48 protein-coding genes are annotated in these 57,671 nt (G+C 61.3%); 29 read left to right on the top strand and 19 right to left on the bottom strand.

Annotation, left to right across the window (positions count from 1 at the left end; all coding sequences use genetic code 11):
- Positions 1-189 precede the first annotated feature (189 nt).
- The 5 genes from ACEN83_RS19765 to ACEN83_RS19745 all read right to left on the bottom strand — a co-directional run bounded on the left by ACEN83_RS19765 (position 190) and on the right by ACEN83_RS19745 (position 6,090).
- Entirely contained in the window at positions 190-882 is a 693-nt protein-coding gene (locus ACEN83_RS19765; protein WP_116581414.1) for an RES family NAD+ phosphorylase, read from the bottom strand.
- A complete protein-coding gene (locus tag ACEN83_RS19760) occupies positions 876-1,280 on the bottom strand; it encodes an antitoxin Xre-like helix-turn-helix domain-containing protein (protein WP_495578171.1) in 405 nt (134 codons plus the stop codon). Before ACEN83_RS19760 ends, ACEN83_RS19765 begins: the two co-directional genes overlap by 7 nt.
- Before the next feature lie 122 nt (positions 1,281-1,402).
- On the bottom strand, positions 1,403-2,596 hold the full coding sequence (locus ACEN83_RS19755) for a Fic family protein (protein WP_495578170.1): 1,194 nt from the start codon (positions 2,594-2,596) through the stop codon (positions 1,403-1,405).
- A 224-nt stretch (positions 2,597-2,820) separates the two neighbouring features.
- Positions 2,821-4,398: an ArnT family glycosyltransferase gene (locus ACEN83_RS19750; RefSeq protein WP_495578169.1), complete on the bottom strand. Its 1,578-nt coding sequence runs from the start codon at positions 4,396-4,398 to the stop codon at positions 2,821-2,823.
- A gap of 195 nt (positions 4,399-4,593) precedes the next feature.
- Positions 4,594-6,090 (bottom strand): methyl-accepting chemotaxis protein, encoded by a 1,497-nt coding sequence (locus tag ACEN83_RS19745; protein WP_495578168.1) that lies wholly within the window; start codon positions 6,088-6,090, stop codon positions 4,594-4,596.
- Positions 6,091-6,720: 630 nt separating this feature from the next.
- Between ACEN83_RS19745 and ACEN83_RS19740 the strand changes: the two genes are divergently transcribed.
- Positions 6,721-9,591 carry a multicopper oxidase domain-containing protein gene (locus ACEN83_RS19740; protein ID WP_495578167.1) on the top strand — a complete coding sequence of 957 codons (2,871 nt, stop codon included), beginning with the start codon at positions 6,721-6,723 and terminating at the stop codon, positions 9,589-9,591.
- A 64-nt stretch (positions 9,592-9,655) separates the two neighbouring features.
- On the opposite strand, the gene ACEN83_RS19735 is transcribed toward ACEN83_RS19740, so the two are convergent.
- Positions 9,656-9,928, bottom strand: a complete 273-nt coding sequence (locus ACEN83_RS19735) for a hypothetical protein (RefSeq protein ID WP_429517178.1) — start codon at positions 9,926-9,928, stop codon at positions 9,656-9,658.
- A 440-nt stretch (positions 9,929-10,368) separates the two neighbouring features.
- Between ACEN83_RS19735 and ACEN83_RS19730 the strand changes: the two genes are divergently transcribed.
- The 3 genes from ACEN83_RS19730 (at position 10,369) to ACEN83_RS19720 (ending at position 13,328) form a co-directional block, all read left to right on the top strand.
- On the top strand, positions 10,369-11,727 hold the full coding sequence (locus ACEN83_RS19730; protein WP_126046318.1) for an MATE family efflux transporter: 1,359 nt from the start codon (positions 10,369-10,371) through the stop codon (positions 11,725-11,727).
- 222 nt (positions 11,728-11,949) lie between these two features.
- Positions 11,950-12,621 (top strand): phosphoribosyltransferase, encoded by a 672-nt coding sequence (locus tag ACEN83_RS19725; protein ID WP_495578166.1) that lies wholly within the window; start codon positions 11,950-11,952, stop codon positions 12,619-12,621.
- Between the two features lie 137 nt (positions 12,622-12,758).
- On the top strand, positions 12,759-13,328 hold the full coding sequence (locus tag ACEN83_RS19720; protein WP_495578165.1) for a YceI family protein: 570 nt from the start codon (positions 12,759-12,761) through the stop codon (positions 13,326-13,328).
- A gap of 190 nt (positions 13,329-13,518) precedes the next feature.
- Here the strand turns inward: ACEN83_RS19720 and ACEN83_RS19715 are convergent, their stop codons facing one another.
- The gene (locus tag ACEN83_RS19715) at positions 13,519-16,896 is read right to left on the bottom strand and encodes an Ig-like domain-containing protein (RefSeq protein ID WP_495578164.1); all 3,378 of its coding nucleotides are present in this window, start codon (positions 16,894-16,896) and stop codon (positions 13,519-13,521) included.
- A gap of 279 nt (positions 16,897-17,175) precedes the next feature.
- Here ACEN83_RS19715 and ACEN83_RS19710 point away from each other — a divergent pair, with 279 nt between their 5' ends.
- Positions 17,176-17,898 carry a GNAT family N-acetyltransferase gene (locus tag ACEN83_RS19710; protein ID WP_495578163.1) on the top strand — a complete coding sequence of 241 codons (723 nt, stop codon included), beginning with the start codon at positions 17,176-17,178 and terminating at the stop codon, positions 17,896-17,898.
- 154 nt (positions 17,899-18,052) lie between these two features.
- Here the strand turns inward: ACEN83_RS19710 and ACEN83_RS19705 are convergent, their stop codons facing one another.
- The gene (locus ACEN83_RS19705; RefSeq protein WP_495578162.1) at positions 18,053-18,493 is read right to left on the bottom strand and encodes a hotdog fold domain-containing protein; all 441 of its coding nucleotides are present in this window, start codon (positions 18,491-18,493) and stop codon (positions 18,053-18,055) included.
- A gap of 166 nt (positions 18,494-18,659) precedes the next feature.
- Between ACEN83_RS19705 and ACEN83_RS19700 the strand changes: the two genes are divergently transcribed.
- Positions 18,660-19,280 carry a TetR/AcrR family transcriptional regulator gene (locus ACEN83_RS19700; protein WP_495578161.1) on the top strand — a complete coding sequence of 207 codons (621 nt, stop codon included), beginning with the start codon at positions 18,660-18,662 and terminating at the stop codon, positions 19,278-19,280.
- A 308-nt stretch (positions 19,281-19,588) separates the two neighbouring features.
- Here the strand turns inward: ACEN83_RS19700 and ACEN83_RS19695 are convergent, their stop codons facing one another.
- Together ACEN83_RS19695 and ACEN83_RS19690 are read right to left on the bottom strand one after the other, a co-directional pair.
- Positions 19,589-20,719 (bottom strand): DmpA family aminopeptidase, encoded by a 1,131-nt coding sequence (locus ACEN83_RS19695; protein ID WP_495578160.1) that lies wholly within the window; start codon positions 20,717-20,719, stop codon positions 19,589-19,591.
- 153 nt (positions 20,720-20,872) lie between these two features.
- Positions 20,873-21,976: an extracellular solute-binding protein gene (locus tag ACEN83_RS19690; protein ID WP_495578159.1), complete on the bottom strand. Its 1,104-nt coding sequence runs from the start codon at positions 21,974-21,976 to the stop codon at positions 20,873-20,875.
- Between the two features lie 110 nt (positions 21,977-22,086).
- Here ACEN83_RS19690 and ACEN83_RS19685 point away from each other — a divergent pair, with 110 nt between their 5' ends.
- Positions 22,087-22,860, top strand: a complete 774-nt coding sequence (locus tag ACEN83_RS19685) for a helix-turn-helix transcriptional regulator (RefSeq protein ID WP_007970649.1) — start codon at positions 22,087-22,089, stop codon at positions 22,858-22,860.
- A 4-nt stretch (positions 22,861-22,864) separates the two neighbouring features.
- Here ACEN83_RS19685 and ACEN83_RS19680 read toward each other — a convergent pair whose 3' ends face one another.
- On the bottom strand, positions 22,865-23,776 hold the full coding sequence (locus ACEN83_RS19680; protein ID WP_495578158.1) for a LysR family transcriptional regulator: 912 nt from the start codon (positions 23,774-23,776) through the stop codon (positions 22,865-22,867).
- A gap of 105 nt (positions 23,777-23,881) precedes the next feature.
- Between ACEN83_RS19680 and ACEN83_RS19675 the strand changes: the two genes are divergently transcribed.
- The 4 genes from ACEN83_RS19675 to ACEN83_RS19660 all read left to right on the top strand — a co-directional run bounded on the left by ACEN83_RS19675 (position 23,882) and on the right by ACEN83_RS19660 (position 31,207).
- The gene (locus tag ACEN83_RS19675; protein WP_495578157.1) at positions 23,882-25,609 is read left to right on the top strand and encodes an amidohydrolase; all 1,728 of its coding nucleotides are present in this window, start codon (positions 23,882-23,884) and stop codon (positions 25,607-25,609) included.
- Between the two features lie 151 nt (positions 25,610-25,760).
- Positions 25,761-26,837, top strand: coding sequence for a C45 family autoproteolytic acyltransferase/hydrolase (locus ACEN83_RS19670; RefSeq protein WP_495578156.1), 1,077 nt, complete (start codon positions 25,761-25,763; stop codon positions 26,835-26,837).
- Between the two features lie 37 nt (positions 26,838-26,874).
- Positions 26,875-28,212: an MFS transporter gene (locus tag ACEN83_RS19665; protein WP_495578155.1), complete on the top strand. Its 1,338-nt coding sequence runs from the start codon at positions 26,875-26,877 to the stop codon at positions 28,210-28,212.
- Positions 28,213-28,384: 172 nt separating this feature from the next.
- The gene (locus tag ACEN83_RS19660; protein WP_495578154.1) at positions 28,385-31,207 is read left to right on the top strand and encodes an RHS repeat domain-containing protein; all 2,823 of its coding nucleotides are present in this window, start codon (positions 28,385-28,387) and stop codon (positions 31,205-31,207) included.
- Between the two features lie 79 nt (positions 31,208-31,286).
- On the opposite strand, the gene ACEN83_RS19655 is transcribed toward ACEN83_RS19660, so the two are convergent.
- Positions 31,287-32,228 (bottom strand): class I SAM-dependent methyltransferase, encoded by a 942-nt coding sequence (locus ACEN83_RS19655; RefSeq protein ID WP_495578153.1) that lies wholly within the window; start codon positions 32,226-32,228, stop codon positions 31,287-31,289.
- Positions 32,229-32,499: 271 nt separating this feature from the next.
- Here ACEN83_RS19655 and ACEN83_RS19650 point away from each other — a divergent pair, with 271 nt between their 5' ends.
- From ACEN83_RS19650 to ACEN83_RS19620, 7 genes are all read left to right on the top strand, one after another.
- Positions 32,500-33,117, top strand: coding sequence for a cytochrome b/b6 domain-containing protein (locus ACEN83_RS19650; protein ID WP_495578152.1), 618 nt, complete (start codon positions 32,500-32,502; stop codon positions 33,115-33,117).
- Positions 33,114-33,899: a molybdopterin-dependent oxidoreductase gene (locus tag ACEN83_RS19645; protein WP_218483664.1), complete on the top strand. Its 786-nt coding sequence runs from the start codon at positions 33,114-33,116 to the stop codon at positions 33,897-33,899. Before ACEN83_RS19650 ends, ACEN83_RS19645 begins: the two co-directional genes overlap by 4 nt.
- A 53-nt stretch (positions 33,900-33,952) precedes the next feature.
- Positions 33,953-34,204 (top strand): pentapeptide MXKDX repeat protein, encoded by a 252-nt coding sequence (locus ACEN83_RS19640; RefSeq protein WP_495578151.1) that lies wholly within the window; start codon positions 33,953-33,955, stop codon positions 34,202-34,204.
- A 359-nt stretch (positions 34,205-34,563) separates the two neighbouring features.
- A complete protein-coding gene (fae, locus tag ACEN83_RS19635; protein ID WP_495578150.1) occupies positions 34,564-35,076 on the top strand; it encodes a formaldehyde-activating enzyme in 513 nt (170 codons plus the stop codon).
- A gap of 10 nt (positions 35,077-35,086) precedes the next feature.
- A complete protein-coding gene (locus ACEN83_RS19630) occupies positions 35,087-36,121 on the top strand; it encodes an aldo/keto reductase (RefSeq protein WP_495578149.1) in 1,035 nt (344 codons plus the stop codon).
- Positions 36,118-37,551: an NAD-dependent succinate-semialdehyde dehydrogenase gene (locus ACEN83_RS19625; protein WP_495578148.1), complete on the top strand. Its 1,434-nt coding sequence runs from the start codon at positions 36,118-36,120 to the stop codon at positions 37,549-37,551. The genes ACEN83_RS19630 and ACEN83_RS19625 overlap by 4 nt, the downstream gene beginning before the upstream one ends.
- Positions 37,552-37,779: 228 nt before the next feature.
- Positions 37,780-39,144, top strand: a complete 1,365-nt coding sequence (locus ACEN83_RS19620) for an MFS transporter (protein WP_495578147.1) — start codon at positions 37,780-37,782, stop codon at positions 39,142-39,144.
- Between the two features lie 93 nt (positions 39,145-39,237).
- Here the strand turns inward: ACEN83_RS19620 and ACEN83_RS19615 are convergent, their stop codons facing one another.
- Positions 39,238-40,104 (bottom strand): LysR substrate-binding domain-containing protein, encoded by an 867-nt coding sequence (locus ACEN83_RS19615; RefSeq protein WP_495578146.1) that lies wholly within the window; start codon positions 40,102-40,104, stop codon positions 39,238-39,240.
- Positions 40,105-40,287: 183 nt separating this feature from the next.
- Positions 40,288-41,466 (bottom strand): hypothetical protein, encoded by a 1,179-nt coding sequence (locus ACEN83_RS19610; RefSeq protein WP_495578145.1) that lies wholly within the window; start codon positions 41,464-41,466, stop codon positions 40,288-40,290.
- A gap of 184 nt (positions 41,467-41,650) precedes the next feature.
- Between ACEN83_RS19610 and ACEN83_RS19605 the strand changes: the two genes are divergently transcribed.
- The 7 genes from ACEN83_RS19605 (at position 41,651) to ACEN83_RS19575 (ending at position 49,925) form a co-directional block, all read left to right on the top strand.
- On the top strand, positions 41,651-42,580 hold the full coding sequence (locus tag ACEN83_RS19605) for a LysR substrate-binding domain-containing protein (protein WP_495578144.1): 930 nt from the start codon (positions 41,651-41,653) through the stop codon (positions 42,578-42,580).
- 208 nt (positions 42,581-42,788) lie between these two features.
- Positions 42,789-44,213 (top strand): aldehyde dehydrogenase, encoded by a 1,425-nt coding sequence (gene aldA / locus ACEN83_RS19600; protein ID WP_495578143.1) that lies wholly within the window; start codon positions 42,789-42,791, stop codon positions 44,211-44,213.
- A gap of 161 nt (positions 44,214-44,374) precedes the next feature.
- A complete protein-coding gene (locus ACEN83_RS19595) occupies positions 44,375-45,697 on the top strand; it encodes an MFS transporter (protein ID WP_495578142.1) in 1,323 nt (440 codons plus the stop codon).
- A 1-nt stretch (position 45,698) separates the two neighbouring features.
- Positions 45,699-46,916 carry a mandelate racemase/muconate lactonizing enzyme family protein gene (locus ACEN83_RS19590; RefSeq protein WP_495578141.1) on the top strand — a complete coding sequence of 406 codons (1,218 nt, stop codon included), beginning with the start codon at positions 45,699-45,701 and terminating at the stop codon, positions 46,914-46,916.
- Positions 46,917-47,070: 154 nt separating this feature from the next.
- The gene (locus ACEN83_RS19585) at positions 47,071-48,681 is read left to right on the top strand and encodes a GMC family oxidoreductase (protein WP_495578140.1); all 1,611 of its coding nucleotides are present in this window, start codon (positions 47,071-47,073) and stop codon (positions 48,679-48,681) included.
- Between the two features lie 114 nt (positions 48,682-48,795).
- Positions 48,796-49,203, top strand: a complete 408-nt coding sequence (locus ACEN83_RS19580; RefSeq protein ID WP_495578139.1) for a response regulator — start codon at positions 48,796-48,798, stop codon at positions 49,201-49,203.
- 59 nt (positions 49,204-49,262) lie between these two features.
- A complete protein-coding gene (locus ACEN83_RS19575) occupies positions 49,263-49,925 on the top strand; it encodes an HAD-IA family hydrolase (RefSeq protein ID WP_495578138.1) in 663 nt (220 codons plus the stop codon).
- Positions 49,926-50,032: 107 nt separating this feature from the next.
- On the opposite strand, the gene ACEN83_RS19570 is transcribed toward ACEN83_RS19575, so the two are convergent.
- Both ACEN83_RS19570 and ACEN83_RS19565 read right to left on the bottom strand, forming a co-directional pair.
- On the bottom strand, positions 50,033-50,692 hold the full coding sequence (locus tag ACEN83_RS19570; RefSeq protein ID WP_495578137.1) for a methyltransferase family protein: 660 nt from the start codon (positions 50,690-50,692) through the stop codon (positions 50,033-50,035).
- A gap of 72 nt (positions 50,693-50,764) precedes the next feature.
- The gene (locus ACEN83_RS19565; RefSeq protein ID WP_495578136.1) at positions 50,765-51,709 is read right to left on the bottom strand and encodes a GlxA family transcriptional regulator; all 945 of its coding nucleotides are present in this window, start codon (positions 51,707-51,709) and stop codon (positions 50,765-50,767) included.
- A 123-nt stretch (positions 51,710-51,832) separates the two neighbouring features.
- Here ACEN83_RS19565 and ACEN83_RS19560 point away from each other — a divergent pair, with 123 nt between their 5' ends.
- Positions 51,833-52,624, top strand: coding sequence for an SDR family NAD(P)-dependent oxidoreductase (locus tag ACEN83_RS19560; RefSeq protein WP_495578135.1), 792 nt, complete (start codon positions 51,833-51,835; stop codon positions 52,622-52,624).
- A 101-nt stretch (positions 52,625-52,725) separates the two neighbouring features.
- A complete protein-coding gene (locus tag ACEN83_RS19555) occupies positions 52,726-53,718 on the top strand; it encodes a pyridoxal-phosphate dependent enzyme (protein WP_495578134.1) in 993 nt (330 codons plus the stop codon).
- On the opposite strand, the gene ACEN83_RS19550 is transcribed toward ACEN83_RS19555, so the two are convergent.
- The gene (locus ACEN83_RS19550; protein WP_007973734.1) at positions 53,712-54,032 is read right to left on the bottom strand and encodes a DUF2388 domain-containing protein; all 321 of its coding nucleotides are present in this window, start codon (positions 54,030-54,032) and stop codon (positions 53,712-53,714) included. The genes ACEN83_RS19555 and ACEN83_RS19550 overlap by 7 nt on opposite strands.
- 131 nt (positions 54,033-54,163) lie before the next feature.
- On the opposite strand from ACEN83_RS19550, the gene ACEN83_RS19545 reads away from it, so the two are divergent.
- The gene (locus tag ACEN83_RS19545; protein ID WP_495578133.1) at positions 54,164-55,273 is read left to right on the top strand and encodes an NAD(P)/FAD-dependent oxidoreductase; all 1,110 of its coding nucleotides are present in this window, start codon (positions 54,164-54,166) and stop codon (positions 55,271-55,273) included.
- A gap of 72 nt (positions 55,274-55,345) precedes the next feature.
- Positions 55,346-55,942, top strand: coding sequence for a DinB family protein (locus ACEN83_RS19540; RefSeq protein ID WP_495578132.1), 597 nt, complete (start codon positions 55,346-55,348; stop codon positions 55,940-55,942).
- Here ACEN83_RS19540 and ACEN83_RS19535 read toward each other — a convergent pair.
- Together ACEN83_RS19535 and ACEN83_RS19530 are read right to left on the bottom strand one after the other, a co-directional pair.
- The gene (locus ACEN83_RS19535; protein WP_116583274.1) at positions 55,863-56,783 is read right to left on the bottom strand and encodes a LysR family transcriptional regulator; all 921 of its coding nucleotides are present in this window, start codon (positions 56,781-56,783) and stop codon (positions 55,863-55,865) included. The two genes, ACEN83_RS19540 and ACEN83_RS19535, sit on opposite strands and share 80 nt — an antisense overlap.
- A gap of 235 nt (positions 56,784-57,018) precedes the next feature.
- Positions 57,019-57,378, bottom strand: coding sequence for a DUF6124 family protein (locus tag ACEN83_RS19530; protein ID WP_495578131.1), 360 nt, complete (start codon positions 57,376-57,378; stop codon positions 57,019-57,021).
- Positions 57,379-57,671: the final 293 nt, after the last annotated feature.

The raw sequence follows: 57,671 nt of genomic DNA, 5'->3' as shown, positions 1-57,671 counted from the left end.
GTCAATGGATCGAGCACCGCACATGCAGGTACCGCTTTTTGTGGCGAGGGGGCTTGCCCCCGTTCGGCCGCGAAGCGGTCGCAAGAGAGGAAAATGCGTTCTGTCAGGAAAAACACCGTCGTTGATCTCAGGCCCGCTGCGCGGTCCAACGGGGGCAAGCCCCCTCGCCACAGAGTCATCGCAAGGCAATCAGGCTTCGCTGATCTGGCTCACGCTGGTGATCTGCCCATTCCAGACCATCTCGTAATGCGCCGTCTGCACAATCGACGAGACGGGCCTCGGCGTCATCAACGCCCAGCAATGACTGCCCGGCATGCGCACCGAGCGATAACGCAAACCGGGACAACCGGCGTCCCGCACCGCCCGCCCCAGCACGCGGGAATGGCTGTAATCGTCCGACGCATACACCGGATCGGTCAGCGGCAGGGCGGTGGCGTCCTTCATTCCGCCATCGCCAAAGGCACAGGCCAACCCACGAAACACAAACCGCTCATAGTTCAGGCTCGGCACCTTCGACCAATACAGCGCCTGGTGATGCCGCACTTCGGCCAGCGCCGTTTCCATCGAGTCCGCCAGGTACAACACCCCGAAACTGCCGTCACTGAAGCGCGACCCCGCCGGATTGACATGGGTAAACGGCGCAATGGCGTAAGAGCACCCGGCAATCCCGAACGGGATCTCGCTGCGCGCAATCAACTCCAGCTGACCCACTTCATTCTTCAACCGCGGATTGGTCAGCGCCTGAATCTCGAACAGCACCTCAAACTCATCCGCGTCCGCGACGTCATCAAACAACGCAATCGGCGGAAACTTCGAATTGACCAGGCGATAAGCCTGCAACGACTGACCGGCAAACACCGCCAGCTCACTCGCCATCACCATTGCGCACCCCGCAACATGTCGATGCGGCGGAAGGTTTCATACAGCGCAATCATGTCGCCCTGGGCCATGATCTCCAGCGGGCTGCGGCCATTGAAAAACTCATTGTCATTGGCCATCGAGGCAAAGCCGTACACGTTGTCCGGGTTGTCGAACACCAGTCGCAGCGTGGCGTGAATGTTCAGCACGAAGCTGATGCGCTGCATCTGATCCGCATCCAGTGCCACCGCCCAGTCCGGGTCACGCTGACGGGCGCGGGTGTAGGTGCTGCGGGAAATGCGCAGGATGCGACAGGCCTGGTCAGTGCTGGCCTGCCACTTTTCCAGAATGCTCACTGCAGCGCGCAGGCCGGTGACGCATTGGTTTTTGCTGAACGATTGGGCTTGGGCGGAGATGGCCATGTTCGTGTCCTTGTGATGCATCTATAGATTCAAATGTAGATTTAATGAGTCTGTAGAGCAATGTTCGTGCGACAGGTGGCCTTGCCGTGCCTCTGCATCAGGGCCGCTATCTTGCTGAGGCGCTACTGAAAACGTCGATGCAAGTCTGGAAAGACATCCTGGGCAAACCAGGCGGGCAGGCCGGGGGTCACGATTCTGGATTTCGGTGTTCGACTTTCTACCAGGCCGACTTTTACAAGCCTGGATAACTCGTCGATTGCCGGGCGCGGCGTCAGGCCGGTGAACGTCTTGATTTCATTGCGCGGCAAGCTGCCCTGGGTGATTAGCGCGATGATCGCGGGTGCACTTTCCGGACGGATACCTTGCTGTAGAAGTTTCTCGTTGTAGCGAAATGCGCGTATGACACGCTCACGCAGGCGGGATGGGTCCACTGCGGCAATCATGTAGTCGACCTGGTCGTGACAAACCTGCAGCATGAACTCAATGAATTCGAAATAACGTCGCTGGGACAATTGACCCCGTCCGTCCAAATCACCTTCTCGTGCGCGGTCGGCCATGGTCAGGGCGCTGTAGTAATCCTGATGCCGTCGAGCAAGGCCGCGTGACAGTGACCAGAGGGTTGGCTCCAGCCCCAGATGTACCAACTGCAAATGAGTGATCAGGCGCGCAACCCGACCATTCCCGTCGGTAAAGGGGTGAACCCAGGCGAGCCGATGGTGGTAGGCAAGCGAAGAAATCAGCTGGCGGCGAGGGTCCGTCTGCCGGCCAAACCCTGACTGAAGGTGTCGCAGCATCGCCTCGACAACTGAAGCGTCCGGCGCATCATGATTGCCGACGATCACGTTTTGCCCCGTGACCGACCGAAGTATGCCGGGCTGCATGATTGAGCCATCCGACAATGTACGTTCTGCGTCACTGGCACCGCGAAAAAGCCGGTTATGCGCAGCGCTCACGAACTCGGGTGCGAACATGTCGCCCCAGGTAAAGGGGCCTCGCTGGCGCAACGTGCGCTCAAACAAGGCTTGCACCGCCATTTGTTCAACCGCCAGGCTTTTCAGCCGCTTGCGATCTTTGACCGGCGCCGTTTGTGCTTTCTGCATATCGGCAGGCTCGGTGTATTGCCTTTCGATCAGGTTCGAGTAGTACGTATTGGTGATTTGCAGGAGGCGGCCGAGTCGTGCGGCGGTTTCAGGCGGTAGTCGCCCGGCTAGAAACTGGGTTTTTCTGGGCAGCGCATCCGCAAGATCAATGATCGATGGGGGCAGTGACTCCGGGAGAACCGGGTCCAGCCAGGATTTCGATGTGATTAAGGGCATGGCAGTTCGTGTCGTCAGACTTATCTTCACATTTTATTTCACATAGGTGATCGTTTAACAAGCCTTATTTTGTTGGGTTTTATGTGATGTTGTGAGGGTTTTTAACTTGGCTATCTTCACATTTTATTTCACAAATTTTTGAAAATTTTCCAGGGTTCTGGAGTTCCAGTCGCCATCGAATACAAATCAGACGCCCGTATTCAATTAATTTTGCTGCGGCGCCCTCAAGCGCCGCTTGCAAATTGTCCGGCCGCCGCTTTGCCATAGGGAATAAACGCCGCACTGCCATTCTCATGCGCATGAAACAGCCGGGCGCCGTTGTTAGGCTTGGTGGTGATCAGTTGATGGTCCGCCGTCAGATACTCCAGCGGCAGTTGTTTCAGGTCCTTGTACTGCTCGACGATGATCGTGCGCTCGGGATTCCAGGTCTCGCCACTTTTCTTTTCCAGCCACGCCATCAGTGCCGCAGTATCGCCGGTTTGTGGGATGTCCGAATCCGGGAGCACGTAGTAGAACGGCGAGCCATGATTCTGCAGGTACATGGGCAGTTTGTTGTCGACATCCACCAGCACCATGCGCCATTCGTTCCACGGCGCCGTCTTGATGGCTTCGGCACGCACATCCCGGGTGAATTGCATGACACCGCCGGCGCCGCCGTTGGTCCAGGGATAGACCACGCCAAGGACCACAAACAGGAATCCGGCCGCCCCGGCAATGCCTTGGGTCCAACCGGGGCCGCGGGCTTTGCCGGCCGCTTCACGCGCTGCCATGCGCCGGGTGACCCACCAGGCCGCCAGCAATTGCGCGAACGGCACCAGCGGCAGTACGTAATAGCTGCGCCGGCTGCCACTGGCGGTGAAGAACAGGAACAGCAACCCCAGACCCCCGATGAGCCAGCGAACATTGGGCTCGGTGTGCTTCCAGCTGCGCACGGCCACCCACAGGCCGAGCATCCAGCAGGGGGCCCAGGGCAGGGTGTAGACCGGCAGATACAGCAGATAGGTATAGATCGGGCCGATGTTGTCGAAGGGTTTGAAAAACCGAACCACGTTCTCCTGGAACACCAGGCCCAATCCGCTCGGTCCATAGGTCGGCGTGCCATAACGGTGTGACAACATGAACGGCAGCATGTAGATCACGCCGCCCACCAGCATCGCCAGAAACAGGCGTGGATTGAGGTGGTTCTTCCAGCGCTTCTCGCTGAGCAGGTGCGGCAACAGCATCAGCCCCGGCAGGATGAACCCGATCAAGCCCTTGAACAGCGACGTCAGTGCCAGCATCAGGAAAAACACGCTGTAGCGACTCAGCCGGGTGTCGTCCGGCCCGCGCCAATACCACCAGACAGCGGCCAACACACCGCAAACCGTCAGCACGTCCGCCGTGGCGACCCGGGCCCAGAACACGAAAAAGAAGGTCGTCGCCAGAAACCAGCCGGCCATCAGGCCGGTGCCTTTGCTGTACAACTGTTCACCGATCAAATAGACCAGCCAGATACTCAGCCACGCCGCCAACACAGAAGACAGGCGCAGTGACCAGTGCCCGAGGCCGCCCATCAGGTGGGCCGTGGCGGTAATCAGCCAATAGGAAGGCAGCGGCTTGTCGTAATAGGGCATGCCCTTGAGGTAAGGGTCGAAGTAATCGCCGGTTTGCAGCATCTGCAACGCGATGTTCGCCCAACGCGTTTCCGCGCCCCAAAGCTCCCTTGCGCCCAACCCGAACAGCAATACAAACGCCGATACGCCGAGCAGCAGGATCAGCGCACCGCGGTCACTTTTCAGAAACCTGACTATCGAATGGTTCATCATTATTTCGCACGTTGCGCTCACCGTGACGACGGAGAAGCGGCTGGAGCAGCAAGGCTATCGGGCGAAATGTGATGGGATTGTCAGTAGATCGAGAACAAACCATTAGCGTTGAAGGGACGGTGTGCGCCACATCCATTGAAATCAGGCCGTGATGGACTGGATGAAAAATTGTTCATGCCCATCACGGTTCCCTCAAGGGTGAAAGGTACGCCCCAGCGCATCCAGCCGTGTGGCAATCGGCGGCAGTTGACGACTGCTCGACGCCAACGTCTGCACATCATCCGCCGTGTTCTGCGCAATGTTCTGCACCGACTGCAAGCGCCCGACAATTTCGACACTCGCCGTGGATTGTTCCCGGGTCGTGGTGGAAATTCGCCCGTTGAGTTCATCGATCTGTGAGATGTCGCTGCCGATGGCCTGCAACATCGCCGCCGCCAGTTGACTGTCCTCGACGCAGCGCTCCACGCCTTCACGGCTGTCCTGCATGGCCTCCACGGCTTTGCGGCTGCCTTGCTGCAGGGCCTCGATAATCGTCCTGATTTCCTTGGTGGACACCGCCGTGCGCTGCGCCAGGCTGCGCACTTCATCGGCCACCACCGCAAAGCCGCGGCCTTGCTCGCCGGCACGCGCCGCTTCAATCGCCGCGTTGAGGGCCAGCAAGTTGGTCTGCTCGGCAATGCTGCTGATCACTTCCAGCACCGTACCGATCTGCTGTGCCTGCCCGGCCAGCACCTGCACGGTCTGGTTGGTGCCTTCCAGGCGCGAAGCCAGTTGGGTGATTTCCTGCCGCGCGCGGTTCACGCTTTCCTGCCCGCGGGTGATCTGCACACTGGCCTGGCCGGCATGCTCAACGGCATGCTCGACCTGCACCACGATGTGCTCCATCGCATCGCCCATGCGCTGCATCGACCCGGTCATCTGCGCGATTTCCGTCAACTGATGTTTGGCGCCTTGCTCCAGCGTGTTGCTGGCCTTGGCCAACTCCTGGCCCAGTTGGCCCAAGCCGTTGGAGTCACGCACCACCCCGTCCACCAACGCGGTGATCTGCATCAGGAACTGATCGAACCGCTGCGCCAGCGACACATGCGCTCGCGCCTTGTCACCCTTGCCAGGATCGGTTGTCAGCTGCGAAGTCGCGGCGAGCATCTTGTCCAGCATGTCCTGGCTTTCCACCGCATCGGCCTGGCTGTGCACCGCCAGATAGAGCAGTGCCACCGTCTCCATCACTACATAAAAGGCGTGAACGAATACCATCGTCCAGCCACCGTGATGCGCCATCACATACACCGGAAAACCCTGGTGCTGCAGCACATGGAACACCACGTGATGCAGCGCAATCGTCACCGCCGCCACCAGAATCGGCAGCCAGTCCCGATAGAACGTGAGCACCGCCAACAACGCAAAAATCCCGAAGTGCGACTCAATGACCCCCTCGGCCTGATTGATGTGCAACGCCGCCATCACCATCAAGCCTGTGCCGAGCAAACAGCGCATCAACCGCGAGCCGCCGATGGCGCGATACAACAGCGTCAACAACAGGCTGGTACCGCCACCCACCAACAGCGCCTGCTTGAAGGTGTCGTGCCAGAACGCCAGGCCCACCGCGAAAGCGAACATCAGCCAGATCAGGCCCAGCATGATGCGGTCGGCCTTGCGGTAGTGGTCGAGGAAGCGAGGGGGGAAGGGCATGTACGCTGACTCCATGTAATCGAACCGGGAAGAAACTGGGGTTGGACTGATACCGGAAGACAAGCCTTTTATCGCTTGAACCATTGAGGCAAATCGGTTGCCGTCATGGTCGAGGTGAAGTTGAGAAATCCTGAGGAGTGTAGCCGTTGGCCATCATTCCTGGATGGGCTGGCGGGGCAGAGGGAAACAATGTCAGATTTAGAGGCAAGGAATGCCGAATTGGCGGAGATAGGGGTGCATGCAGGGACGCGCTGGAGCCTTTGACGAGGCCGATATCGGTCTATGCAGTCACTCGTCACAAGCAGCGATCGGCTGCGGATTCAACCGCTCGATACATTCAGAAAGTGTCGATTTTTCGTGGCCCCAATACCTCCCACCAGCGCACCCTGTATCGGGGGAAATTCCCCGTCATCGGGGCTTTCATCCTGGCTTCTCATACGCCTGCCACACGCCAGAAGACAACGGGGGTATGGCCTGGAGCCATTGGTCATCTCCTGTCATTTTTGGCAGGGAAGTTGCGTCGTTACCATCCCTGCTCGAAATCAAGCGTTTCGCCAGCCGGGCCAGGCGCATTGGCTCGTTGCTCCTGTCTTTCCACGCGCTCCGTAGAACCCGTCAGAGGTGTTTGCGATGAAACTGGATACCGCAAGGTTGAATCCTGGTGCATTGTCCAAAACCAGACTGGCGCTGAGTATCTCTGCTGCCGCGATCATGCTGGGGCTGGGCTTTTCCCAGACCCAGGCAGCCCCCCTCGACAACACCGATGCACCGCCTCCCACTGACCCGTCGGCGTTCACCAATCAGCCCGTCGACCCCAATGCTGCCTTGAGGGACTTACTCAAGCTGCCTCGCGCAAATGTAGGCGCCTTCGACCTGCCCAATGGCGTGGTCGGTAACCGCACGACCCCCTTGGTCGACAATGTGTTGCCACCCAATCTGCAAACCAGCTTCAACATCCCCACCAACGGAAATGCCAGCCCAGTGTTCGGGGCTCAGCCGTTCACGCAGAAGCTCGAGCTTTTCGAGGAGTTCGGCTCGAACAAACTGAACGCGGCCGACCCACCGTCACCCGTTCCGTTTCCGGTCCCGACAGTGGGGCCCGCACCGGCGCAAGATCCCTTGAAGGTGGCGCGTAGCGGCCCGTCGCCGGCTGCGCTGGATGCCTTTCTCCGGCAGCCGGCATTGACGCCTTTCCCGACAGAGTTTTCCAATGTGCTGGACCGCAATCCCTGGAAGGCGCAGATCGAGGATTTCCTCAATCGCCGGGTCGATTCGCCCGCAGAAGGCCGGCCGCCGGGAAAAGGCTGGTCGCACCAGCGTTTCAATGAGTTTTTCCCGCGCGACGCCTTCAAGACGGTGCAAGCCGGCGCGCACGTCAACAGCGGCTTGCGTGATCGTATGCAACGGCATAACTACGCCGTGGGGGAATTCGCGCCAGGCGGGCTCTATCACAACACCAATGGCGACCCGGTCAACGAGGGCACGACCAAGGGCATTCAAGTGCAGTTTCACCCCAACATGCCTGTGCAGGACCACAATGCGTTGTGGACGTTCGACGGCACCTTTCCGCCCAAACTGCTCCAGGTACGTTATGGCCAGGCGATGCTGATGCGTCATTACGATGCCTTGCCCATTGACCCGTCGGCCAACCGGGGCTTTGGCTTGCACACCATCACCACCCATGAACATAACGGCCACTCACCTGCGGAAAGCGACGGTTTTACCAACGCGTTCTTCTTCCCGGGGCAGTACTACGACTATCGCTGGCCGATCCAGTTGGCCGGTTACGACAGCATCAATACCAGCGCTCAGGATCCGCGTGCGGCGTTCCCGTGCGATCCCGGTGAAACCCTTTTCGTCAACGACGCCACCCCCGGCTTCAAGACCTGCGACCACGGCTCCATCAAGATCCGTGGCGACTGGCGCGAAACCATGAGCACCCACTGGTTCCACGACCACATGCTCGATTTCACCGCGCAGAATGTCTACAAGGGCAACGCGACGATGATGAACTACTACAGCGCCGTGGACCGTGGCAACGAGTCGGTCGACGACGGGGTCAACCTGCGCTTGCCCAGCGGTTCGGCGCTGGGCTGGGGCAACCGCGACTATGACATCAACCTGACGATCGCCGACAAGGCCTGGGACCAGGCCGGCCAGTTGTGGTTCAACCCCTTCAACACCGACGGTTTTCTCGGTGACCAGGTGCTGACCAACTGGGAGTACAAACCCTTCCTGGACGTGCGTGCCCGGCGCTACCGTCTGCGCATTCTCAATGGCTCGGTTTCCCGCTACTTCAAGCTGGCGCTGGTGCGTCAGGTCAATGGTAATGGTGGCGAGTTTCCCGGCCCGAAAAACTCCGGGGTTTCCTATAACCGGGTGCCGTTCCACATGATTGCCAACGACGGCAATATCATGGAACACGCGGTGCCGTTCGATGGCAGCCTGGACCTCGATGGAGACGGTGACAGACAAGACAACAATGCCATTTTGCCGATGATGGGCATTGCCGAACGCTATGACATCGTCGTCGACTTCGCGAAAAACGGCATCAAGCCGGGCGACAGGATTTTCTTCGTCAACATCGAGCAGCATGAAAACGGCAAGCGTCCCAATCGTGACATTCCATTGGCGGATGTACTCTCCGAGAGGTACCTGCCTGTGGTCAGGCAAACCAGCCACGGGCCACAGTGGATCAACGGTGATCCGGGCGTGGGCGTGTTCATGCAAGTGAACGTCAAGCCTTACACCGGCCAGGATGTCAGCATGAATCCGGTGGACTTCGAGCCCGCCAAGCCTGGCAAGCCCGAGGGCAGGTTCATGATCCCGCTGCCCTTGCACCGTGATGACCCTGCCGATATCGCCCGGCTCGCCCAGGCGCGGCACCGCACCTTTATCTTCGGCCGCTCCGACGGCACCGATTTTGCGCCCTGGACGATCAAGACCGATGGCGGCCCAGGCTTCAACATGGACCCGCGGCGGATCTCGGCCGCGCCACAACTGGCTACCGGGCCGACACCGGCAGGGTTCAAGGGGGAAGGCACGCTGGAAGTCTGGAAGGTCCAGAACGGCGGCAATGGCTGGGATCACCCGGTGCATGTGCACTTCGAGGAAGGGGTCATTCTCACTCGAGGGGGCAAGACTCCACCGGAATGGGAAAAAGGGGCGCGCAAGGATATCTATCGCATAGGCCCCGATCCGGACAGCGGCGACAATGTTGAAATGGCCATACGCATTCGTGAGTTTGCCGGTACCTACATGGAGCACTGCCACAACACACAGCACGAGGACACCTCGATGCTGCTGCGCTGGGACTCCGAGCACCCGGGCCAGATCCAGTTGATGCCCACGCCATTGCCCAGCTGGGACGGCGTGAAATTCGTGGGTTCGGTGGCGTTACCGACCTTCCGTACGGGAGATGGCGTCGGGCCACAGGTCAAGGTCAACAATGACCAGGGAAGTAGCAGTGGCAGTAGCAGTGTTAGCGGAGGCAAAGGCTAGCGTCGTCTATCAAGCCATTTTTTTCGTCGGACAAAAGACGGGCGCGTTCTGCGCCCGTTTTCATTTACTCCGCCGCCTGCGCCCGCAACCGCCGCCCAATCACATCCATCAAGTCACAACCATCGCGCAACGGAATGACCAGCAGCTTGGAAAAGTCTTCCAGCACCACCGTGTCGCAACCGAGCTCGGAACGGTAGGCGATGTTTTCCAGCACCTGCGTGACTGTCCGAATACGGTAATCGGCCATGGCTTGCAGGACGTCGAGTGGGGCTTGGGTGTCGATGAGCAGGGAGGCCGGAACCAGATCGATTCCGGTGAGGGGCATGTATCTTTCCATAGATGAAACTCCGATCAGTTTAAAGGTTGACTGTCCCTCACTCGTCGCCAAACGAATGGGTGACAGCTGTACGCAGGTTGGCGAACCGGGATCGGAAAACCGGCAGACCCGAAGGTCTCCCGCGCACAGCTGCCATAAAGACAGCTTTGCGTAGGTGCAACAGCATCTGCAAAAAAGCACAGTGCTTTTGCATCCGATCGAACAGGTCGCCAAACCTGGTCGCCATTAGGGCGACGGGGCGGACTATAAGCTTCATCAAGGTCATGGGCAAGGTGAGGAATTCCGAGGCTGACGTAAGATCCGTGATGATGAAACTTCAGACCTTTCACCTCAGGTTGCTGGAAATCCAGACACAGACCTGAGATGGTCATCGCCCCTTGGTTTCAGCCACCCACGCTATCCTTAATCATCGCTCCTGCCGTCGAGATGGATCTTCGCCCATGCAAACCCCCAACCCCCAACGCCCGCTCTGGAAAACCTACCTGTTTTTCCTCGCCCCGATGGTGCTGTCGAACTTCCTGCAATCCATGTCCGGCACGGTCAACAGCATCTACATCGGCCAGATGCTTGGCACCCAGGCACTGGCGGCGGTGTCGGGGATGTTCCCCATCGTGTTTTTCTTCATCGCTCTGGTGATCGGCCTCGGTGCCGGCGCGGGGGTGTTGATCGGGCAGGCGTGGGGGGCGCGCGAGACGCATCTGGTGAAGGCGATTGCCGGGGCAACCTTGTTGCTGGGGGTGTTGATCGGGTTGACGGCGGCGGTGGTGGGCAGTGTGTTTGCGCGGTCGGCGTTGGTGGGGTTGGGGACGCCGGCGGATGTGCTGGATGATGCGGTGGCGTATGCCCATGTGATGTTGTGGATCATGCCGTCGCTGTTGGTGTTTGTGCTGTTCACGCAGTTGCTGCGCGGGGTGAGCGATACCTTGTCGCCGTTGTTGGCGCTGGTGGTGTCGACCATGGTCGGGTTGGCGCTGACGCCGGCGTTGATTCGCGGGTGGATTGGCTTGCCGCCGATGGGGATTCAGAGTGCGGCGTTTGCCGGGTTGGTGGGTAACCTGGTGGCGATGGGGTTGCTGGCGTGGCGCTTGATTGGCAAGGGCCATCCGTTGGCGCCGGACCGCGAGTTCTTTGCGGCGATGAAGCTGGACATGGCGATTCTCGGCAAGGTGCTGCGCATCGGTTTGCCCACCGGGTTGCAGATGGTGGTGTTGTCGCTGTCGGAGCTGGTGATTCTGGCGCTGGTGAACCAGCACGGTTCCCAGGCGACGGCGGCCTATGGCGCGGTGACGCAGATCGTCAATTACGTGCAGTTCCCGGCGTTGTCGATTGCCATTACCGCGTCGATTCTTGGCGCGCAGGCGATTGGGGCCGGGCGCATCGAACGCATGGGGCCGATTCTGCGCACGGGGTTGATGATCAATGTGTGTCTGACCGGTGGTCTGGTGGTACTCGGGTATTTGCTGTCGCATTGGCTGCTGGCTTCGTTCCTCACGGAAGAAGCGACGCGGACCATGGCTCAGCACCTGTTGCACATCATGCTCTGGAGCCTGTTGGTGTTCGGCTTCCAGGCGATCATCGGCGGCATCATGCGGGCCAGCGGCACGGTGATGGTGCCGGTGGCGATTTCCATTGTCTGCGTGGTGGGGGTGCAGTTGCCGGCGGCCTATCTGCTGGATGCGAAGTTCGGGTTGCAAGGGGTGTGGATGGCGTTTCCGGTGGCGTATCTGGGGATGCTGGTGTTGCAGACGCTGTATTACAAACTGGTGTGGCAGCATCAGAAGATTGAGCGGTTGGTGTAGGCGGAAGGCGTCGGGAGGGGCATGCTGTTCACTGAACCCTGTGGCGAGGGGGCTTGCCCCCGTTTGAGTGCGAAGCGCTCACAAAATCTGGATTTTGGGGCTGCTGCGCAGCCCAGCGGGAGCAAGCCCCCTCGCCACAAAAGCCCCTGCCACAGGGACCCTTGCCACAAAAGGACGGTGTGACTGAAAAAGTCAGGCGCAATCGCCTGGGGAGGTTTTCACATGAGCCCCTTGTCCCATTCCATCCTGCAAGACCGGCCAGCGGCCGGGCGGCGTTTGATCGAGTCGCTGCTGCCTTACGCCAATCGCCCCGATGTCATCGTCCTGGCCTTGCCCCGTGGCGGCGTGCCGGTGGCTTATGAGGTGGCCACGGCGCTGAAGGTTCGCCTGGACCTGATACTGGTGCGCAAGCTCGGCGTGCCGTCCCACCCCGAATACGCCATGGGCGCGATTGCCAGCGGTGGCATCCAGATTCGTAATGAAGAGGCACTGCGGGTGCATCCGATTGCCAAGGCCGCATTCGACGCCGTGGTCGAACGGGAAAGCCGCGAGTTGCTGCGCCGTGAGCAGGTCTACCGCGGCACGCGGCCGCCGGTGCAGCTCAAGGATCAGGTGGCGATCCTGATCGATGATGGCCTGGCCACCGGCGCTTCGATGCGGGCGGCGATCCAGGCGCTGCGGGTGCAGGAACCTGCGCGTATCGTGGTGGCGGTGCCAGTGGCACCGATCGAGACGGTGGAGGCGCTGCGCCGCGAGGTGGATGAACTGGTCTGCCCGCTGATGCCCGAATGGTTCACTTCGATTGGCCATTGGTACATGGACTTTTCCCAGACTGCGGATGCCGAGGTGATCGAGCTGTTGCGGCGGGCGTGGCAACGCGAGGCGTGCGGGTAGCGCTGACGGCCACCGGCAGGTGGTCGCCATTCAACGGCTGAGGTGGAATAAACGCCGGTTGTTTGCTTTAGTCCATCTGGTGCCGGCCTTTGTGTGCGGCATGCCAACTCAAGACGGGAGCCCTCCCGGAGAGTGCCATGAACCTTCGATCCGCGTGTTGCGTCGCTCTGACCGGCACCTTGGTGTTCGGCCTGGCGCCGTTCGCTGACGCCGTGGAATACAAGGAAGTCAACGCCAAGGCCAGTACCTTGAGTTTCACCTATCAGCAGATGGGTTCTAAAACCTACGGCACCTTCGGCAAGTTCAAGGCCAATCTTGACTTCGACACCGAGAACCCGGGCGCCGCCCATGCCGCACTGACCATCGACCTGAGCAGCATCGACGCCGGCAGCAGCGACGCCAACACCGAGCTGCAAAAACCGGCGTGGTTCGACACCGCGACTTATCCGGTGGCGACGTTCGAATCGACGTCCATCAAGGCCCTCGGCAATGACCGCTACAGCTTCACCGGCAAACTGACCCTGCGTGGGCTCACTCGGGAAGTGAGTGTGCCGGTGCTGCTGAAGTCGGAGAGTTCCATCGGCATCTTCGATGGCCAGCTGGTGCTCAAGCGTGACGACTTCAAGATAGGCGAGGGCGAGTGGGCGGACAGCATGGTGTCCAACGAGATCAATATCCGCTTTCGGATGGTGGCGCCGCAGCGGTGACTGTGTGGCCGCCTTCGCGAGCAAGCCCGCTCCCACAGGGGATCTGCGTCGAGCATAAGCTCCTTGTGGGAGCGGGCTTGCTCGCGAAGGCGTTGTAACAGTCAATAAAAAGACTCTCGGTCCCCCCGCACGATCCGCAAAAAAAAGCGCCCGGTCCACATTGCATGAACCGGGCGCTGATCAATCCGCTCTAGTGCACTGGCACTGTCACGGTTTTGCCGAAGGCCGACTTGATGGTCGCTGTCGGGCTCGGCGAGGGGGCACTGCCGACGGTCGTCACCGCTATATTCCAGCGCGCGCCTGTAGCCGTAGGCGTCAGGGTGGCGGTGCCAAGGTTCGCCGTACCGGTTGTGGTCGTGGCCGTCGCGGTGATGGTATTGCCCGGGCCACGCGAGGTGGTGCCGGACAGCACCCAATACCAGCGGTTGTTGCTGCGGGCGGTGACGGTAGCGCTGGTGACGATCAGGTTCTCGACGACCGCTGCCGAGACCGCCACGGACACCGTTGCCGGTGCCGATTCCGCACCCTTGGCATCGGCGGCCTTGTAGGTAAAGGTCGCGGTGAACGGCGCAGGGACCGTCGCCGGTGGTGTGTAGATCACGCGCACGCCATCGGTGGTCACCGTGCCCTTGCCGGAGTCCGGTTGCTCCAGGCCCACCACTTTGAGCGGCACGTTGCCGTCAGGGTCGCTGTCGTTGGCCAGCACGTTGATGGTCACTGGCTGGCCGTTGCTGGCGGCGCTGTCGGGGTTGGCGATCGGTTTTTTGTTATCGCCATCAGTGTTGCGACTATCGCCCGTGCGGAAGGTGGGCAGCGCGGCGGAGTTCACGTAGTTGACGCCGTCCCAGCCAGGCAGGGGCGTTGGCATCAACTGGAACTGGCCGGGGTGCTCGATATCCCAGCGCAGCAACATGGAGTTGTCCTCGTGCTGGGTGTTGTGGCAGTGCTCCATGTAGGTCCCGGCGAACTCGCGGAAGCGGATGGCCATTTCCACCTCTCCCGAACTGTCGATGCCTTCACCGATGCGATAGACGTCCTTGCGCGCCCATTTTTCCCATTCCGGCGGCGCCTTGCCGTCGCGGCTGAGGATGATGCCTTCTTCGAAGTGCACATGCACCGGGTGGTTCCAGCCGTTGCCGCCGTTCTTGATTTTCCACACTTCCAGGGTGCCGTCGCCGGAGAACCCGGCATCGGTCGGGCCGTTGGCCAGTTGTGGGGCGGCGCTGATCCGCCGTGGGTCCATGTTGTAGCCCAGGCCGCCGTCGGTCTTGATGGTCCAGGGGGCCTCATCGGTGCCATCGGAGCGGCCGAAGATGAATTCGCGATGCCGTGCTGCCTTGAGCTTGGCCTGTACGACCGCATCGTCGCGGTTGAGGGTCAGCGGGATCATCACCTTGCCGGCCGGTTTACCCGGTTTGGCGGGTTCGTAGTCGGCAGGGTTCATGCTCACGTCCTGGCCCGAATAAGGCTGCACCACCATCTGCATGAACTTGCCCACCACCGGGTCGCCGCCGTCCCATTCCAGCCCCTTGCTGCCCGACTTGAGCACGGCTTTGTACTTGCCGGACAGGACATCGGCCAGGCTCAACGGATTCTTTTCCGGCTGCTTGCCGGTCTGGTGCTCCATCAGGTTGACGAAGTACAGCTTGTCGCCGACGGAGATCCCGTTTTTCGCGAAGTTGACGATGATGTCGAAACGTTCGGCAATGCCCTGGGTGGGCAGAATGGCGTTGTGGTCCTGCACATCACCGTCACCGTCCAGGTCCATGCTGCCGTCGAACGGCACGGCGTGTTCCATGAGGTTGCCGTCGTTGGCGATCATGTGGAACGGCACGCGGGTATAGGACACGCCCGAACCTGCGGGGCCGGGGAATTCGCCACCGGTGCCGGCGACTTCACGCACCAGCGCGATCCTGAGGTAGCGCGACACCGAGCCGTTGAGGATGCGGAAGCGATAACTGCGCGCGCGCACTTTCAGGCGTGGCTGGTACTGCCAGTTGACCAGGATCTGATCGCCGAGGAAGCCATCGGTGTTGAACGGGTTGAACCACAGCTGACCACTGGCGTCCCATGCCTTGTCGGCCACCATCAGGTTGACGTCGTAGTCACGGTTGCCCCAGGGCAAGGCCGAGCCGCTGGGCAGGCGCAGGTTGACGCCGTCTTCCAAGGCTTCGTTGCCGCGGTCCAGGGCACTGTAGTAATTCATCATCACCGCGTTGCCCTTGTAGACGTTCTGCGCGGTGAAATCGAGCATGTGGTCGTGGAACCAGTGGGTGCTCATGGTCTCGTGCCAGTCGCCACGGATCTTGATGCTGCCGTTGTTGCAGGTCTTCAGGCCTGGCGTGGCGTCGTTGACGTACAGGGTTTCGCCCGGGGCGCAGGGGAAGGCCGCGCGTGGATCCTGCGCAGTGGTGTTGATGGTGTCGTAACCGGCCAGTTGCATCGGCCAGCGATAGTCGTAGTACTGCCCGGGAAAGAAAAACGCATTGGCAAAGCCGTCGCTTTCGGCCGGGGAGTGGCCGTTGTGTTCGTGGGTGGTAATGGTGTGCAGGCCAAAGCCCATGTTGGCCGATGGATCGATCGGCAGGGCGTTGTAGTGCCGCATCAGCACCGGTTGGCCGTAGCGCACCATCAACAGTTTTGGCGGAAAGGTGCCGTCGAAGGTCCAGAGCGCCTTGTGGTTCTGAATCGGCATGTTGGGGTGGAAACGCGTGTCGATGCCTTTGGTGGTGCCCGTGGTGGTCGGGATGTCCGAGGTCTGGTAGTAGAGACCGCCCGGCCCGAACTCACCGACGGCGTAGTTGTGCAATTGCCGACGGTCGCGCATGCCGCCGTTGAGCTTGGCGCCGGCTTGCACGGTCTTGAAGGCGACCTGCGGGTAAAACTCGTTCCAGCGCTGGTGCGACCAGCCTTTTCCTGGCGGACGACCTTCAGCCGGCGAGCCGACCGGATGGCGGTTGAGGAAGGCTTCGATCTGCGCTTGCCATGGGTTGCGGTCCAGCACGTTGGAATACTGTGACGGAAACGGGTACAGCCCCGGCTGGCGCATGAAAGCTTCGAGCGCCGTGGCCGAAGGACCACTGCGGGCGATGCTGTTCGGGTCCTGGTTGGGCGCCGGGCCGACGGTCGGAACCGGGAAGGTCAGAGGTGGCGCGGGCAGTGTCGGGTCGAGTTTTTCCGTGCCGAATTCTTCGAACAACAGCAGTTGCTGAGTGTACGGCTGCGCCCCGAACAGCGGACTGGGCTTGCCGTTGGTGGGGATCTTGAATGATGTTTGCTGGGCTGGTTGCAGCACGTTGTCGGTCGTTGGCGTGGTGCGGGTGCCGTACATGCCATTGGGCAGGGCGATGGAACCCTGATTGGAGGATGGCATGGTCAGCAAGGCGTCCAGCGCGGCCTTGGGGTCGGCTGCCGGGTTGCTGTACGCCGAGGGGTCCGTCGGTGGTGGCTGGTTGACATCGTCCAGCGGTGCGGCGTTGACAGTGCCGAGGCTGATGTTGATCAGCATCACAGCGGCGATGCCCGGTTTGCTGAAACCGAGCGGTTTGAGGTCAGGCAGGCTTTTCATAGTGTTTCCCTCGGGGCGCGCCGATGTGGCTGACGTACGCAATGCGGTCGATGCAAGAGCTACGCCAATCACGAGGGAGTCTCGGAGGGTATGGAAGGCTGATTTGTATCAAGATATTAAGACTTTTCTGTAGCGCCGAAGTGGGTAGCAATCCTCAGGTTCGGGGGCCTTGACCCACCCATTTCCCCAATCACCTGCTACACCCCTAACACCCTTCGGACCGCAGGTGTCAGGCGCGTTATGATAGGCGGCCCTTGCCTCCCGGAGCCTGTCACCGCAATGCCCCTGATCAGCCACTTCAAGACCCCGTGCCCCGAGCACATCAATAGCCAGATCCTGCAGATGGTGGTCGACAACCTGACCGACATCAGCATGGTCGCGATCCCGCCCAGCAACCTGCTGTACAACCTTTATCAATACGCGATCGGCTATGAGGTGCACCTGTACCTGGAGGCGCTCAACGGTGAAAAAGGCATTGCCGTGGAGCTGATCGTTGCCACGGACGAAGACGATCCGCACAAGGTGCTGGGCTTTGTGCTGTACCTGCCGGTGCAGGACGACCCCGAGGCGTGTGGCGTGGCGTACATGGCGGTACAGGCCGAATATCGGCGCCAGGGTGTGGCCCGGCGGATGCTGCGGGAAATGGTCGGCCGCTATCCCCATGCCGAGCTGACCTGCGCGGTGGCCAAGGTGCCGTATTTCGAGGCGATGGGTTTTCAGGTGGTGGGCGTGCGTGCGACCCAGGTGTTGATGAACACCCGCGACCACAGCACCGATGGCTTGATGGCGCTGCTGGACGTGGCGTCGATCTACAGCTCGCTGGAAGTGCGGCAGATTCATACCTACCTGCTGCAAAAGCACGGCAAGCGGGCCATGACCGACGCGGAAAAACAGCGCGACCGGCATCTGGACCAGTTGACGCGCAAGGCCAATGAATGTGTGCGCGAGCGCTTGGGTGATGAGGCAGTGCCGGCGAGTGGCCCCCGGTTGCGCCTGGTCTGACCACAGGCTCCCAAACACCACAAATCCCCTGTGGGAGCGGGCTTGCTCGCGAAGGCGGTGTGTCAGCCAACATTAATGTTGGATGTGTCGGCCTCTTCGCGGGCAAGCCCGCTCCCACAGGGATTGAGTTGTCCGCGAGAGCCCCCGTCAGCGCTTAAGCCAGCTTCACATTCATGGTAATCCGCGCCGTGAATACCTTCTTGCCCTCGGCATCGTGAATGTCCACCGGCACGATCTTGTCGCCTTCGGTGGTCCAGTCCACTGCATCCCCTTCGGCTACCGCCGTCACATCGCTTTTGGCCTTGGCCAGGTATTCCACGGTCATGCCCTTGGGAATCCAGCGCGCGCCGGCGGGAATGGACACGTCGGTCATCATCCCGGCAGCCAGCTCGGCGGCGTTGCACATCGCTATCGCATGCACCGTACCCAAATGATTGGTGATTTCCCGGGCAAACGGCACGTGCACGGTGGCCAAGCCTTTGCGCAAATCCTGGACCAGCGGGTTGATGGTGGAGAAGTAGGGCGCCACCTGGCAGGCCATTTCGCTGAACCCTTCTGGCCCGGCGCTGTTGAACATGCTGAGGAACTGACTCATTTTTTTTGCCTCTTGAGGATGACGGTTTACAGAACAATCTTCCGCAACAGAATAATGTTCTGTGACGGAACAGTATTCTGTCGAAAGGAAATCTGTCAACCTGACGCCACTTGTTCGCTGGCAACCGCCAGCCTCCACCCATGACTTTTGCGGACTGTTTTTCAGCATGGATACCGCCGATCTGCTCGAACGCTGCTACCCCGGACGACGCGCCGAACTCAAGCGCGACATCTTCAGGAAGGCCCTGTGCCTGTTCAACGAACAGGGGATCGAGGCCACCACCATCGAAATGATCCGCGCCGAATGCGATACCAGTGTCGGCGCCATCTATCACCACTTCGGCAACAAGGAAGGCCTGGTGGCGGCGCTGTTTTTTACCGCCCTGGATGATCAGGCCCGTTTGCGCGACAGCTACCTGGCGGATGCGCAAACCACCCAGGCGGGGGTGCACGCGCTGGTGCACAGCTATGTGGATTGGGTCGATAGCCAGCCGGACTGGGCGCGGTTCCAGTACCACGCGCGATTTGCCGTCACCAAGGGGCCGTTCAAGGACGAACTCGCCACCCGCAACAAGGTGCGCAACAAGCAGTTGCTGACATGGCTGGGCACTCACGGCGATGAATTGGGTGATTTTCCGGCGGAGTTGCTGCTGTCGCTGATCATTGGCCAGGCAGACAGTTACTGCCGCGCGTGGTTGTCGGGCCGGGTCAAGGGCAGCCCGAAGGCGTACCGGGAGATGCTGGCGCAAGCGGCGTGGCGGTCGCTGTGCACCACCGAGTCTCAATGAAAATCCCCCCTGTGGGAGCGGGCTTGCTCGCGAAGGCGGTGTGTCAGCCAATATTTATGGCGACTGATACGACGCCTTCGCGGGCAAGCCCGCTCCCACAGGGGAATGTGTTGATGGGGAGTTGGTTTTTCAGAGGCAAAAAAAGAGCCTCAAAGCTCTTTGATGGGGAGGAAGTAGAGCCGAGAGGCTCAAGATGCGCATGAAGCAGGCGGTGAGCTTGGTAGGGGTTCAGTTCACTCACCACCTACGCAGCGGCTTGCCAGGCAAGCGACTGCGTAAGTTCATCCTAAAAAGACCGAGTGTTTCACTCAAGTACCGCTAGTCGCATCCCCCGGCCAGCCGGCGCGGCGCAACGCCTCGAGCAGGGTTTCGGCATCCAGCCCCGGCACCCCATGCCCGTTGCCCTCGGCCGTTTCGGCGGCGAGCAAGGCATTGATGATGGCTTCTTCCACGGCTTCGGTGGCGGCCAGAAACAGCTCGCTGATGTGGTCGTTGTTGACCATGCTCAGGTTGTTTGTGGTCGGCGCTTTCTTGCTCTCGTAGGCAGCCGGTGGCACGTGATCGTTACCGGTGGCGAAGGCGATGAAGATGTCGCCGCTGTGGTCTTCATTGCCGCCGCCGGTGCGAGCCAGGCCGAGGCTGGCGCGTTGGGCCAGGCGCGTGCACTGGTGTGGCAGCAGCGGCGCATCGGTGGCCAGGCAAACCACGATCGAACCCATGCCCGGATGGGGCAGCGAGGCCTTGAGGAACGGCGAATCGACCTGTTCCATGTAGCGCCCGACCGGGTAGCCGTCGACGCGCAGTTCGTTGCGGATGCCATGGTTGGCCTGGACAATCGCCCCCACTGTCCAGCCGCCCTGGGCGCTGTTCAGGCGTCGCGACGCGGTGCCGATGCCGCCCTTGAATTCGTGGCAGATCATGCCGCTGCCGCCGCCGACATTGCCTTCAGCCACCGGGCCACCTGCCGCCGAGCGCACGGCTTGGGCTACGTGTTCAGGCTTCACGTGAAAACCGTTGATGTCGTTGAGCAAGCCGTCGAAGGTTTCCAGCACCACCGGCATGTTCCAGTAGAGGCGCCCGTCATCGGCTTGCTGCTCGCGGTCGACCACGATCAGCGCATCGCGCACCACGCCCAGGCTGTGGGTGTTGGTGAAGGCGATGGGGCTGGTCAGCAAGCCCGCTTCGCGAATCCATTCCAGCCCGGTGGCATCGCCATTGCCGTTGAGTACATGCACGCCGGCAAAGCAGGGTTGCTGGCTGGTGGAACCGGCGCGTGGTTCGATGACGGTGACGCCGGTGAGGATGTCGCGGCCGTTGGCCGTGCGTCCTCGTACATCACAGTGGCCGACCCGCACGCCGGGGACGTCGGTGATGGCATTGAGCGGGCCGGGTTGCAGTTGGCCGAATTGGAGGTTCAAGTCGCGGGCGCGTGGTTTCATGGGTTTTCTCATCTTCGATTCGTGGCAGAAAAATGCGTCAACCCCTGTAGGAGCTGCCGAAGGCTGCGATCTTTTGATCTTGAAAAATTCCGGATCGACTAAAACAAAAGATCAAAAGATCGCAGCCTTCGGCAGCTCCTACAGGGATTTGGGTTATTGGCCGTTCTTGACCTTGCTCCAGATTCGCGTGCGCACGCGCTCGGTCGCTGGCGGCAGGGGCTGGAGGGTGAACAGGGTGGCCATGGCTTCGGCTGACGGGTAGACGGCCGGGTTGTTGCGGGTCGCTTCGGCCACCAGCGTGGTCGCGCTGCGGTTGCCGTTGGGGTAGTTGAGGTGGTCGCTGACCGGGGCGATGACCTCGGCGCGCATCAGGTAGTCGATGAAGGCCATCCCTTGTTCAGGGTGCGGGGCGTCCTTGAGCAGCACCAGGGTGTCGAACCACACCGGCGCGCCTTCCTTGGGCAGGCTGTAGGCGATCTTCACGCCGTTGCCGGCCTGCTCGGCGGTGGTCTTGGCTTCGAGCATGGCGCCGGACCAGCCGACCGCCACGCAGATGTTGCCGTTGGACAGGTCGCTGATGAACTTCGACGAGTTGAAGTAGGCAATGTGCGGACGTAACTTCAGCAGCAGCGCTTCGGCTTTCTTGTAGTCTTCGGGGTTGGTGCTGTTGGGCGGCAGGCCGAGGTAGTGCAGGGCGACCGGCAGCATCTCCGACGGCGAGTCGAGCATGGCCACGCCGCACTCGCCGAGCTTGGCCAGGTTCTCCTCCTTGAACACCAGGTCCCAGGAGTCCACCGGTGCCTTGTCGCCCAGTACCGCGCGCACTTTGTCGACGTTGTAGCCGATGCCGTTGGTGCCCCACAGGTACGGCACGGCGTACTGGTTGCCCGGATCGTTGTTGGCCAGTTTCGCCAGCAGATCGGTGTCCATGTTCTTGAAGTCCGGCATCTGCGCCCGGGGCAGTGGGGCGAGGGCACCGGCCTTGATCAGGGTTGGCAGGCTGAAGTTGCTGGCCACCACCACGTCGTAGCCGCTGCGGCTGGTGAGCAGCTTGCCTTCGAGCACTTCGGCGCTGTCGAAGGTGTCGTAGACCGGCGCGATCCCGGTGTCACGCTTGAAGTCGTGCAGGGTCGTGGGGCCGATGTAGTCGTACCAGTTGTACACGTGCACGGTCGGGGCTTCGACGGCTTGCGCCGACAGCGACACTGCCAGACAGGCGCCAAACCCCAGATTGAAATACAAGCGGTGACGACTCATGATGCGGCACTCCTGGCCTGTTGCGGCCGGTGGTAATCAGGAGTTTGCAGCGTATCGACCGGGGTGGCCTTCACCCATTCCCATCATGGGTTACTCAAAAGGGGTAGTGCGTGGACGCGTTGTTGAAAGAGTTGCCGGTGCACCAGGGGCTGGCGCGGGTCTTCACGACGGTGGGGCGGGACGGTTTCTGGCGGGCGCTGGTCGATACCCTGCGGCTGCTGGTGCCGCTGGACAACGCCCTGGTGGCGCTGATGCGCCCGGGCCACGTGCCGCGCCTGCTGATTGATTTCGATGCCAAGGGCAACAGTGCCGAGCAGGAAGAACTGGCGGACTACCGTGCCGGCATGTACCTGCTCGATCCGTTCTATCAAGCCGTCTGCGCCGGCATCGCCGACGGCTTGCACAGCCTCGAATCGGTGGCCCCGGACCAGTTCCAGCACAGCGAGTACTACCTGAGCTACTTCAGCACCGTGGTCGGTGGCGACGAGTTGCAGTTCATGGTCAACCTCGACGGCGCCGTGCTCGGCCTGTCCCTCGGGCGTTCGACGCGCTTTGGCCTTGAGGACCAGGGGCGCCTGCTGTGCGTGCGTGACTGGGTGCTGTCGGCGATGCGCCGACACCTGGATTTGCTGCCACCGGAAGGGCCGGTCGCCGAACCGCCGGCCGGCGATCTGGCGACCTTGCTCGATCGCTTCGACGCACGCCTGACGCTGCGGGAAATCGAAACCGCGCGCCTGATTCTCCAGGGCTTCTCCAGCAAGGCCATCGCCCAGCAAATGGGCATCTCCCCGGAGACGGTGAAAGTGCACCGGCGCAACCTCTATCACAAGCTCAACGTGAACGGGCATGGCGAGTTGTTTGCGCTGGTGTTGCAGCCGCGTTGAACGGTCATGCAGCTTGCGGTTGCCAATGCGCCTTGAGGTATTCGATGAACACTTTGACCTTGCGCGTGTTGCGCCGGTGGGCCAGGTACAGCACGTAGATCCACGGCCCGAACGCACTGGGTTCGCGCCAGTACTGCGGCATCAAGTCGACCAGTTCGCCACGCGCCAGATAGGGCGCGGCACTCCATTGCGGGATGAACTGCAAGCCCTGCCCATCGAGCAGGCAGGCCAGCAGAAAATCAAAGTTGTCGCTGGCCACCCGTGGCGTCGGTTGTGTCAGGCGTACCCGTTGTTCGCCTTGCTTGACCCACCAGAAATGCCGGTTGAGCAGCGGGTGGCGGAAGATCAGCCAGTCGTGCTGCTGATAGTTCTCCAGTGAAACATCCTCGCCCTTACGGGCCAGATAAGCCGGGCTGGCGCAGAGCAACATCTGATTTTCCACTAGTGGCTGTGCGATCACGCCAGGCAGGTCGATGGGGCCGTCACGCAGGGCCAGGTCGTAGCCGCCGTCCACCGGGTCTTCGAAGTTATCGCTCAGGTCCACTTCCAGTTTGACCTGCGGGTGCGCGGTCAAAAAGCGACAGCACACCTGATTGAGAAAAGCCGGTGCGAACGAGGGCGGGGCGGTGATCCGCAGGTCGCCGCGCAGCTCATGCTGCAACTGCTCCACGTCCTCGGTGGCCAGTTGCAGTTGCATCAGCGCCTGGCGCGCGCCTTCCAGGTAGATGCGACCGGCTTCGGTCAGCGCCATGCGCCGGGTGGTGCGGTCGAACAGGCGCGTGCCGAGTTCTTCCTCCAGTTGAGCCACGGCCTTGGTCAAAGCCGATGGGGTCTTGCCCAGCAGGTCGGCGGCGCGGCTGAAATTACCCTGTTCGGCGGTGGCGACGAACATGGTCAGGGCACTCATTTTATCCATTTATCTATTCCTGATAGGCACAGAAGTTGTGCGGGAGCAGGCATTCAGTTCTCGATTCGGCTTGGATAGTCTTGGCTACAGCCCAACAAAAATAAAGAGCCACCCATGAAACAGATTCTGACCCTGGCCGCGTCACTCGTCCTGGCCTGTTCCTCGATGGAAAGTATGGCCGCTGTCGATCTCATTCTGCACAACGCCAGGGTGTACACCGCCGAACCCGGCCAGCCCTTGCAGCAGGCCGTCGCGGTCGAAAATGGCAAGGTCTCGGCGGTGGGTTCCGATGCCCAGGTGCTACGGCTCAAACAGCCGGGCACGCGCATTGTCGACCTGGGCGGCAAGGTGCTGATGCCAGGGTTTATCGACTCGCACTCGCACACGGTGAAGGGCGGCCTGCAATTGCGTCAGGCCAATCTGGACGGCGAGTTGCTGGCGCTGGACGAACTGGAAAAACGCCTGCGTCAGTGGCGCGAAGACGGCAAGGCCAAACGCGGTGACATCCTCAGCGTCGGCGGTTTGCCATCGATTTACTGGAGCCAGATCGAGGCGCTTGAGCAGCGCTTCAATCAGGGCGAATGGGCAGACACGCCGATTCTCTTTCTGGGCTGGGACCTGCACACGGGATGGGCCAACCGGGCGATGCTCCAGCGTGCCGGTGTGGATGCCGCGCGGGTCAAGGCGTTGAAGGACGAAGAGCAGGCCACGATCGGGCATCACGACGATGGACGGCCCAATGGCTTCCTGGTCGACGCCGGACTGTATCCGGTGCAGGCCCTGCTGCCACCGCCGACCACCGAGGAATTGATGGCGGGCGCGCGTGCAGCGCTCGACTATTACAAAAGCCTGGGCATCACCGGTTGGATGGACCCCATCGCCAATGAAATTCCCGGCGGCGATGTGAACAATCAGTCGCTGGGGGTGTTGCCGATCTACAAGGCACTGGCCGAACGCGGCGAGCTGACCGCGCATGTGGCCGCATTGCTGATGGCCGATTCGAAAGCCACACCGGCCGATCTCGATGAACTGGACAAGGTCCGCCAGCAGTTTCTCGGCGTGCCCAACCTGACCCTGCCGGGGATCAAGGTGTTTGCCGACGGCGTGGCGGAAGTCCCGGCGCAAAGCGCCGCCATGCTGGAGCCCTACAGGAACTCGAAAAAATCCGGCGAATTGCTGATCGACCCGGCGCACTTCGGCGAACTGGTCAGCGCTGCCGACGCCCGTGGCTGGCTGGTGCACATCCACGCGATTGGCGACCGCGCGGTGCGTGAATCGCTCAACGGCATCGAACAGGCGCGCAAGGATCGACAAAGCGGGATTCCCCACTCCATCACACACCTGCAAATGGTCAACCCGAAGGAATTCGCCCGGTTCAAACCCCTCAACGTGATTGCCTCGATGCAGCTGTATTGGGCCATGGCCGATGAGTCGAGCATGGACCTGGTCAAGCCCTATGTCAGCGCCATGGCCTTCCTGTATTCGTACCCGGCCCGCTCGCTGCTCAAGCACGGCGCGACCATTGCCGGCGCCAGCGACTGGCCGATCACCACGCCGGATCCGTGGAAGGCGATCTACCAGGCAGTCAGCCGCACCGGCCCCAAAGGCGTGCTCAACGCCGCCGAAGACATCGACCGCCAGACCATGTTCCAGGCCTACACCCTCAACGCCGCCCGGACCTTGCGCCTTGAAGAACAGATCGGTTCGCTCAAGCCGGGCAAGCAGGCCGACATGATCGTCCTCGACCGGGATGTCTTCACCGTCAAGCCCGAGGCCCTGCGCGATACCCAAGTACTGCAGTCCTGGTTCGCCGGCCGCGAGATTTTTGCCCTTAAACCCTGAACCCGATCCACCAGAACACACAAACCCTGTGGGAGCGAGCTTGCTCGCGATGACGGTGGGTCAGTCGACATCCATGTTGAATGTGCTGGCCCCATCGCGAGCAAGCTCGCTCCCACAGGTTGATTACCCACGCAAAAAAGGAACACCGCTCGTGAAACTGCATTGCTTCGTCACCGACACCCACAGCCCACAGATCCGAGGCCAGCAAATCGGCGAAACCTGGGCGGCGCAAATCGGCCAGACGGTGGCGCTCTATCTCGACTTTTTCAATCAGGTGGGCGTGGCACCCGAGCAGGTGCGCGCCCTGGGCGAAGCCAGCCTGCAAGCACTCACCGACTGGAGCCCGAGCCTGGCCCAGGAACTGCGAGCCACGGCCGAAGGCGCCGGGATTCCCCTGTGGCAACTGGCGAGCCTGAACGCCCGCACGGAAATCCTCGCGGTGATGCCTGCCTCTCTCGAGGGCGAATGCTCCACGGCGGTCTTCGCGCCGGCGGGGGGCGATGCGCCCAAAACCATCCAGACCTGGGACTGGCACGATTCGCTGGTGCCCCACGGCATGCTGCTGCAACTGACAAACCCTTCCGGCATGACCGTCAAGCTGTTCACCGAGTTCGGCATGCTGGGAAAAATCGGCGTGAACAGCGCCGGCCTCGGGCTGCACTTCAACATCCTCCACCACGCCAGCGACAACGCGGTAGCCGGCGTGCCGGTGCACGCCATTGCCCGACGGATCCTGGAGGAGGCGACCAGCGTTGAAGAGGCCATTGCCCTGGCGCGGTCGGCACGGGTCAGTGCGTCGACCGTCCTGACCGTGTTCTCGAACCATGATACGGCGCCACGGGCGGCGAGCATTGAAATGTCCGCCGCCGGCACCGCTGTGGTCCTGCCCAGCGAAGACGGTTGGATCACCCACACCAATCACTTCCTTGACCCGGTGCTGAGCCTTGGCGAGCGAACGCCGGATGCATCGACCACCTACGCACGCCTGGCCCATGTCAACGCGGCGCGGGTCGAGATGATCCATGGCGACTTGAATCGCCGGGCAGCGGCCATGTGCGGTGACGCCGGCGACGAGGCGCCGATCTGTTTCCATCCGGACCTGAGCATGCCGGCTACCGAGCGCTGGGAAACCCTGCTGACCCTCGGCATCGACAGCGAAAACGCGGTCCTCGAATACGCCGCCGGCAACCCGATGCTGCTGGCCCGCTACGGCTTCCAGCGCTTCTGAAACGACGTCCTCCATAACAACAAAAAGAGCACTCGATATGGCTAGTTACGGTCATTCCCCGGCGGGTTCGCAGTCCGCCCTCAGAACCTTCTTCGTCTCCGGCATGGGCACCGCGCTGGAGTTCTATGACTTCGTCATCTACGGCACGGCGGCGGCGCTGGTGTTTCCCAAGGTGTTCTTCCCGCAGATGGACCCGCTCACCGCCACGCTGTTTGCCTTCGGCGCCTTTGGTGCGGGCTTTTTTGCCCGGCCGCTGGGTGGCATGGTGTTCGGGCACTACGGCGACAGGATCGGCCGGCAGAAAATGCTGGTGATCACCCTGTTGCTGATGGGCTTGAGTACCTTGCTGATCGGCTGCCTGCCGGGCTATTCGTCAATCGGCCTGGCCGCACCGGCACTGCTGGTGTTGTTGCGCTTGATACAAGGCTTCGCCGCCGGTGGTGAGTGGGGCGGGGCGGCGCTGTTCGGCATCGAGTCGGCGCCGCCCGGTCGACGAGGGTTGTGGGGCAGTTTCACCAGCATGGGGATCGGCATCGGCGGCATCCTCGGCGCGGCAGTGTTCGGCATTGTCAGTGTCGCCTCCAACGATAATCTCGCCGATTTCGCCTGGCGCATTCCCTTCTGGCTGGGCGGTGTGCTGGTGTTGATCGGGCTCTATGCGCGGCTGCAAAAACCAGTTGAACAGCGCGTCGAACACAAGACGCCGGTGCGTATGCCACTGATCGCGGCACTGCGGGCACGGCCGAAGGAAATGCTGCTGTGCACCGGGATCGCGTTTGGCTACGTGACCATTGCCTACATCGGCAGCACGTTCTTTTTGTCGTACGCCACGCAGATCGGTTACGGCAGCACCGATGCACTGATCTTCGATTTTTCGCTGTCGGTGGCCATCGTCATCACCGCACCGCTGTTCGCCTTGCTCTCCGACCGGATCGGCCGCCGCAAGGTGATGGTGCTGGGGGCGATCATCATGGCGTTGGGGTTCTTCGGGTTCTTTGCGCTGGTCGGTCTGAAAAGCCTGCTGATTTCGACCCTGGCGTATATCGCCGTCGGTGCCTTCATGGGCGCCACACAAGGACCTATCCCGGCGTTCCTGGCCGAACAATTCCCCAGGGACATGCGCTATTCGGGAATGTCCGCCGCCTACCAGATCGGCGCGGCACTGGGCGGGGGAACCGCGTCGAGCGTAGCCACGGCAATCCTGATTGCCACCGATCACAATCCGTTCGGTGTTGCGATCTACGGCACGCTGGCGTTGGCCATCGTTGCGGTCTGCTCGTTGTTCCTCAAGGAAACCGCGCACTTGAGCATGGCGCAGATCGATGAGGACAGTGGGGCGTCGGTGCCGCGTGGCGTGCAGATAAAGATGGGGTAATCAGAGTCCGTAGGCGCCGGCTTGCTGGCGATGGCGGTGGTGAATGCAATGACGTCATCGCTGGCAAGCCAGCTCCTGCAAGCAGAATCACCGACCTGTTACTTCTTACAGTATCGGCCCGCGCAAAAAAGGCTCACGCTGTCCGCGATCCGAGCGAAGGACAGACGATGCCGTGAACGCTCACCACCACGCTGCGACACCGACGCTGTCGGTCATCGATCCCCGCGCCCTGGCGATTCGCAGCGTGGGTTACTGTCGGCATCCCGACAGCGCCGGGATTGATCCGCGCATCACCCGGCAAGGTTTCGATGCGGCGGGGCGCTTGATCGAGTCCTGGGACCCACGGTTGTGGGGCACCTCGAAGCCGAACCTGACCACGGTCTACGGCTTGAGTGGTCAGCCGTTGCTGACAGACAGCGTCGATGGCGGATGGCAGTTGAGCTTGCTCGATCAGGCGGGTTCGCCCTGTTCGTTCTGGGATGCGCGCGGTAGTCAGCGGCACATTGAATATGACCCTCAGCGGCGTCCTCTCGCGGTGGTGGAGCAGGCGGTAGGAGAGACTGCGCGCGTGGTCGAGCGCTTGACCTACGGAGATTCCGGTCCTGGTTTCGCCGAGCACAACCAGTGCGGGCAGTTGATCCGGCATGACGACCCGGCCGGCAGTCAGATCTATCCCGAGTATGGAATGGCTGCAGGGGTGTTGCAGGAAGAGCGGAGCTTTCTCGCCGACCTTGAAATCCTTGATTGGCCTCTCGAACCCGAGGCCCGCGATGAGTTGCTGGAAACCCGCCCGTTCATCACCCGGCACACCTTCAATCCCACGGGCGACCTACGGCATCAGACCGACGCCATGGGCAATCTGCGCACTTTCGGTTACGACCTCGCGGGCAAACCGAATGAGGCCTGGTTGAAAATGGCCGGGGAGGGGAAGCCGCCAAAACGATTGGTCAGCGCCATCCGCTACAACGCCCTCGATCAGGTCGAAAGCGAAACTGCCGGCAATGGCGTGGTGACCCGTGTCGAATACGCCACGGATGACGGTCGCTTGCTCAGGTTGCAGGCCGCGCTCGGCAATCAAAAGTCGTTGCAGGATCTCAACTATGTCTATGATCCGGTGGGCAACATCGTCGAACTGCAAGACCTGGCCCAACCGGTGACCCATTTCAACAACCAGCGTATCGACCCGATCAACCGCTACCGCTACGACAGCCTGTATCAACTGGTCGAAGCCCAGGGCTGGGAGGTCAGCCAGCCGAGCCATGGCCCGGCCCTGCCAGTACTGCTGCCTACGCCGCTGGACCCCAACCAGCGGCGTAATTACACGCAACGCTTCGAGTACGACCGAGGCGGGAATTTGATCACTCGCCAGCACAGTGATACGCCGAGGTTTTCGATGTTCACCTCGGCGCTGAGTAATCGAAGCCTCGCGCAACGCGGCGACGGTTCCCTGCCGGGAGAGGGTGATATTGCATTGGGTTTCGATGCCTGTGGCAATCAACGGGAGCTGCAGCGCGGCCAAGCCATGGACTGGGATATCCGTAATCAGTTGAGCCGCGTCACGCTGGTCCAACGCGAAACCGAGCCCGACGACTACGAAAGCTACCGCTACGACCGCCCCGGCCATCGCTTGCGCAAAGTCGGATTCACCCAAAGCAGCGGTCGCACCCTGCGCACCGAGGTCCGTTACCTCCCCAATCTGGAAATCCATCGCCAGGCCGATGGTGAAGAACATCACGTCATCAGCATCGAAGCCGGACGCAGCAACGTGCGGGCATTGCACTGGCTCCAGGGTGAGCACAGTGACCAACTGCGTTACAGCCTCAGTGATCACCTCGGCTCCAGCACCCTGGAACTGGACGACGAAGCAGGCGTGCTGACCCGGGAACACTATTACCCCTTTGGTGGCACGGCGTGTTGGGCGGGGAAAAGTGCGTTGGTGGCGCAGTACAAAACCCTTCGTTATTCGGGAAAAGAGCGGGATGCGACGGGGCTTTATTACTACGGTTATCGGTACTACGCCCCGTGGTTGCAGCGCTGGATAAGTCCGGATCCAGCGGGTCCCGTTAATGGGCTCAATATTTTTTGTTTCGTTTCAAACAAGGGTGTCGGTGTTGGCGATGTGGACGGACGATATTATCCTGGTGAAAATGATCAGGTTGAAAAAGAAATTATTCCGAGTGGCTCTGTAATTGTCGCGCGTGGCCTTCATCAATTTTCATCAGCACAATCGAACTACATTAGGTCAGAGATTTCTGCAGTGGTAAGTTTTTTTTCAGAAGCGCAAGAGGCTGTGCGCGCAGGCTATATGGAAAATGCAGATATTTTGCAAGGTTACTTTGGCCCGGAATACAGTTCGGTAATGAGTAAAGTCTTGGAATCCATGAAGCGAGGAGAAGGACTGGCCAGGGAGTACTATGGTCCGCGTGGTAGTGGAAAGTTTGTTGGTTTTAGTGGCGCTAATGAAAGAATTACTGCCAGGGTTCATGCACGGGATTTTTATGGTCGAGTCGCTATAAATTTAAATCCTGTGGGGAATATTGAGCTTCGTGCAGTATTGGGTCATGAGTTTTTGCATCTAAATAAAGTAAGTGGAATGGTAGCTGTTGGGCCGAATGCCTTAGATCATTTTTATTTGAATCAACATGCGCAATGGGCGTTGGGTAGCCGTGTCGAACAGTATGATATTTCGCAGCGGGGCGTATCAGAAGTTATCATGGGTGGAGGATTGACTGTGCAATACCTTAACGCGTTTACGCGTGATCATAGGGGCTTTATTTTCGCAGTCGGAGAATATGTCTCAAATGTGCATCCTGGTATTGAATTTAAAGGGGATTTAGAAGACGCAGTCTCGTTTTTTAATGTTTCTCCGGGGCTTAGAGCGAAAATCGCATCCGAAAACTCGGACAGTATTACATTTGCTTCAATAAGCTTGCACCGGTTAAATCAGGCCAGAGTTGCGGACAGCCAACTCCTCTATGGCTTGCTAAGAAGTTGAGTCTATCCAACTGCTGAGGTTTCGTGTGGAGCGGGTTGGCGTTGGGAGGGTGGCCCGTGTCTATAAAGCGACATCCTCGTTATCTCTCCAACTGGAACACCAACGCCTTCAACCCACACTCAACATCCGCATCCGGAAACTCCGGCGGATTCTCCAGCCGCTGCTCAAACCGCAGCCCCGGCGCCTCACGGGTCACGCCATCGATCAGGAAGTCGGCGCCAAACGCCGGGTCGTTCATGCAGGCCAACACCGTGCCTTCAGGGCTGAGCAATTCCGGCAGGCGGCGCAGCACACGCTGGTAATCCTTGGTCAGCAAGAAACTGCCTTTCTGGAACGACGGCGGGTCGATGATCACCAGGTCGTACGGCCCCTTGCCGATCACCTTGCCCCAGGACTTGAACAGGTCGTGGCCGAGGAACGTGACCTTGCCCAGGTCGTGGCCGTTGAGCCGGTGGTTGTCGCGGCCACGGCTCAGGGCCGGGCTGGACATGTCGAGGTTGACCACGTGACTCGCGCCACCTTCGATGGCCGCTACCGAGAAGCCGCAGGTGTAGGCGAACAGGTTCAGCACTCGCTTGCCCTGTGCATGGGCGCGGACCCAGTCGCGGCCGTAGCGCATGTCGAGGAACAGCCCGGTGTTCTGCTTGCGGCCCAGGTCGACCCGGTATTTCAGGCCGCCCTCGGTGATGGTCATTTCTTCGATGACTTCGCCCTGCAGCCATTCGGTGGTGCTTTGCAGCAGGTAGCGATGTTGCAGCAACAGCGTATGGGCGCCGGATTGCGCCCACTGATCAGACTGGGTGATTGCCATCAGCCGCTGTTTCAGGTCTTCCAGTTGCGCCGCCTCCGGCTCCTTGAACAACGCCACCAGCACTACGCCCTGCAGCCAGTCCACGGTCACTTGTTCCAGCCCCGGCCAGCAGCGGCCACGGCCGTGGAACAGGCGGCGGGTTTCGGCCGGGGCGGCTGCGAGGGCGGCCAGCAGGTGCTGGTCGAGGGTTGCGAGGGCTTCAGGGTTCATCGGGTCGGGTCGGGTCGGTGGCATGGAAAGGGGCGGCATTTAACCATAATTGCGAAAATCCTGTGGGAGCGGGCTTGCTCGCGAAGGCGGTGTGTCAGGCAATACAGATGTCGACTGACACACCGCCTTCGCGAGCAAGCCCGCTCCCACAGGTTCTGCCACAGGTTATCGAGTACGAGTTATCACGTTTAATTTAACTTTACGTGAGGATTTGGCGATCTTCCTGCTCCCATACTCGGCCCCAACGAACAACAACACACGGGAGCCGGACATGTCGCAGTCAACTGCTTCACCCAAGGCCAGTCATCCACGCTGGCTACGCCTGACCCACTGGCTCAACGCCCTGGCGGTGCTGGTGATGGTCACCAGCGGCTGGCGCATCTACAACGCCTCGCCGATCTACGAATTCAGCTTTCCCAAGTCGATCACCCTCGGCGGCTGGCTCGGTGGCGCGCTGCAATGGCATTTCGCGGCGATGTGGTTTCTGGCGATCAACGGCCTGATCTACCTGGCCTTCAACCTGTTCAGCGGGCGCCTGAAGCGGCGCTTCTTCCCGGTTTCGCCCAAGGGCGTGCTGCAGGACCTGTGGGCCGCCTTGCGCGGAAAACTCGCACACGCCGATCTCAGCCATTACAACCAGGTGCAACGCGTCGCCTACCTGTTCGTAATAGTCGACATCACGCTGCTGGTGCTCTCCGGGCTGGTGTTGTGGAAGTCGGTGCAGTTTCCGCTGCTGCGTGAATTGATGTTCGGTTACGAAGGCGCACGCCGTGTGCATTTCTTCGCCATGGCGCTGTTGGTGGCCTTCGTGGCGGTGCATCTGCTGATGGTCGCGCTGGTGCCCAAAACGCTGTTGGCCATGATCGTCGGCCGCAAGGAGCAAGCATGAAAAAGCGCATTCAGATCCCCGGGCTGGACGAGTCCTCGATCCTCACCGACGCCCGCAAGATCCTCGCCCCGCAAATCGAAGACCGCTCGCGCCGCTCGTTCCTGTTGCGCGGCCTGACCCTCGGTGGCGTGGCCATGTTGTCCGGTTGCAACATCACCGACAACGAAAGCGTCGACACCGCGCTGTCCTCCATGTCGCGCTTCAACGACCGGGTACAGGGCTGGCTGTTCAACCCCAACGCCATGGCGCCGACTTATCCAGAATCGATGATCACCCGGCCGTTTCCCTTCAATGCCTTTTACGGCATCGACGAGGCGCCGACGGTGGAGGAGGAGAGCTATCGCCTGGAGGTCAGCGGCCTGGTTGCCGACAAGCGCAGTTGGCGCCTCGAAGAACTGCGTGCCATGGCCCAGACCGAGCAGATCACCCGGCACATATGCGTCGAAGGCTGGAGCGCGATCGGACGGTGGGGCGGCGTGCGCTTCAGCGATTTCCTCAAGCGCATCGGCGCCGACACCGACGCCAAGTACGTCGGCTTCAAATGCGCCGACGACTATTACACCAGCATCGACATGGCCACGGCGCTGCACGCGCAAACCCTGCTGGCGCTGACCTGGGACGGCACGGTGCTGCCGCGCGAATACGGCTTCCCGATGAAGCTGCGCATGCCCACCAAGCTTGGCTACAAGAACCCCAAACACATTCAGGCGATTTTCGTCAGCAACACCTACAGCGGCGGCTACTGGGAAGACCAGGGCTACAACTGGTTCGGTGGCAGCTGACGGATGCCTGGGCATTGCACACAACCACAACCCACGCTCCAAGGAGTTTCATCATGAAAAAGTTGACCACCGTTGTACTGTCCATGTGCCTGGCCGTTGGCGCTGCCTCCGTGTTTGCAGCTGACACCATGAGCAACGACAGCATGAGCAAGGATTCGATGGCCAAGGACGCCATGTCCAAGGATGCGATGAAGAAAGATGCGATGAAGAAGACCGATTCGATGTCCAAAGACGCCATGTCCAAGGACGCGATGAAAAAGGACACCATGTCCAAAGACACCATGAAGAAGGAAACGTCGCAGTAAGCACAAGCAACCCCAAGCCCAGTAGGAGCTGCCGAAGGCTGCGATCTTTTGATTTTGATTTTAAAGATCAAGATCAAAAGATCGCAGCCTTCGGCAGCTCCTACAGGTTTTGTCAGGGTATGACTTGAAGTCATGCCCTCATGACTTTTAATGGTTACAGCCCCGCCAACCCCCGGTGTTAAAAAATCGCAAACCAGCTCATCAACAACAAAAAAGAGCGTTTGCAACCATGACTCATCATCACTGCCGCGTCTTCGCCAGCGATCTGCTGCGCTCTTCGAACCCAGACATCTGCCACGCCCGGCCTCGTGCTGGCGTGCGCTGCTGATCAACCAAAACTCCCTGAAGAGTAACGACTCATGAAAGATCTCGACCTGTACATCGGTGAAGGCTTCGAAGGCCCTGGCGTGAACGCCGCGCACATCAACATCCTGATCGGCCCGCGCAACGGCCCGGCAGGGCAGGCGTTCGCCAACAGCCTGGCGTCGCCAAGCCAGGGCCATTGCCCGTTCATGGTGATCGCCCAGCCGAACATCCCGGTCAAGCCGATGACCCTGTATGTGAACAAGGCCGCGATCGGCAGCGACCTGCACGGCAATGCGACGTGGGGCGCGTCCCAGGCCGGTATCGCCAAGGCCGTTCTGGAAGCGCTGCTCGACGGCACCCTGCCGCCGGAAGCCGAGGACGAGTGGGCCATCGTGACCGCCAACTGGGTCAACCCGGCCTGCGACGACCTCGATGCGGTGTACCTGAACAACTACAACGCCTGCCGCACCGCGATCCGTGCCGCCCTGACCGGCAAGCCGGAAACCGCACAGCTCAAGGATGTGGTCAATCACATCAGCAACCCTTTCTACACGCCGAAAGCCTGAGGTCCGCGCCATGCAATACATTCGTTTGGGCAACTCCGGCCTCGAAGTCTCCCGCCTGTGCCTGGGCACCATGAACATGGGCACCCCGGATTGGAAACCATGGATCTTCGATGAGAAGAAAAGCGAACCGATCGTCAAGCACGCACTGGACCACGGCGTGAACTTCATCGACCTGGCGGACTTCTATTCCGCCGGTGTCGGCGAGGAAGTGGTGGGGCGCATCGTCAAGCGCCTGGCCCGGCGCGAAGACCTGGTGATCACCACCAAGGTCGGCTACGGCACCCGCAGCGGTATCAACGCCAGCGGCCACTCGCGCAAGCACATCATGGACAGCATCGATGCTTCGCTCAAACGCCTGGACATGGATTACGTCGACGTCTTCATGCTGCACTACTTCGACGTCAACACCCCGGTCGAAGAAACCATGAGCGCGATGAACGACATCGTGCGTTCCGGCAAGGCACGCTACATCGGTGTGTCGACCATGCTCACCGGGCAACTGGCAAAAATCCTCATGGCCTGCGAGCGCAATGGCTGGGTCAAGCCGATCAACATGCAACTGCAACTGAACTGCGCCTACCGTGAGGAAGAGCGCGAGATGATTCCGTTCTGCCGCGACCAGGGCCTCGGCGTCTCGGTGTTCAGCCCGTTGGCCCGTGGCCTGCTGACCGGCGACGCGCAGTCGACCCGTAACCAGACGGACTTCTTCACCCAGCAGATGTACAGCGACGAAGCCTCGTTCGAAATCGCCCATTCGGTGCAACGTGTAGCCCGTGCCCGCGGCGTGTCCAACGCGCAAATCGCCCAGGCGTGGGTGGCCAACCACCCGGGCGTGGATTGCATGCTGGTCGGCGCCGACACCACCGAGCAGTTCGACAGTGCCCTGGCGGCCCTGGAGACCAGACTCGATGCCGAAGAGCTGCATGAGCTGGAACGCAACTACACCCCGTGCGATGTGATCAACGATTACACCGCCGGCAAGCGCATCCTGCGTACCGCCCGTCCGGGCCTTGCGCGCTTCAACCTGACCGAGGCCGTGGCATGAACGCATTGATTCGTCACGGCAATTTCATCGATGGCCAATGGTCCAGCGGCGGGCAGACTTACCCGGTGCTGAACCCGGCCAACGGCGAGCTGATCGCCGAGGTGCAAAAGGCCGGCGCTGAAGAGACCCGGTTGGCCATCGACGCGGCCAACCGCGCCTTGCCGGCGTGGCGCAAGTTGACCGCCAAGGAACGCAGCCTGCGCCTCAAGCGCTGGAGCGACTTGATGCTGGGCAACCAGAAGGAACTGGCCACGCTGCTCAGCCGCGAACAGGGCAAGCCATTGGCCGAAGCCATGGGCGAGGTGGTCTATGCCGCGAGCTTCCTGGAGTGGTTCGCTGAAGAAGCCAAGCGTGCCTACGGCGACGTGATCCCGAGCCACAAGGCCGATGCGCGGATCATTGTGGTCAAGGAGGCCATAGGCGTGGTCGCGGCGATCACACCGTGGAATTTCCCCCTGGCCATGGTCACCCGCAAGGTCGGTCCGGCGCTGGCCGCCGGTTGCACCATGATCCTCAAGCCCTCGGAAGAAACTCCGCTGTCGGCCTTTGCCCTGGCGGTACTGGCCGAGCAGGCCGGGATTCCGGCCGGTGTGTTCAACATCGTTTCCGGTGATGCCGTGGCGATCGGTGGCGCGCTGCAAGCCTCGAGCATCGTGCGCAAGCTGTCGTTCACCGGCTCGACCCGCACCGGCAAATTGCTGATGCGCCAGGCCGCCGACACTTTGAAAAAGGTCTCGCTGGAACTGGGTGGCAACGCGCCGTTCATTGTGTTCGACGACGCCGATCTGGACGCGGCGGTCAAGGGCGCGATGGCTTCGAAGTTCCGCAATACCGGGCAGACCTGCGTTTGCGTGAACCGCTTCTTCATTCAGGACGGCGTGTACGAAGCCTTCTCCGGCAAATTCGCCGAAGCCGTTGCAGCCATGCGCGTCGGCAGTGCGTTGGACGGTGAAACCGAACAAGGCCCGCTGATCAACGGCGCCGCACTGGCCAAGGTCGAGCTGCACGTGAGCGATGCGGTGGAGAAGGGCGCCAGGGTCCTGTGCGGCGGTCGTCGTCATGCCCTGGGCGGTACGTTCTACGAGCCGACGATTCTTGCCGAAGCCAGCAGCGACATGCTGATTGCCCAGGATGAAACCTTCGGACCGGTGGCTGCCTGCTTCCGTTTCAAGGATGAAGCCGAGGTGCTGCAAAAGGCCAACGACACGCCATTCGGTTTATCCGCCTACTTCTACAGCCGCGACATCGGCCGGGTCTGGCGCATGGCCGAAGGCCTGGAAGCCGGCATGGTCGGGATCAACGAAGGAATCATTTCCACGGAAGTGGCGCCGTTCGGCGGCATCAAGGAATCGGGCCTGGGTCGCGAGGGTTCGAAGTACGGTCTGGATGACTACCTGGAAATCAAATACCTGTTGATGGGTGGCCTCTAACCCCACGACAGGCCCCCTGTGGGAGCGGGTCCTGTGGCGAGGGGGCTTGCCCCCGTTGGGCCGCGAAGCGCCCCCGGCATTTCCAGCATTCAATCGGATGTTCCGGGTTTACGACTGCTTCGCAGCCGAACGGGGGCAAGCCCCCTCGCCACAAAGGCTCGCTCCCACAATGGGAAACAAGCGTTAACGGTTTCATTTCTCCATCAATAACAACAACTGGAGGCGAACATGTCCGTAACACCGGTAAAAATCGACGACCTGCCCATCGGCCGCTTTCATATCAAGATTGCCGGCCTGACGTTTGGCGCACACTTCACCGACGGCTATATCCTCGGCCTGATCGGTATCGCATTCACCTTGCTGAGCCCGCAGATGCAGCTGGATGCATTCTGGCAGGGCCTGATCGGCGCTTCGGCCCTGATCGGCCTGTTTCTCGGCAGCCTGTTCTTCGGCTGGATTTCCGACAAGGTCGGCCGGCAGAAAATCTTCCTGGTCAGTTTCGTGCTGATCACCCTCGCCTCGGTCATGCAGTTCTATGTCGAGTCGGCCATGGCGCTGTTCCTGTGCCGGGTGCTGATCGGCATCGGCCTGGGCGGTGACTTCAGTGTCGGCCACGCCATGCTCGCCGAGTTCTCGCCAAAGAAGCATCGCGGTGTGTTGCTCGGCTCGTTCAGCGTGATCTGGACCTTCGGCTATGTCGCCGCGACTTTCGTCGGCACCGCCATGCTCAGCCTCGGCGACGACGCCTGGCGCTGGATGCTGGCGTCGTCGGCGATCCCGGCGGCGATGATTCTGATCGCCCGTATCGGCACCCCGGAATCGCCGCGCTGGCTGGTCAATCAGGGCCGCATCGCCGAGGCCAGGGCCATCGTCAGGAAACACCTGGGCGAGCACGTCGAACTCGACGAAACCCCGTCCAGCGAAACCCGTTCCGGCTACGCGGTGCTGTTCAGTCGTGAGTACCGCAAGCGCACGGCGTTCAACTGCCTGTTCTTCGTGTGCATCGTGATGCCGTACTTCGCCATCTACACCTTCCTGCCGTCGATCCTGCAGAAGATGGGCCTGGCCGAGGGCTTCGGCACCGAACTGATGTTGAACATGCTGCTGATCCTCGGCGCACTGATCGGCATCTGGTGCACCATCAAGTTCACCCGACGCGGGTTCCTGATCAACTCGTTCATCATTCTGGCGCTGGCGTTGTTCCTGCTGGCGGTATTGCCGGGCAGCGCGGCGTGGCTGATGGTGATGGTGTTCGGCGTGTTCACCCTGGTGCTGTCGGCGGTGAGCAACCTGGTGGGCGTGTTCCCGGCCGAGAGCTTCCCGACCGAAGTGCGCGCCAGTGGTATCGGCCTGGCCACGGCGGTGAGTCGCCTGGGTTCGGCGATCAGCACTTTCCTGTTGCCGGTGAGTGTGGCGGGGATTGGCTTGAGCCCGACCATGGGCATTCTCGCGGCGATTCTGGCGCTGGGTGCCTTGCTGTCCTGGGCCTGGGCACCGGAGACCAAGTCGCTGACCTTGAGCCAGGCGTGCAAGGCGCAGAGTCCGGTGGAGGAGAGCGTGGTGGTATCGGTGAAAGCCGCAACACCCATCTGACAGATTGACCCCTGTAGGAGCTGCCGCAGGCTGCGATCTTTTGATCTTGTTTTTAAAAAATCAAGATCAAAAGATCGCAGCCTGCGGCAGCTCCTACACCAGTCCCAGCCACTCGGTAAACAACCGCACCTTCGACAAGCCTTGCTTGTCATTCGCCACATCCAGCCAATAGCCATAGGGCCCGACCACTTCCACCGGGGTGATCGGCACCAGGCTGCCATTGGCCAGTTCCTTTTCGATCATCTGCCGGTCGATCACCGCCAGCCCGCCGCCCGCCAGTGCGGTGTGGATCACCTGGTCCAGGGTGCTGAATTCCAGCCCTTGCCCGGCATCGATGTCGTCCCGGCCCACGGCCGCCAGCCAGTTCTCCCAGACCTTCAGGCGCTTGCCGTCGTGCAGTATGTGCAGCAATGGAAACTGCCGCAGGTCCGGTGGCTGCTCGCCATTGAACAACTCCGGACTGGCCACGGCGATGTGCCGTTCCATCACCAGCAACCGACTGCTGCAATGGCTGGCGGCTTCGAGGCCGAAGCGGATATGGCAGTCGATTTCCGCAAGACTCTCGTGGCCCATCTGGTTGGTCACGCTCAGACTGATATCGGGGTAGCGCTGAACGAAGGCGCGCAGGTGAGCGGAAAGCCAGCGTGTGGCCCAGGTTGGCGGTGCGACGATGCGCAGGCGTTGGCGCAGATTGGGCACGCGCACCGCTTGCAGGGCGCGTTCGATGTGGTCGAAGGCTTGCGCCAGGTGCGGGGAGAGGGCGGTGCCGGTTTCGGTCAGGGTCAGGCCCTGGGGCGTGCGGACGAACAGCGCCACGCCAAGGTAGTCTTCCAGTTGTTTGATCTGCCGGCTGACGGCGCCCTGGGTGACGTTCAGTTCCAGGGCTGCCTGGCTGAAACTGCGATGCCGCGCGACCTCTTCGAAGACGCGCAGCATGTTGAGCGAGGGCAGTTGACGCATGGGAGGGGAACTCCGCGAAGGGCAGGTTTATTGTTTTGTTGGAATTTGCGGCCTATCTGACTATTCGAGATGGATTGATGCAAGTGTTGGTGGGTGAAGCGAAAAGATCGCAGCCTGCGGCAGCTCCTACAGGAGATTGCGTACCCCTGTAGGAGCTGCCGCAGGCTGCGATCTTTTCAGCGCTTAGAAGTAATACCCGATGTTCATGTACAACTGGTTTTCCCACTGATCCGTCCCGCCAGCCCCCAGGCTTTGGGTGTAGCTGCTGCCACCAATGTACGGATCGTTCTTGCCGAAGATCCATTCCGTGGCGATCCACAATTTGCTGAACGAGAACGAAGTACCGAGGATTGCCCGCTCGGAGGTCTTGAAGTCATCGGCGGATTTGTCGAAGGCGCTGTAGTTGGCGTAGAGCTTGACCCCGCTGATCTGGTCGAACAGGTACTTGCCGGCCACGTCATAGCTGAGGTCCGCCACGTACAGGTTGCCGCGGCTGGCGACGTTGTAGGTGCCGTCGTAACCGCCGAAAGTCACCAGTTCATCGGTGCCGGGGTTGCGTGGAGACATCTGCTGGCGCGCTGCCTGCAACTGCACGCCCCAGGGGCCGTTCTTGCCCAGGTAGTGCAGTGCGACGGCATTGCGCCGGCCGTCATTGTCGGTGTCGCGGTTTTGAATGCTCGACGTCAGGCCGGAAAGACCGACCTCGGATTTCCATGGCCCCAGGTCCAGCGCCCTGGCCACGCGCAGCACCACGGTGTGGCGTTCCTGGTTGTCGCTGCCGTCGGTCACGTAGCTGTCGGCTTCCGACACCACGCTGGAGTAGGTGACGCCGTTGCTGGTGCCTTTGCCTTGCCAGGCCGGACGCAGGTAGTAACCGGCCTGGACGTTCCAGTCGCCGCTTTGCTGGATGTACTTGGCGCCGACCTGCTGCACGTCTTCCAGGCCGATGACGTTGCCCAGGGTTTCGTAGAAGGTGCTGCCGAAGTACGGCTGCAATCCGAACGGCACCGAGTTCAGGCCCACTTGCACCTGCTGGTCGGGGTTGAACTTGTAGCCGGCCCACGCGTACTTGGCGAACTGGATGTCGCCGTAGTTCCTGGTGTACTGGTAGGGATAGGAACGGCCGTAGAAACGGTACTGGGCCTCACCGATCCAGGTGTCGGAGTTGTACTTGGCGCTGAGGAATACGGTGTCGAGGCCGAATTTCTGGATGTCGCGGTCCGGGTCGTAGTCCCAGCGGGCCCGCACCGCGCCGCCGAGGTCCAGGTTGTCGGTGACTTGCACGGCCATGGCCGGGGCCGCAAAGGTGCAGAGTAGAGCGAGGTACAAAGGACTGAAGCGCAGGGACACAGGGAAGGGCATGTGGCAGCTCTCGGTTATTTTTATTTGAGATGCCGGCCAGTCTTGCGATCTGAGCTGCGATGAACAAACGATTAAAAATCCGCTGAAACCTTCATCTAACGCATGTTACTGAAAAAATCCTGTAGGACAATGCGTCGCCGCCATGGGATCCTTGCGCCCTGTCACTGGTCCTTGAGAGCCTTTCATGAAACGCAAAATGCCCGGCCTGAATGCGCTCAAAGCGTTCGAAGTGGCCGGTAGCACAGGCAGCTTCACCCGCGCCGCCGAACTGCTCAACGTCACCCAGAGCGCGGTCAGTCGCCAGGTGCGGCAGCTGGAAGAGCAACTGGGCGAAAACCTGCTGGAGCGCCGTCACCATCACCTTGAACTGACCAGTGCCGGCCGGGTTCTGCTGCGGGCATTGCACCAATCCTTCGACAAGATCGAGCTGACGGTGCGCAGCATCCAGCAGAAATCCCATGCCAACCGCCTGCACATCAACGCGCCGCCGACCTTCACCAACCGCTGGCTGATGCCGCGCCTGGGGCGCCTGCGCGAGAAGCATCCAGAGATGGAATTGAGCATCACCACGCGCCTGCAGGACAGCCTGGCGGAAACCAGCACGCTGGACTGCGCGATCCGGTTCGGCAACGGCGAATGGGATGGCCTGGACAGCTCGTTACTTTTCAAGGAGCGGCACATCGCGGTGTGCGCGCCATCGCTGTATGCGCGGGAGTGGAGCGAGCAGGGCATCGACCTCAATCGCCTGACGCTGCTGCATGTTCTGGCCCGGGAAGACCAGCGCTACCTGACCTGGAAACACTGGCTGGACGCGGCACGCATCCAGGGCGTCGATACTCAGGGCGGATATGAATTCGACCTGCTCGACCTGGCGATCCGCGCGGCCATCGATGGCCTGGGCATCACCATCGCCGACTGGCACATGGTCGCGCCGGAGCTGGCCAGCGGGCAACTGACCCAGGTGCTTAACGTGCATGTCGAAGGCCATCAGTCGTATTGGCTGGTGACCCGGCCGGAACAGTCGCTGGCGCAGTTGCAGGTGTTCAGCCAGTGGTTGCAGGAAGAAATCTGGCTGGCGCAAAGGCAGCTCGAACCCTCCACCGCCGTCACCTGAACCCCCAACCCCTTCTGTAGGAGCTGCCGCAGGCTGCGATCTTTTGATCTTGCTTTTAAAGATCAAGATCAAAAGATCGCAGCCTGCGGCAGCTCCTACAGGGTAACCTGCATTTTTCGAATGTTTCACCGCTCAATAAATCGTTTGTTCAACCCGGTCTGCATGACAAGACTGGCGGTATTGAAAAAAACAACGATGGGCGATGCACATGCGACTCGAGCGAAACTTTGTTAACGGCCACTTCATTGAACCGGCCAGCGATGCGCTGATCGCGGTCTACAACCCGGCGACCGAAGCGCTGCTGGGCCACGTATCGGCGGCTACGTCCGGCGAAGCCACGGCGGCGGTCGAAGCGGCCCAGGCTGCACAAAAGATCTGGGGCATGCTCACCAGCATCGAGCGCGCCGACTACCTGCGTGCCTTTGCCGATGCCCTTGAAGCCAACGCACAAAACATCGGTGAGGCGCTCGCCGCCGAGTCCGGCAAAAGCGTGAGCGATGCCAGCAACGAAGCCCGTTACGCAGCGCAGATCACCCGTTATCACGCCGAATGGGCGCGCCGCATCGAAGGCGAGATCATTCCCAGCGATTCGCCCAACGAAAACCTCTTTCTGCACCGCGAGCCGATTGGCGTGGTCGCCTGCCTGATCCCGTTCAATTACCCGGTCTACACCCTGCTGCGCAAGATTGCTCCGGCGCTGATCGCCGGCAACACCGTGGTCGTACGCCCGAGCAACAACACGCCGACCTCGGCCTTCGAAATCGCCAAGGCTGTACAGCAATCCGGCATGCCGGCGGGCGTGATCAATATCCTGACCATGGATCACGCCACCGCCGCCACGGTTTGCACCCACAAAGCCGTGGGCCTGATCACCCTCACCGGCAGCGTCAACGCCGGGCGCATCGTGCTCGATTACTGCAAGGCCAACATCGCCAAGCCGTCCCTGGAGCTGGGCGGCAAGACCCCGGCGATCATCGAAGCCGACGCCGACCTCGAAGCCGCCGCCACTGCAATCGTCGCCTCCAAGACCACCCACTGTGGCCAGTTGTGCACGGCGGTGGAGCGGGTCTATGTGCAGGAAAGCGTCTACGACCAATTCCTCGGTCTGTTGAAAGAGAAAATCAGTGCCGTGAAATTCGGCAACCGCGCCACCGATGCCAGCCTGATGGGGCCACTGGTCAACGCCAGTTCGCAGCAGAACATCCATGCCATGGTCGAGCGCGCCGTCGCCGACGGCGCAGTACTGGAAACCGGCGGCGTGCTGCCTGAAGGCAAGGGCCATTTCTATCCGCCGACCCTGCTCAGTGGCTGCCGCCAGGACATGGAAATCATCCAGGAAGAAATCTTCGGCCCGGTGCTGCCAGTGCTCAAGTACCGCGACATCGACGAAGCCCTGGCCATGGCCAACGACCACCAGTTCGGTCTGTCGTCGGTGCTGTACACCGAGAACTACCGCACCGCGCAGAAAGTCGCCAACGCCATCGAAGCCGGCGAACTGTACGTCAATCGCACCCCGGCCGACCCGTACCAGGGCTTCCACGCCGGCTGGAAACGTTCGGGCCTGGGCGGTGATGACGGCAAGCACGGCATGCTCGAATTCACCCAGACCCGTCTGGTGGTCATGAAGTACTAGGACGGTAGTCACAGCTGCGAGCTGCAAGCTTCAAGCTGCAAGTAAAAGCAAACGGTGACTGGCTCTGGCTTGCCGCTTATAGCTTGAAACTTGCAGCTGCTTCACACCTATAAAAACAATTATTCGAGCGCCCGGACCACCGGGTGCCAGAGGTCTACTCAATGTCCAAGCCTGCAACCACTGTTGCCGCTGTTCAGGGTTCGAACGCGGGTTCAAAAAGTCAAAGCGACAAGGGAAGTCGTTATTTCCAACTGATGCTGTTGGTGCTCGCCGCTGGTGCGATCTATCCGATCCTGTACCTGCGCCAGGTCTACCAGACCACCATGCTCGAAGTGTTCCAGATCAGCCACAGCGAGCTCGGTTATCTGTACTCGATGCTCGGGACGATTTTCCTCCTCAGTTACCTGCCGAGCGGCTGGTTGGCCGACCGCATTGCCCCGCGTTTCCTGATTTTCTTCTCGCTGGTGGCCACCGGCGCCCTGGGCCTGTGGTATTCCACCGCGCCGTCGATGACCGGTTTGATGATCATCTTCGGTTGCTGGGGCCTGACCACGGGTTTGACCTTCTGGGCCTCGGTGCTCAAGCGGGTGAAGATGATTGCTCATCACACCGAGCAGGGTCGATTCTTCGGCATCCTCGACGGCGGTCGCGGTCTGGTGGAAGCCCTGCTGGCAACCGTCGCCCTGGCGCTGTTCGCCTTCGCCACCGAAACCCGTGGCGAGTCGGTGGCCGAAGGCTTCAAGCACGTGGTCTACCTGTATTCCTTCACCTGTATCGCCATCGGCTGCGTGCTGGTGCTGATCAAGGACCCGAAGGCCATGGAAGACACGCCGGCGGTGGAGAAGGGCAAATTCAACCTGCTCAGCGACCTGACCACCTTGGTGAAAATTCCTGAACTGTGGCTGGTCACCGCCATTGTGTTCTGCGGTTACCACATCTTCTGGGCCACCTACAGTTTCTCCGATTACCTGCAGGGCGGCGGCATGACCGCGGTCATGGCCGGCACCATCACCACCATCAAGCTGTGGATGCGCCCCATCGGCGGCATCGGCGGTGGTTGGCTGGGTGACAAGTTCTCCAACATTTCGGTACTGGTCGTCGCGTTGTTCCTCGCTTCCCTGGCGATGATCGGCCTGATCGTGTTCCCGGCCCTCAACAGCCTCGGCCTGCTGATCGGCACGGTGATTTTCATCGGCCTGATGACCTACGCCATTCGCGGGCTGTACTGGGCGATCCTGGACACCTGCAACATTCCGCTGCGCATCACCGGCCTGGCCATCGGCATTGTCTCGGTGGTGGGTTACCTGCCGGATGCCTTCATTCCCTTGATCAACGGCTACCTCACCGAGCACTTCCCCGGAGCCTTTGGCTACAAGCTGTATTTCGGCTACATCGCGTTCGTCGGCCTGCTCGGGACCCTGGCGGCCCTAACGCTGCGTGCGCGCATCAATCGTAAATCCATGAATAAGAAGACAGGTGCCTGAGATGAAAATCGTCGCCCTTGAAACCCATATCGTTGCCGTTCCGCCACCGCACATCGGCGGGATGTACTGGCTGTTCGTCAAGATCAAGACCGACTGCGGCATCGAAGGCGTCGGCGAAATCTACGCCGCGACCTTCGGCCCCAAGGCCATGCTGCCGATCATCGAAGACGTGTTCGAACGCTACCTGCTGAACCAGGACCCGCACCACATCGAACGCTTTTTCCGTCAGGCCTATTCGAGCGGTTTCACCCAGCGTCCGGACCTGACCATGATGGGCGTGGTCAGCGGCCTGGAGATGGCCTGCTGGGACATCATCGGCAAGGCGGCGAACAAACCGGTCTACGAGTTGCTCGGGGGCAAGGTCCACGAAAAGCTGCGTTCCTACACCTACCTGTACCCGGTCAACAGCAAGGGCGAGTACGACTACGACGACCCGGACCTGGCCGCCGAGTGCGCCATCGAAAACATGAACAAAGGCTTCACCGCCGTGAAGTTCGACCCGGCCGGGCCATACACCGCGTATTCCGGCCACCAGATTTCCCTGGAAGTGCTGGAGCGCTGCGAAACCTTCTGCCGCAAGATCCGCGAAGCGGTGGGCGACAAGTGCGACCTGCTGTTCGGCACCCACGGGCAGATGGTGCCGTCCTCGGCCATTCGCCTGGCCAAGCGCCTGGAGAAGTACGACCCGCTGTGGTTCGAAGAGCCGGTGCCGCCAGGTCAGGAAGATGCGATGGCGCAAGTCGCGGTCAAGACGTCGATTCCTATTGCCACCGGCGAACGCCTGACCACCAAGTACGAATTCTTCAAGCTGCTGCAGGCCGGCGGCGCGTCGATCCTGCAAATGAACGTCGCACGCTGCGGTGGCCTGCTGGAAGCGAAGAAGATCGCGAGCATGGCCGAGGCGTATTACGCGCAGATCGCCCCGCACCTCTACAACGGACCGATCGGCGCGGCGGCGAGTTTCCAGTTGGCGACCTGCACGCCGAACTTCCTGATCCAGGAAAGCATCATGACCTGGGGTGGTTTCCATGCCGAAGTCCTGACCAAACCCTTGCAGTGGGAGGACGGCTACATCATCCCGTCCACCGAGCCGGGCCTTGGCGTGGAGTTGAACATGGACGTGGTGCGCAAGCATTCGCCGTACACCGGTGAGCGGTTGCACCTGCAAATGGCGCCGACTCCGGCTGACGTCAAAGACACTTCGCCGGCCAGGGGCTGACGGGAGAGGGCGCAATCCCCTGTAGGAGCTGCCGCAGGCTGCGATCTTTTGATCTTGCTTTTGAAAAATCAAAAGATCGCAGCCTCGTTGCACTCGACAGCTCCTACAGGGGAGGCGCGGTTTTTTTGTACAACGACTTACGCGGTAACCGTGCATGACATACGACTACATCATCGCTGGCGCCGGCGCAGCAGGCTGCGTTCTGGCCAATCGCCTCTCGGCTTCCGGGAAATACACGGTACTGCTGCTGGAAGCGGGCGGGAAAGATTCGTCCCTCTGGTTCAAGATCCCGGTCGGCTTCGCCAAGATGTACTACAACCCGACCTTCAACTGGATGTACTACAGCCGCCCGCAAAAGCAACTGAACAACCGTGAGATCTATGCCCCGCGTGGCAAGGTGCAGGGTGGTTCGGGCTCGATCAACGCGATGATCTACGTGCGTGGCCAGGCTCATGACTTCGATGACTGGGCGGCCAACGGCAACGACGGCTGGGGCTTCAAGGACGTGCTGCCGTACTTTCGCAAGCTGGAAAACCATCCGCTGGGTGACAGCGATTACCACGGCGGCAGCGGCCCGATCAGCATCACCCCGATGAAGGGCCAGACCCATCCGATCTGCGATGTGTTCCTCAAGGGCTGCGATGAACTGGGCTACCCCATCAGCGACGACTTCAACGGGCCGAAATTCGAAGGTGCGGGCATCTACGACGTCAACACTCGCGACGGCCAGCGCTGCTCCAGCAGCTTCGCCCATTTGCACCCGGCATTGAGCCGACCGAACCTGACGGTCGAGCATTTTGCCCTGGTGGACCGGGTCCTGTTCGACGACCGGCAACGCGCTACCGGGGTCTCCATCACCCAGCACGGCGTGGTGCGCACCTTCAGCGCCAACAAGGAAGTGATCCTCTGCGCCGGTGCCGTGGACACGCCGAAAATCCTGCAACTGTCCGGCGTGGCCGATCAGGCCCTGCTGGCCAGGCACAACATCCCGCTGGTCAAGCACCTGCCGGCGGTGGGGCAGAATCTGCAGGACCACCTGTGCGCCAGTTACTACTACAAGGCCAACATCCCGACGCTGAACGACCAGCTCAGTTCGCTGTTCGGCCAGTTCAAGCTGGGCCTGAAGTACCTGTTTACCCGCAAGGGCGCGCTGGCGATGAGCGTGAACCAGGCCGGCGGGTTCTTCCGTGGCGACGCGCAGCAGACCAACCCGAATTTGCAGTTGTACTTCAACCCGCTGTCGTACCAGATCCCGAAGAACAACAAGGCCAGTCTCAAGCCCGAGCCGTACTCAGGCTTCCTGCTGTGCTTCAACCCGTGCCGGCCGACCAGTCGCGGGCACATCGAAATCGCCTCGAAAAAACCGCGGGATGCGGCGCTGATCGACCCCAATTACCTGAGCACCCAGAAGGACATCGACGAGGTGATCCAGGGCAGCCGCCTGATGCGCAAGATCATGCAGGCGCCGGCGCTCAAGGGCATCACAGTCGAAGAGGTGTTGCCGGGACCGGTGGTCGAAACCGACGAGCAGATGCTGCAGTACTTCCGCGAAAACAGCGGCTCGATCTACCACTTGTGCGGTTCCTGCGCCATGGGCCCGGACGAGCAGAAGTCGGTGGTGGACAAGCGCCTCAAGGTCCACGGGCTGAACGGTTTGCGCATCGTCGATGCGTCGATTTTTCCCAACGTGACGTCGGGCAACACCCACGCCGCCGTGTTGATGGTGGCGGAAAAGGGCGCCGACCTGATCCTGCAGGACGCGTGATGCCGGTCACCTGGCTGTATCAAAAATGAATTTCCGCGGTTTGCGCTGCTCATACCTTTAGGCAGCGGATCCAATTCCGCGAAATCATTGAGGCAATCAGGGAGCGGCACGGTCATGAGTCGAGTACCGACGGCGGACGAACATCGTCCTGGCGGGTTGATTCTGGTGGTCGAGGACGACCCGCTGATCCTGGAGTTTCTCTGTGAGATTCTCCAGGAGGAGGGTTTTGTCGTCGAGCCGCACACCAGTGCGGACGCGGCAGCCATCTATCTGGAACAGCATGCGCCGCAGGTGGGCATGCTGCTGACAGACATCACCATGCCCGGCACGCTCAATGGCGCGGACCTGGCCAACCAGTTCGGCGATCGCTGGCCGGACAAGCCGATCATGATCATGTCCGGTTTCGAAACCCCTGAAAGCTCCGGCGTGCGGCACGCGGTCTCGTTTATCAAGAAGCCCTGGATGATCGGTGGGCTGCTCGATTGTGTGAGCCAGACCTTCAAGTCCAAACGACTCAACTGAGCCGTTCGCAGATGCTACATTGCCGGGCAAATCCGTCCGGCAGCTGCGAGGTCCTTTCCTTGTCCGATCACCCTGTATTCAACTCGACTTACCGTGCCTTTCTGTTCGACATGGACGGTACCGTCCTGACGTCCATTGCCGCTGCCGAGCGGGTCTGGACCACCTGGGCCGTGCGCCATGGGGTCGATGTCGAATCCTTCCTGCCGACCATTCACGGCGCCCGCGCCATCGACACCATCAGGCGCCTGGGCTTGCCCGGGGTGGATGCCGAGGCCGAAGCCGCGTGGATCACCGAAGCGGAAATCGACGACGTCGACGGGGTATTCGAAGTGGCGGGCGCGGCGAAATTCCTGCGGTCCTTGCCGGCCAGGCAGTGGGCCATTGTCACCTCCGCCCCACGGGAACTGGCGCTGCGGCGGATGGCGGCGGCGGGGATTCCCGAGCCTGGGGTGCTGGTGACTGCCGAGGACGTCACGGCCGGCAAGCCTGACCCCACGGGTTACCGACTCGCGGCCCGGCGCCTGGGTGTGGAGCCTGGGCAGTGCCTGGTTTTTGAAGATGCCACGGTGGGGATTCTGGCGGCTGAAGCGGCGGGGGCGGATTTGATGATTGTCACGGCGACCCATGGACAGCCGATCGAGACGGCGCATGGGACCTTGGTTGACTATGACCTGGTCCGGGTTCAGGTGGATGCCGCAGGCCTGCGCCTGCACGCGGTCTAATGTGGGAGCAGGCTTGCTCGCGAAAGCGGCGTATCAGTCAACATTGATAGCGACTGACACTATGCCTTCGCGAGCAAGCCCGCTCCCACAGGGGATCAGTGTTCCAGTCAGTAAAGCCCGGGAACCAACCGCCAGGTGCGGGCGCAATAGGCTTCGTATTCGCTGCCGAACTGCGCCCTGAGCAAGGCCTCTTCCGAGTGAATCCGGGCAATTAGCGGGATCAGGGTCAACGCCGCCAGCAGCAGGCCGACCCCCGAGCGAAACGCCAGCGCCCAGCCCACGGCGATGACCATCATCCCCAGGTAACTGGGGTTGCGCAGGCGCCGGTAAATGCCCTCGGTGACCAGTCGATGCCCCGGCTGGATCGCCACCAGCCCGCTGAAGCGCTTGCCCAGCACAAACACCGGCCACAACCGCAGCGCGCCGCCCGCGATGAACAACAGTGCTCCGAGCCAGCGCACGCCTTCACCTCCAAAGGTCCAGAAATCGATGCGGTCGGTATAGGCCGGCACAAAGCCGCTGAGCACGCCGATCACACCGAAGACCGGGAGGACCCAGCGATTGGCCCGGTCTTCGCGTTCTCCCGAACTGAGGTTGACCTCGGTGAACAGCGATGCGACGGCCATGACCAGGGTGGCCAGGGCAACGACGACCAGTGAGCCGTGGCTGAAGTAAGCCGCGAAACCGCCCAGTCCCCAGATCGCCAGGGCGAGGTAGGCGAGGGTGCTGACGACGGCGAAAAACGCCAGTTTGGCCGAGATTTTCATGGCGCCTCCAAAAAAGACCTCCGGTATGTTCAGTGTAGATACCGAGGGTTCCCACGCAGAGCGAGGGAGCGATCAAATCACCTCCGCCCGCGCATTGCGCCGGATTACCTGGGGTGGTTGTCCGAACACCCGCAGGAAGGTATCGCGCATGCGGCGGCGGTCGGTGAACCCGGTTTCCAGGGCGATCTGGTCGAGGGTCAGGCGTCCGCGCTCGAGCATCTGTCGCGCCGCTTCCAGACGCAGGTTCTCGATGGCCTTGGCCGGCGATTGCCCGGTTTCGGCGCGAAACGCCCGGCTGAATTGCCGGGGGCTGAGGTTGGCCACTTGTGCCAGTTGCTCCACCGACAGGGGTTGGGCGAGGTGTTCCCGGGCGTAGGCGAGCACGGTCTGGATGCGGTCGGATTTCGGCGCCAGTTCCAGCAGCGCCGAATGCTGCGACTGGCCGCCGGCGCGGCGGTGGTACATCACCAGTTTCTGCGCCACGGCCCGGGCCAGCTCGGCGCCGTGGTCCTTTTCCACCATCGCCAGTGCGAGGTCGATACCCGCGGTCATGCCAGCGGACGTCCAGATCGAGCCGTCGATCACGTAGATGCGATCCGCCTCGACCTTGATCGCCGGAAACCGTGCCTGCAGTTCCCGGGCGTAGGCCCAGTGGGTGGTGGCCCGCCGTCCGTCGAGCAAGCCGGCCTGGGCCATGACGAACGCCCCGGAGCAGATCGATGCGGTACGGCGCGCGCTGTGGATGCTGGCCTTCAGGTACTCCAGCACGGCTTCGGGCGCCTGTTCGACGATCGAGTCGCCACCGACCACGATGACGGTGTCGAACACGCGCCCGTCGAAGGCCTCGGTGCAAACGCTCAAGCCACCCGAGGCGCGCAGGGTGTGGCCGTTTTCCGACAGCACGCGCACGTCATACAGGGTCTGTGCGGCACTGAAATTGGCGTATTCGAACACCGGCATGGCGGCCAGCGCCATGGACTGGAAACCCTCGAAAACCACGAACGCCACGCTGATCATCGGCCTGTCCTCAAACGGTATGTCCGAAAAACGTACTTTAAACGTCATTTGAGACAGGCGTAAGTCCCTTTATAACGGACTGCACCCGGCGAATCTCTCGCCTCACCCTAGAGGAATTGCACCATGGCTCTCTCATCCAAAGGCACTGCACTGATCACCGGCGCTTCTTCGGGCATCGGCGCGGTGTATGCCGACCGCCTGGCCCGCCAGGGTTACGACCTGATCCTGGTGGCCCGCAGCCGGGGCAGACTCAATGCCTTGGCCAACCATCTGAGCGACCAGACCGGGCGCACCGTGGAGGTGGTGGTCGCCGACCTGACGAACAAGGCGGATTCGCTGCGGGTCGAACAGATCCTGCGCAACGACGCCAGCATCACCTTGCTGGTCAACAACGCCGGGGTCGGTGGCGTCATGCCGCTGCTGGCCAGTCCCGTGGACGACATGGACGCGATGGTCAGTCTCAACGTGACGGCGTTGATGCGCCTGGCCTACGCCGCTGTACCCGGTTTCGTTGCCCGGGGCACCGGCACCCTGGTCAATATCGCCTCCATCGTCGCCATCGCCCCGGAAATCCTCAACGGCGTGTACGGCGGGACCAAGGCGTTTGTCCTGGCCCTGAGCCAGTCGATGCAGCATGAACTGGCGGACAAAGGCGTACGCGTCCAGGCGGTATTGCCGGGGGCGACCGCCACCGATTTCTGGAGCGAGGCCGGCAACCCGGTGGAAAACCTGCCGCAGGAGATCGTGATGTCCGCCGAAGACATGGTCGATGCCGCGCTCGCGGGCCTGGCGGCCGGTGAAACGGTGACCATCCCGGGCCTGCACGATGGCAGCCAGTGGGATCGTCACGAAGCCCAGCGCAAGACGCTGTCCGGGTTGTTTGGCAATCGCGTGGCGGCGCCGCGTTATCACTGAGACTGTCCCCGGACCGGGTGAACTAAACTTGCATGAGAGGACCGTTCACCGCTGGCTCGTCGACCTGTTCGGCGAGCCGGTGGTGTGTAACAGGAACCGACATGCTTCACATCCGCACACCTTTGATCCTGCACCCCGGCCTGTCGACCCCGACCCGCCGTATCTGGCTGAAACTGGAAAACCTGCAACCGGGCGGCTCGTTCAAGATACGCGGCATCGGCTTGCTTTGCAGCCGGGCGGCGCAGCAGGGCAAGCGCAAGGTGGTCTGTCCCTCCGGCGGTAACGCGGGACTGGCCACGGCCATGGCCGCCGCCTGCCTGGGGCTCAAGGCCTGCATCGTGGTGCCGCACACCACCCCCCACAGCACCCGGGCGCGGATCAGCAAGACCGGCGCCGAGGTGATCGAGCACGGCAAGGTCTGGGACGAAGCCAATCAATGGGCCCGGGAACTCGCCCAGGACCCACGCAGCGAATTCGTGCCGGCCTTCGACCATCCGGTGTTGTGGGAAGGGCACAGCACGATGGTCGATGAAATCCTTGCCGACTGCCCGCCAGTGGATGTGCTGGTGGCATCGGTGGGCGGCGGTGGCTTGCTGGCCGGGCTGCTCACCGGACTGATTCGTCATCGGCACACCGATTGCCGCATCGTCGCCTGCGAAACCGAAGGCGCGGCGTCATTCGCCGCGGCGGTGGCGGCCGGGCATCCGGTCAGACTGCCGAAAATCGACACGGTTGCCACGTCCCTGGGGGCCGCGCAAGTGGCCGCCTGGCCGGTCAGGCACATCGGCGATTTTCCCTATGAGTGCGTGGTGCTCAGTGATGATGAGGCGATCATGGGCGTGGTGCATTACGCCAATGATTTGCGTCAGCTGGTCGAGCCGGCGTGCGGCGTTTCATTGGCGATCGCCTACCTGGATCACTCGGCGATTGCCGAGGCCCATGACGTGGTGATCGTGGTGTGCGGCGGGGTGAGTATCAACGCGCAGCTGGTGGCCGGGTGGGCACGCATGTCCACTGGCACGCACGCGAGGCAGGGCTGGAAACGCTATCCCGGTGTCACAAGCCCTACCGCTGGCGATGACGGTCTTCAGTGATCGGTGGCAACGCCTTCCTGGACGAGGATGGCGCGGGCCAGGTCTTCGTCGCTTGCGTTGTTGAGGGCGGGATTGTCCTGACGGATCTTTTTCAACACCGCTTCCAGATAAGCACCACGAATCGCACCGCCGCTGGCGACGAAACTGGAGGCGTCATCCCGGGCGGGAATCATGAGTTTGTGGTCTTTGAACGTTGAGTACAGAGAGGCGGAAACCCCGGCGGAAGTGGCGACGTCACCGGCATCCACTTTGGCCAGGGCCGAACCTGCGGGCAAACAAAGTACCAGTGCAGAGATGATAAATAGGCGGCGCATGACGGTGTCCTCCGACTGCATGAAGCATAAGGGATGTATCACATAGTTTAGGATACGTGGCAGTCGACGAGAGTTCCGTGAGGAGAGCTCTGAGGCGTCGCCACCGAGAACGGTTGTGGGAGACAGGGTCGTTGAACGTCGATATTCAAAGCGTGGTGATCGGGGCTGGCGTCGTCGGGTTGGCGGTGGCCAGGCACCTGGCCATTAGCAGACGGGACGTGCTGGTGGTCGAGGCCGGGCCGGGCATCGGCACGGGCATCAGCTCGCGCAACTCGGAGGTGATTCATGCCGGTATCTATTACCCGGAAGGCAGCCTCAAGGCGCGGTTGTGCGTGGAGGGCAAGCAGCGTCTCTACACCTATTGCGATGAGCACAGTGTCGATTACCGGCGCGTGGGCAAGCTGATCGTGGCCACCGACGAGCAGCAGCGTGCGGCTTTGCAGCGTCTGTTGGAGCAAGGGCGGCTTAATGGTGTCGATGACTTGCAATGGCTCGACAGCGCACAGGCCCGCGAGCTCGAGCCGGCGTTGTCCTGCGTCGCGGCACTGTGGTCGCCCTCCACCGGCATCGTCGATTCCCACGGGCTGATGCTGGCACTTCAGGGTGACGCCGAGCGCTTCGGTGCGACGCTGGCCTTGCACACGCCGTTGCTGTCGGCCCTGTGCATCGACCAGGGCTTCGAGCTGCACATGGGCGGCAGCCAACCCATGACCCTGCGCTGCCGCGAAGTGATCAACTGCGCGGGGCTGTCCGCTCCCGAGGTGGCGCGCGCTATCGTCGGCCTGCCTGCACAGTGCGTTCCCCAGGCGCATCTGTGCAAGGGCAGCTATTTCAGTTTCAGCGGCCGGGCACCCTTTCGACACCTGGTGTATCCGGCTCCGGAGAGTGCGGGACTGGGCGTGCACATGACGCTCGACCTGGGCGGGCAGGCGCGCTTCGGGCCGGATGTCGAATGGGTCGAGCAGATTGATTACCGCGTCGAACCCCGCCGGGCCGAGGGCTTCTATCAGGCGATCCGCCGTTATTGGCCGGGGTTGCCGGACAATAGCCTGCAACCGGCCTACAGCGGCATTCGCCCGAAAATCAGCGGGCCGACCGAGCCGGCCGCCGATTTTCTCGTCAGCGGATGCGCCGAACATGGCGTGCCGGGGCTGGTGAATCTGTTCGGCATCGAATCACCGGGGCTGACCAGTTGCCTGGCGCTTGCCGAGTACGTGGTAAAACGCCTCGACGACCGATGATCGGTGCTGACCCTGCCTTGCGGGCATCGGGTCTATGCTAGGGAGTGCGCTTACTGCCATCGGAGACCTCTGATGATCACTGTACGCACTGCCTGCCTGCTGGCCGATTACAAACGCTGGGCCAATCAGCGCCTGTTTGACAGCCTTGCGGCGCTTCCTCCGGGCGAAGTCAAAAAACAACGGGTGTCGGTGTTCAACAACATGATCGGCACCCTCAATCATGTCTACGTGGTGGATTGTATCTGGCGGGCGCACCTTGAAGGCCGGGGACATGGCTTCAAGACCTCGCACGATCTGCTGCATGCCGACCTGTCGGAACTGCGCCAGGCGCAAAAAGAGATCGACCGCTGGTACTGCGACTGGAGCGCCCGGCAAACCGATGCCTCCCTGGAAAAACCGGTGGAGTTCACCTTTGTCTCGGGCGAAAGCGGCACCATGAGCGCCGGCGCGATGCTGATGCATGTGGTCAACCACGCCAGCTATCACCGTGGCTGGGTGGTGCAGATGTACTTCGAGATTCCGGCCATGCCACCGGTGACCGACATGCCGGTGTACCTGCGCGAATCCGAGCCGGTGCTCCTGCAGTCGATCAATGCCCCGACGGTGGCACCGCCATGTGCTGTGCAATTTTCGAACGCAACCAGCGTTCTGCCGGATCGTTATCGCTGACCCCGTTCCAGACCATCGACAGTTCGGACAGGTTGATCTCAAAGGGCGCATCGTCCGCCCGTAACTGGCTGCTGCCTTCGATCAACGCACTGGCCGCATAATCCGGTACGGTGGCGAGCATGTCGGTACCCGCCAGCAACGCCCGCAAACCCGCGAACTGTGGCACCGCCAGCACCACCCGGCGCGAACGGCCGATGCGGGCCAGGTCATTGTCGATGGCACCGCTCAGATCCCCGGAAAACGACACCAGTGCGTGAGGGCGTTCGCAGAACTCGTCAAGCGTCAACGGGCCGGGACGGTCATCGCCGCGCAGGATCTTCACACTCAGGTCGCGCAATTTCTTGCGCTTGGCGTTGGCCGGCAATTCCGTGGTGTAGCTGATACCGACGGAAATCTCGCCGCTGGCCAGCATCGACGACATCAGCAGGAAATTCACCCGGCGCACCACCACCACAACGTTCTGCGCTTCTTCGCGAATCTGCTTGAGCAGCGGCGGAAAGAGCCCGAATTCGGCGTCGTCGGACAAGCCGATGCGAAACACCTCGCGACTGGTGGAGGGCTCGAAATCCTTGGCCCGGCTGACCGCCCCGGAAATGGTGTCCATCGCCGGCTGCAACTCCTTGAGAATCTGCAACGCCCGCGGGGTCGGCTCCAGACTCCGACCGTTGCGCACCAGCAACGGGTCGTCGAACAGATCGCGCAGCTTGGCCAGCGACGCACTGACAGCAGGTTGACCGAGGAACAGTTTTTCCCCGGCCCGGGTCAGGTTCTTCTCGAACATCAGGGTTTCGAAAATCACCAGCAGGTTCATGTCCACGCGGCGCAGGTCGTTGCGGTTCATTGTGGCGGGCTCGCTGGGTTTGCGGTCTTTCCAGTAAAGCACCGAAATCAAACGATCCTTGCAATAAAAGCGCGGATTGGCGGGTGTGCCCGGCCTTGGTTGAACACGCTTTTCTGTAGGAGCTGCCGCAGGCTGCGATCTTTTGATCTTGATTGTAGAAAAGCAAGATCAAAAGATCGCAGCCTGCGGCAGCTCCTACAGTGCAGGTGATTCCAATACAGGGTGTTGCGTAGGCTCAAGGTGGATCGAGGTTATCCAGTGCCCGGTTTACCGCCAGTTCACCCAGCATGATGACCTGAGCAATGCCCAGCAGGGTGTTGCGATGCGAGCCCTCCAGAAAACCCGCCAGATCGTTGGTCATCACATTGGCCGAGGCCAGCGATTCGCAGGCGTGGGCCAACAGGGTCTCAGTGTCGATGTCGGGGTTGATGGTGAACATCGTGGACGGTTTGTGGGACGTGGCCATGATGTTGGCGGCGGGGTTGAGGTAGTGATTGAGGGCGCGTTCGGCGGCTTCTTGGAATGGCTTGGAGTCGGGGCTTTCGTAGGGGGCGGCTGGATCTGTTACCGGGGGATTGGGTGTGGGCTTGATCATTGATTGAACTCCTAATTGAAATCATGGAGCCTTCAGCCCTCGCTACCAAACGAAGGGTGGCGGCCATACGCGGGTTGGTAGACCGGTAATTAGGAACCCGGCGCTCCCGAGAGAGCCCTGCGCATGGCCACCATAAAACAGAGACCTGAAAGGTCTGCAAACGATGCGCTATGCGCCTAATTAGTCCGGGCTACCAAACCCGATCGCTGTTTTTCAGCGACCGGCTAACGATAAAGCCCGGACTCATGGCGCGTAAGCCGGCGGATTCTGGCGTAACCGTAGGCAATGACGCA

This window comes from Pseudomonas sp. Pseusp49 (genome assembly GCF_059491875.1).
This window is presented reverse-complemented; position numbering and strand designations above follow the sequence as displayed.

Bases quoted from the DNA above. Each gene is read 5' to 3' on its own strand.
- ACEN83_RS19765 (WP_116581414.1), bottom strand. From the start codon at position 882: ATGGTGATGGCGAGTGAGCTGGCGGTGTTTGCCGGTCAGTCGTTGCAG.
- ACEN83_RS19760 (WP_495578171.1), bottom strand. From the start codon at position 1,280: ATGGCCATCTCCGCCCAAGCCCAATCGTTCAGCAAAAACCAATGCGTC.
- ACEN83_RS19755 (WP_495578170.1), bottom strand. From the start codon at position 2,596: ATGCCCTTAATCACATCGAAATCCTGGCTGGACCCGGTTCTCCCGGAG.
- ACEN83_RS19750 (WP_495578169.1), bottom strand. From the start codon at position 4,398: ATGAACCATTCGATAGTCAGGTTTCTGAAAAGTGACCGCGGTGCGCTG.
- ACEN83_RS19745 (WP_495578168.1), bottom strand. From the start codon at position 6,090: ATGCCCTTCCCCCCTCGCTTCCTCGACCACTACCGCAAGGCCGACCGC.
- ACEN83_RS19740 (WP_495578167.1), top strand. From the start codon at position 6,721: ATGAAACTGGATACCGCAAGGTTGAATCCTGGTGCATTGTCCAAAACC.
- ACEN83_RS19735 (WP_429517178.1), bottom strand. From the start codon at position 9,928: ATGGAAAGATACATGCCCCTCACCGGAATCGATCTGGTTCCGGCCTCC.
- ACEN83_RS19730 (WP_126046318.1), top strand. From the start codon at position 10,369: ATGCAAACCCCCAACCCCCAACGCCCGCTCTGGAAAACCTACCTGTTT.
- ACEN83_RS19725 (WP_495578166.1), top strand. From the start codon at position 11,950: ATGAGCCCCTTGTCCCATTCCATCCTGCAAGACCGGCCAGCGGCCGGG.
- ACEN83_RS19720 (WP_495578165.1), top strand. From the start codon at position 12,759: ATGAACCTTCGATCCGCGTGTTGCGTCGCTCTGACCGGCACCTTGGTG.
- ACEN83_RS19715 (WP_495578164.1), bottom strand. From the start codon at position 16,896: ATGAAAAGCCTGCCTGACCTCAAACCGCTCGGTTTCAGCAAACCGGGC.
- ACEN83_RS19710 (WP_495578163.1), top strand. From the start codon at position 17,176: ATGCCCCTGATCAGCCACTTCAAGACCCCGTGCCCCGAGCACATCAAT.
- ACEN83_RS19705 (WP_495578162.1), bottom strand. From the start codon at position 18,493: ATGAGTCAGTTCCTCAGCATGTTCAACAGCGCCGGGCCAGAAGGGTTC.
- ACEN83_RS19700 (WP_495578161.1), top strand. From the start codon at position 18,660: ATGGATACCGCCGATCTGCTCGAACGCTGCTACCCCGGACGACGCGCC.
- ACEN83_RS19695 (WP_495578160.1), bottom strand. From the start codon at position 20,719: ATGAAACCACGCGCCCGCGACTTGAACCTCCAATTCGGCCAACTGCAA.
- ACEN83_RS19690 (WP_495578159.1), bottom strand. From the start codon at position 21,976: ATGAGTCGTCACCGCTTGTATTTCAATCTGGGGTTTGGCGCCTGTCTG.
- ACEN83_RS19680 (WP_495578158.1), bottom strand. From the start codon at position 23,776: ATGGATAAAATGAGTGCCCTGACCATGTTCGTCGCCACCGCCGAACAG.
- ACEN83_RS19675 (WP_495578157.1), top strand. From the start codon at position 23,882: ATGAAACAGATTCTGACCCTGGCCGCGTCACTCGTCCTGGCCTGTTCC.
- ACEN83_RS19665 (WP_495578155.1), top strand. From the start codon at position 26,875: ATGGCTAGTTACGGTCATTCCCCGGCGGGTTCGCAGTCCGCCCTCAGA.
- ACEN83_RS19655 (WP_495578153.1), bottom strand. From the start codon at position 32,228: ATGAACCCTGAAGCCCTCGCAACCCTCGACCAGCACCTGCTGGCCGCC.
- ACEN83_RS19650 (WP_495578152.1), top strand. From the start codon at position 32,500: ATGTCGCAGTCAACTGCTTCACCCAAGGCCAGTCATCCACGCTGGCTA.
- ACEN83_RS19645 (WP_218483664.1), top strand. From the start codon at position 33,114: ATGAAAAAGCGCATTCAGATCCCCGGGCTGGACGAGTCCTCGATCCTC.
- ACEN83_RS19640 (WP_495578151.1), top strand. From the start codon at position 33,953: ATGAAAAAGTTGACCACCGTTGTACTGTCCATGTGCCTGGCCGTTGGC.
- fae (WP_495578150.1), top strand. From the start codon at position 34,564: ATGAAAGATCTCGACCTGTACATCGGTGAAGGCTTCGAAGGCCCTGGC.
- ACEN83_RS19630 (WP_495578149.1), top strand. From the start codon at position 35,087: ATGCAATACATTCGTTTGGGCAACTCCGGCCTCGAAGTCTCCCGCCTG.
- ACEN83_RS19625 (WP_495578148.1), top strand. From the start codon at position 36,118: ATGAACGCATTGATTCGTCACGGCAATTTCATCGATGGCCAATGGTCC.
- ACEN83_RS19620 (WP_495578147.1), top strand. From the start codon at position 37,780: ATGTCCGTAACACCGGTAAAAATCGACGACCTGCCCATCGGCCGCTTT.
- ACEN83_RS19615 (WP_495578146.1), bottom strand. From the start codon at position 40,104: ATGCGTCAACTGCCCTCGCTCAACATGCTGCGCGTCTTCGAAGAGGTC.
- ACEN83_RS19610 (WP_495578145.1), bottom strand. From the start codon at position 41,466: ATGCCCTTCCCTGTGTCCCTGCGCTTCAGTCCTTTGTACCTCGCTCTA.
- ACEN83_RS19605 (WP_495578144.1), top strand. From the start codon at position 41,651: ATGAAACGCAAAATGCCCGGCCTGAATGCGCTCAAAGCGTTCGAAGTG.
- aldA (WP_495578143.1), top strand. From the start codon at position 42,789: ATGCGACTCGAGCGAAACTTTGTTAACGGCCACTTCATTGAACCGGCC.
- ACEN83_RS19595 (WP_495578142.1), top strand. From the start codon at position 44,375: ATGTCCAAGCCTGCAACCACTGTTGCCGCTGTTCAGGGTTCGAACGCG.
- ACEN83_RS19590 (WP_495578141.1), top strand. From the start codon at position 45,699: ATGAAAATCGTCGCCCTTGAAACCCATATCGTTGCCGTTCCGCCACCG.
- ACEN83_RS19585 (WP_495578140.1), top strand. From the start codon at position 47,071: ATGACATACGACTACATCATCGCTGGCGCCGGCGCAGCAGGCTGCGTT.
- ACEN83_RS19580 (WP_495578139.1), top strand. From the start codon at position 48,796: ATGAGTCGAGTACCGACGGCGGACGAACATCGTCCTGGCGGGTTGATT.
- ACEN83_RS19570 (WP_495578137.1), bottom strand. From the start codon at position 50,692: ATGAAAATCTCGGCCAAACTGGCGTTTTTCGCCGTCGTCAGCACCCTC.
- ACEN83_RS19565 (WP_495578136.1), bottom strand. From the start codon at position 51,709: ATGATCAGCGTGGCGTTCGTGGTTTTCGAGGGTTTCCAGTCCATGGCG.
- ACEN83_RS19560 (WP_495578135.1), top strand. From the start codon at position 51,833: ATGGCTCTCTCATCCAAAGGCACTGCACTGATCACCGGCGCTTCTTCG.
- ACEN83_RS19555 (WP_495578134.1), top strand. From the start codon at position 52,726: ATGCTTCACATCCGCACACCTTTGATCCTGCACCCCGGCCTGTCGACC.
- ACEN83_RS19550 (WP_007973734.1), bottom strand. From the start codon at position 54,032: ATGCGCCGCCTATTTATCATCTCTGCACTGGTACTTTGTTTGCCCGCA.
- ACEN83_RS19540 (WP_495578132.1), top strand. From the start codon at position 55,346: ATGATCACTGTACGCACTGCCTGCCTGCTGGCCGATTACAAACGCTGG.
- ACEN83_RS19535 (WP_116583274.1), bottom strand. From the start codon at position 56,783: ATGAACCGCAACGACCTGCGCCGCGTGGACATGAACCTGCTGGTGATT.
- ACEN83_RS19530 (WP_495578131.1), bottom strand. From the start codon at position 57,378: ATGATCAAGCCCACACCCAATCCCCCGGTAACAGATCCAGCCGCCCCC.